Consider the following 57,049-nt stretch of genomic DNA (forward strand, 5'->3'; position numbering starts at 1 on the left):
CCTGTGCCGGGCGGCCACGCTCGGTGTCGCCCCACAGTGGTCGGTCGTCGGTCACCTGCTCTACCTGGCCGCCTGGGCGGTCGCCGGGTGGCTGCTCGCGCTGCGCGCCTTCCACCGCAAGCTCGTCGTCTAGGGGGTCTCGTGATCACGCTGGTCCTGCCCCGGCTGGTCGACGTCTCGGGCGCGTCCCGCCGGTCGGCGTCGGTGGTCGGGCGCAACGTCACGGCCCTGAAGTCGGTCTACTGGTTGCTGCTGCTCTCCGGCTTCGTGGAGCCGCTGCTCTACCTGCTCTCGATCGGCCTGGGGGTGGGGACGCTGGTCGGGGACCTGCCGCTGCCCGACGGGCGGCTGGTGTCGTACGCCGAGTTCGTGGCCCCGGCGATGCTGGCCTCCTCCGCGATGACCGGGGCGCTCTCGGAGACCACGTTCAATTTCTTCGGCAAGATGAAGTACATGAAGCTGTACGACGGGATGATCGCCACCCCGGTACGGCCGTTCGAGATCGCCCTCGGTGAGCTGGGGTGGGCGATGCTGCGCGGGAGCGCATACTCGGCCGCGTTCCTCGGGGTCATGGTCGCGCTCGACCTGACCACCGTGACCCGGGCCGTCACCGCGCTGCCGGCGGCGGTGCTCGTCGGGTTCGCGTTCGGCGGGCTCGGCATGGCGGTCTCCACGGTCATGCGCAGTTGGCAGGATTTCGACCTGGTGGGGTCGGTCCAGTTCACCCTGTTCTTCTTCTCGGGCACGTTCGTGCCGGCGCAGGCCTATCCGACGCTGCTGCACTGGCTGGTCGAGGTCACCCCGCTGTACCGGGCGGTGCACCTGATCCGCGGTATCACGTTGGGCGTCGGCGGCTGGCTCTGGCTGCTCGACGTGCTCTACCTGCTGGTGCTGATGACGGTCGGGCTGGGCGTGGCGTCGCGTCGGATGGGCAGGTTGCTCTACAAGTAGGGGTTATCCGAGCCCGTCGACGGGCATGTCCGCAGGTGACACCGCCGACGATGAGGAGGGGCGATGGCCTCGGACGAGTCTTCCGCCCAGCGCGAGCGTGACCGTGCCAACGCGCCGGTCGGGCCGGACGCGGGCCCGGACAGCCCCACCGACCTGCCCGGTAGTGGCTGGAAGGCGGCGTTGCGCCGCACCGTCAGCGAATTCCAGGACGACAGCCTGACCGACTGGGCGGCGGCGCTCACCTACTACGGCGTGTTGTCGATCTTCCCCGGGCTGCTGGTCCTGATCTCGATTCTCGGCCTGCTGGGCACCAGTGCCACCGAGGGCGTCAAGGACACGGTCAACCAGGCGGTGCCCAACGACAGCATCCAGAAGATCATCGAGGAGGCGATCAAGCAGGCGCAGGGCAGCGGTGGGCTGGCCAGCGTCGCCGCGATCATCGGTCTGGTGGCCGCGTTCTGGTCCGCGTCCGGGTACGTGGGCGCCTTCATGCGCGCCTCGAACAGCATCTACGACGTGCCGGAGGGCCGGCCGATCTGGAAGACACTGCCGATCCGGCTCGGCGTGACCGCCGTGATCGGGGTGCTGCTGCTGGCCAGCGCGGTGATCGTGGTCTTCACCGGCCGGTTGGCCGAGGTGGTCGGCGACGCGATCGGCGTCGGCTCCACTGCGGTCGCGGTGTGGAACGTCGCCAAGTGGCCGGTGCTGCTGATCCTGGTCAGCCTGATGTTCGCCATCCTCTACTGGGCCTCGCCGAACGCGCGGCACGGCGGCTTCCGCTGGGTCAGCCCCGGTGGGGTACTGGCCGTGGTGATCTGGCTGCTGATCTCCGGTCTGTTCGCCTTCTACGTGAGCAACTTCGGCTCGTACAACAAGACGTACGGGGCGCTGGCCGGCGTGATCATCTTCTTGATCTGGCTGTGGCTGACCAACATCGCGATCCTGCTGGGCGCCGAGTTCGACGCGGAGTTGGAGCGCGGCCGGGCCATCTCGGCCGGTCACCCGGTCGACGACGAGCCGTACCTGGAGCTGCGCGACGACCGCAAGCTGCGCAAGAAGGGCACCGCGCACACGGGCGGCTGAGCCGCCCCACCCGACACGAACCCGCCCCGCCAGCCAAGAGCCGCTGGTGGGGCGGGTTCGTGTCGGTCGATGAAACTGCGCGCGAGCGCCCGCGGGCTCGCCGTTATCCTTTTCCTGATCCACTTTAAGCTTTTGTTCCTTCGGACAAAAGTTGGGAACGGAACGGTTGAAGCTCTGGACAGGCGGCGAGGAACGCTCCTACTGTGTCGGACACAACACATCGGCGTTGCGTCGATGTGAACGAGTCCGATGAAGAGGTGAACCCCGCGTGCGGACCGTCGACCCCCTGCACGTCCGACTGTTGCGGTTGCTCCGCGACGAGGGGGCCGTGTCCCGCGCCGAGCTGGGTGACCGGCTCCAGATGCCGCGCCCGCGCCTGCTGGCCGAGCTGGACCGGCTGGTCGCGCTGGGGTACGTCGCCGAGGCCGGTTTCGCCGCCTCCCGGGGCGGGCGTCGTTCGACGCTCGTCGAGCTGAACCCGAAGCTGCGCTTCGCCGCCGTCGACCTGGGCGCCAGTTCGATGGACGTCGAGGTGGTCAACGGCCGCCTCGAACCGGTGGCCCACTACGCCGAGGCCGCCGACATCCGCAGCGGCCCGAAGGTGACCCTGCAACGGGTCAACGAACTGCTGCACAAGGCCCGGGTCGACGGGGCGTACGAGCGGCTGGACGCGGTGGGCATCGGCGTACCCGGGCCGGTCAGCTTCCGCGACGGCGTTCCGGTGTCGCCGCCGATCATGCCGGGCTGGGACCGGTTTCCCGTGCGCGAGCTGCTCAGCCGTGAGCACGGTTGCCCGGCGGTCGTCGACAACGACGTCAACATCATGGCCATCGGGGAACGCCACGGCGGGGTCGCCCACTCGGTGGACGACTTCCTCTTCGTGAAGATCGGCACCGGGATCGGCTGCGGCATCTACCTCACCGGCGAGGTCTACCGCGGCACGGACGGCTGCGCCGGGGACATCGGCCACATCCAGGTCGACGCCCACGGCCCGATGTGTTCGTGCGGCAACGCGGGCTGCCTGGAGGCGCTGTTCAGCGGCGCCGCGCTGGCCAAGGACGCGACCGCCGCCGCCCGCAGCGGGGTGTCGCCGGCCCTGGCCGAGCGGATGATCCTGCGCGGCGTGGTCACCGCCCTGGACGTCGCCGAGGGCGCCGCCGAGGGCGACGTGACCTGCATCCAACTCATCCGCGACGGCGGACGGCGGGTCGGCGGCGTGCTCGCCGGCCTGGTCAGCTTCACCAATCCGTCGATGATCGTGATCGGCGGCGGGCTGGCCCAGCTCGGGCACATCCTGCTCGCCGAGATCCGCAGCGTGGTCTACCGCCGGTCGCTTCCCCTGGCCACCGGCAACCTGCCCGTCGTGCTGTCCGAGTTGGGTGGTCGGGCCGGTGTCGCCGGCGCGGCCGTGCTCGCCAGCGACGTCGCCTTCGGGGAAGCATCGTGAGCGAGGAGGAGACCGTGGCCCTGTCCGACGAGACCGCCACCACCGGGTCGGCCGACGCCGACACCGACGCGCCGCTGGTCGAAGCTCCCCCCGACACCGTCGCGGGCGAGGTCGTCCTGCGCCTCACCGACGTGGTCAAGACCTTCCCAGGTGTACGCGCCCTCGACGGCGTCCAGCTCGAGGTTCGCGCCGGCGAGGTGCACTGCCTGCTGGGGCAGAACGGCGCCGGCAAGTCCACCCTCATCAAGGTGCTGGCCGGGGTGCACCAGCCGGACTCCGGGCTCGTGGAGTGGCGCGGCGAACCGGCCGCCTTCACCAACCCGCAGGCCGCCATGAAGGCCGGCATCGCGACCATCTACCAGGAACTCGACCTCGTCGAGGACCTGTCGGTCGCGGAGAACGCGTTCCTCGGGCACGAGTACCGCAGCCTCGGCTTCGTCCGGCGCGGCCGGATGGCCCGACACACGCGGCAGATCCTCAGCCGGTTGGGCCACGGCGAGATCCCGCCCGGGCGGATGGTCCGCTCCCTGCCGGCGGCAGGCAAGCAGATCGTCAGCATGGCGCGGGCGCTGTCGCACGAGGCGCGACTGATCATCATGGACGAGCCGAGCGCGGTGCTGGCCCACGACGAGGTCGGCAACCTGTTCCGGATCATCCGCGAGCTGACCGCCCAGGGCATCGCCGTCATCTACATCTCCCACCGCATGGAGGAGATCCGCGAGATCGGCGACCGGGTCACCGTACTCAAGGACGGCCGGACCACGGCGGCGAACCTGCCGGCGCGCGACACCCCGACCCGCGACCTGGTCAGCCGGATGACCGGCCGCACCATCGAGTACGTCTTCCCGGACCGGCCGGCCGACGACACCGCAGGTGCCAATCTGCTCCAGGTGGAGGGGCTGACCCGCACCGGCGAGTTCGCCGACGTCTCGCTGAACGTGCGTGCCGGGGAGATCGTCGGCATCGCCGGCCTGGTCGGCTCCGGCCGCTCCGAACTGCTGGAGACGATCTACGGCGCCCGGCTGGCCGAGGCCGGCACGGTGCGGATGGACGGCAAGGTGCTGCGCCCCGGCGTCGGCGCGGCGGTACGGGCCGGCATGGGCATGGCCCCCGAGGAGCGCAAGAGTCAGGCGCTGCTGCTCGGTGAGCCGATCTACCGCAACGTCACGCTCGCCACCTTCGGCCGGTACGCGCGGCTGGGCTTCACCAACGCTGCGGCGGAACGCGCCGAGGCCGACCGGATCGCCGAGACCCTGGAGCTGCGGCCCCGGGACGTCGACCGGCCGGTACGCACCCTCTCCGGCGGCAACCAGCAGAAGGTGGTGGTCGGCCGGTGGCTGCTCGGTGGCACCAAGCTCCTGCTCCTCGACGAGCCCACCCGAGGTGTGGACGTGGGCGCCCGGGCTGAGCTGTACCAGGTCATCCGCTCACTGGCCGCGCAGGGCGTCGGCGTGCTGCTGGTCTCCAGCGAGGTGCCCGAGGTGCTCGGCCTGGCCGACCGGGTGCTGGTGATGCGGGAAGGGCGGGTCGTCCGCGAAGCCGCGGCCGGCGAACTCGACGAGAACACCGTGCTTGACCTCGTGATGGCGGGGTCCTTGATGGAAGGCGCACCGGCATGAGCGACGCGACTCCCACACCCACCGCGACACCGGAGCGCCCGCAGCTTCCGGCGCAGTCGCCGCCGGTGGACCCGGCGGAGACGGCGGTGGCCAGCGATAAAGCGGTATCCACCGGCAAACTCTCCTGGTGGCGGGGCGACGGCGGCGACGGCGCGAAGCGCAACCTCGGCCTGATCGGCGTGCTGGCCGCGCTCATCGTGGTCGGCGCGATCACCAAGCCCGAGCTGTACGGCGACCCGAACTGGGTCTGGAACAACGTCCTGGCGATCCTTCAACTCGCCTCGGTCGTCGGCGTGGTCACGGTCGGCATGACCTTCGTGATCATCGGCGGTGGCATCGACCTCTCGGTCGGAGCGATCGTCGCGCTGGCCGGGGTCTGGTGCACCACGGTGGCCACCCAGAGCTACGGCGCCGGCGGCATGATCTTCGCGGCCCTCGCGGTCGGCATCTGCGTCGGCCTGGTCAACGGCGTCCTCATCTCGTACGGCAGGTTGGTGCCCTTCATCGCGACCCTCGCGATGCTGGTGGCCGCGCGCGGCCTGGCGGCGTCGATCTCCAACAAGCAGACGCAGGTGTCGAGCAGCACCTTCATCAACGACATCGCCGCCCGCAAGGTCATCGGGATTCCGATCCTGGTCTACATCCTCGGCGCGGTCGTGCTGGCCGGATGGGTCCTGCTCAACCGGACGACCTTCGGTCGGCGGACCATCGCCGTCGGCGGTAACCCGGAGGCGGCCCGACTGGCCGGCATCAACGTCCGCCGGCACACCATGCTGCTCTACGCGCTCTCCGGTCTCTGCTGCGGCATCGCCGCCATCATGCTCACCTCGCAGGCCACCTCGGCCCAGGCGGCGATGGCCAACCTGTACGAGCTGGACGCGATCGCCGCCGCGATCATCGGCGGGACGCTGCTCAGCGGTGGCCGGGGCACGATCGTCGGCTCGCTGCTCGGCGTCATCATCTTCGCCACGATCACGAACCTCTTCGCCATCAACGGCCTCTCCATCGAGGCCCAGAACATGGTCAAGGGCGGCATCATCGTCGGCGCCGTCCTGATCCAGCAGTTCAAGTTCAAGTCCGTCACTCGGCTCCTCGCGCGGAACAGGGTCACCACCGCAACCTGACGCACCGCACCGTTGTCCTGGCGACGTCGAGATCTTCGACGGTGGCCGGACCTCGCACACCCTCATCCAGATGAAATCCCGCTCCCAGGAGGTCGTTCATGACCCAGAACAGTCGCGACCTGTCGCGCCGCCGGTTGCTCTTCGGTGGCGCAGCGGTCGGCGCCGCCACCCTGCTGACCGCCTGCACCAGTAACGAGACCCCGGCCACCAGCACCCAGACCAAGGCCGCCGGAAACGCCGAGGGCAACAACGCTCCGGGCAAGAAGGTCGTCATCGGCTTCTCCGCCCCGGCCGCCGACCACGGCTGGATGGGCGCGATCCACGCCAACGCCAAGGCGCAGGCCGCGGCGTACTCGGACGTGGAGTTCAAGGAGGTCGACGGCGGGTCGAACTCGGAGGCCCAGCGCTCCACGCTCGGCACCCTGATCGCCCAGAAGCCGGACATCATCGTCGTGCTGCCGCACGACGGCAAGGAGGTCAACGCCGTTGCCCTCCAGGCCATGCAGGCCGGTATCCCGATCGTCAACCTCGACCGGGCGTTCCCCGACGCGCTGGCCTCACGGCTGGTCATCAAGGGCGACAACTACGGCATGGGCGTTTCGGCCGGGCACTACATCGGCAAGCTGCTCAAGGACAAGGGCGTCGCCAACCCGGTCATCGGTGAGATCGCCGGCCTGGAGATCCCGCTGACCGTCGAGCGCAGCGAGGGCTTCAAGGCCGCGCTGGCGACGTACGGGTTCAAGGTGAGCAACCGGCGCTCGGCCGAGTTCACCTCGGACAGCGGCCAGCGCGAGGCGGCCCAGCTGCTCCAGGCGCTGCCGAAGATCGACGCGATCTGGAACCACGACGACGACCAGGGCATCGGTGTGCTCGCGGCCGTCAAGCAGGCCAACCGGTCCGAGTTCTTCATGGTCGGCGGCGCGGGCTCCAAGCTCGCGATCGACGCGATCAAGGCCGACAACTCGGTGCTCAAGGCGACGGTCACCTACAACCCGTCGATGGCGTCCTCGGCGATCTCGCTCGCGCGGCTCATCGCGCAGGGTCGGGGCCTGGGCGACCTGACGGAGCTGCAGGTGCCCAAGGAAGTGACCCTCGCCTCCGAGACGATCACCAAGGAGAACGCGAGCAGCTACGACAAGCTCGGGTTCTGACATACCGGGGGGAGACCCACCTTGTCCACGACAGACAGAGAACTGCGGATCGGCATGGTCGGTTACGCGTTCATGGGCGCCGCGCACTCACAGGCGTGGCGCACCGTGAACCGCGTGTACGACCTGCCGGCGCGGGCCCGAATGGCGCTGATCTGCGGCCGGGACACCACAGCGGTGTCCGACGCCGCTGACCGGCTCGGCTGGGACGCGTACACGACGGACTGGCGCGACCTGGTCAACCGGGACGACATCGACGTGGTCGATGTCTGCACCCCGGGCGACAGTCACGCCGAGATCGCCCTCGCCGCGTTGGCCGCCGGCAAGCACGTCCTGTGCGAGAAGCCGCTGGCCAACACGGTGGCCGAGGCACGGGCGATGACCGCTGCGGCGGACACCGCCCGCGCCGCCGGGGTGCGGTCGATGTGCGGGTTCAACTACCGCCGGGTCCCCGCGGTCACGATGATGCGCCAGATGGTCGCCGACGGACGACTCGGGGTGATACGACACGTCCGAGCGACGTACCTGCAGGACTGGATCGTGGACCCGCAGTTCCCGCTGGTCTGGCGGTTGCAGAAGGACAGGGCGGGCTCCGGCGCGCTCGGTGACATCGGTGCGCACATCATCGACCTGACGCAGTTCGTCGTCGGCCAGCAGATCACCGGTGTCAGCGCGATCACCGAGACGTTCGTCAAGGAGCGCCCGTTGCCGTCCGAGTCGAGCGGGTTGGCGGCCACTGTCGACGGCGAGTCGGCCGACGGCGACGGCCCGGCCACCGGCGCGGTCACCGTCGACGACGCCGCGGTCTTCGTGGCCCGGCTCGACGGCGGCGCTCTCGCCACGTACGAGGCGAGCCGTTTCGCCACCGGTCGCAAGAACGCCCTGCGTGTCGAGATCAACGGCTCGCTGGGCAGCGTGGTCTTCGACCTGGAGCGCCTCAACGAGTTGGAGTTCTACGACGCCACCCGGCCGACGCTGGAGCAGGGCTTCAGTCGAATCCTGGTGACCGAGAGCGACCACCCGTACATGTCGGCGTGGTGGCCGCCGGGCCACATCATCGGCTACGAGCACTCCTTCACCCACCAGATGCGCGATCTCATCGAGGCGATCGCCACCGGCACCGACCCGGCGCCCTCGTTCGCCGACGCGTTGCAGGTCCAGCTCGTGCTGGACGCGGTCACCCGCTCGGCGGAGACCGGCTCCTCGTGGACCGACGTGGAACCGGCGCTGACCGTGGTCGCCGTCTGACCCCCTGACCATCCGCGACGGCGGTGCTCGCACCGCCGTCGCCCGATTGGCTTTCCGGAGCCGACCGGCGAGGGACCGGCCGCGGTTTGCGCCCCGCGGCCGGGACGAGGTCGGCTCCGGAGAGTGTGCAGCCGGGCCCCTTTCGGGCCCGGTGGCGCACGAGCAGGACGGTCGTCCGGTGCGACCGGACCGGGATTCCCCGGCCGCACCGGAGGACCGCCACCACCCCCTGGCGATTCGGAGGTCCCGATGACATCGCCCGCCGCTGCCCCCACCCGCGCCACTGGCGTCCGCCGCTCTCCGGCGGATCGTACGTCGGTCGACGATCCGGTGGGCGCGGCAACCTGAGACGTCCGGTCGGGGCATGCCAACGCCCTGACCGGCGGATGCGGGGGAGGCAGGGTCGAGACGCCGACCGACCCTGCCTACCAGCCCCGTCTGCCCGTACCCGTGCCGGGAGCCGGCCCGTCGTCGTCGCCGCCGACGCCGACGCCGGAACCGGTGTCCCACCGGTACGGGTCGGGCGGGCGGGGCCCATCCACCTGGTCCGAAACCTTTCCGAAACCGGGCCGTATCTTTCCGAAACATATTCTGATATTCCTATATTTAGCGGTACCGACGGTTCCTCGTGAATGGGGAAGGAGCACCATGCGAACAGGTGTCTGGCTGGTAGGAGCGCGGGGTTCCGTCGCGACCACCAGCATCGTCGGGGGGCTCGCGCTGCGAGCCGGCCTGGCCGGGCCGACCGGCTGCGTCACCGAGCTGCCGGACCTGCGCGGCCCCGCCCTGCCGCCCTTCGCGGACCTGGTCTTCGGTGGGCACGACGTGGCCACCACGCCGTTGAGCAAGCGGGCGGAGGCACTCGCCGACACCGGTGTGATACCCGGCCGCCTGGTGGCCGCGCTCCGCGACGAGCTGGCAGCCGTCGAGCAGGACCTGCGCCCGGCCCCGGTCGGCGCCGCCCAGGCCGACCGGGTCGCGACAGTCGTGGACGACCTCACCGCCTTCCGTACGCGCCATCGGCTGGACCGCGTGGTGGTGGTCAACGTGTCCGCCACCGAGGCCGCGCCTCGACCGCATCCGGGGCACGCCGACCCGGCCGCGCTGCGCGCCGCCCTCGACGGACCGGACGAGGTGCTGCCACCCAGCTCCCTGTACGCGTACGCCGCCCTGCTCGCCGACTGCCCCTACGTCGACTTCACGCCGTCCACCGGACTGCGGCTGCCGGCGCTGGCCGCGTTGGCCGAGGAGCGCCGCCTGCCGTACGCCGGGCACGACGGCAAGACCGGTGAGACCCTGGTCAAGTCGGTGCTCGCGCCGATGTTCGCGATGCGCAACCTCGCCGTACGCTCGTGGTCCGGGATGAACCTGCTCGGTGGCGGCGACGGCGCAACCCTCGCCGACCCGGCCGCCAACGCGGCAAAGGTGCAGAGCAAGCAGCGGGTGCTCGGTGAGACGCTGGGCTACGTCCCGCAGGGCAACACCCGCATCGAGTACGTCGAGGAACTGGGCGACTTCAAGACCGCCTGGGATCTGATCACCTTCGCCGGTTTCCTCGGTACCGGCATGCGGATGGAGTTCACCTGGCACGGCTGCGATTCGGCGCTGGCCGCGCCGCTCGTGCTCGACCTGGCCCGGCTCACCGCTGCCGCGCACGCCGCCGGGCACGTCGGACCGCTGGCCGACCTGGGTTTCTTCTTCAAGGACCCGCTCGGCACGCCAACCCACTCGCTGGCCGAGCAGTGGGCCCGGCTGACCGACTTCACGCAGCGACTGCACGCCGGCCGGGACGGTGACCATGACAACGCTGGCTGACCTGGCCGAGCTGCTCCGGGCGCCGGCCGCGCTCTCGGTCCCCGGTGACGTGGTGGCCGGGGCGGCGGCGGCCGGTGCGCTCGGTCCGCGTACCCCCGCCCTCGCGGGCGCGTCGGTCCTGCTCTACTGGGCCGGCATGGCCGCCAACGACTGGGCCGACCGGCGGCTCGACGCCGTCGAACGCCCCGAACGGCCGATCCCCAGCGGCCGGGTCACCCCGACCGCCGCGCTGGGTCTCGCCGCCGGCCTCACCGCCGCCGGCGTGGGCCTGGCCGCCGTCGTGGGCGGTCGCCGCGCCGCCGCGCTCGCGGTGCCGCTGGCCGCCAGCATCTGGGGGTACGACCTGCTGGCCAAGAACACCGCCGCCGGTCCCGCCGTGATGGCCGCCTGCCGAGGGCTGGACGTGCTGCTGGGCGCATCCGACGGCCGGCTGGTGCGGGCGCTGCCCTCGGCGGCCACCGTCGCGGCCCACACCTGGACGGTCACCGCACTGTCCCGTCGTGAGGTCAGCGGCGCGGACGCCACCCTGCCGATGCGTACGCTGGCCGGCACCGCCATGGTCGCCGCGAGCGCCGCCGTCGCCGTACCCGGGCGCGCTGGTATCGCCGCCGCGCTGCCCGCCGTGCTGGCCGGGTGGTACGCCGCCCGCTACGGCGCGGCCCAGGTGGAGGTGGTCCGTGATCCGTCGGCCGGGAAGGTCCGCGCGGCGGTGGGCGCCGGGATCACCGGCCTGCCCGCACTCCAGGGAGCGCTCACCGCCCGTGGCGGCGCCGGCCTGCTCGGGCTGGCCGTCGCGGCGGCCGCGCCACTGGGCCGCCGGCTGGCCCGGAAGGTCTCCCCGACATGACGGTGCCCCGGCCCCGATCCGCGCCGGACGACGCGACGACGCTGCGCCTCGGGTACGGCACGAACGGCTTCGCCAACCACCGGCTCGACGACGCGCTCGCCGTCATCGCCGACCTCGGCTACGACGGGGTGGCGCTCACCCTGGACCATGATCACCTGGACCCGTTCGTGCCCGGGCTCACCCGCCGGATCGCCGCGGTCGGTCGACGGTTGTCCGAGCTGGGTCTCGGGGTGGTGATCGAGACCGGGGCCCGCTACCTGCTCGACCCGTGGCACAAGCACGCTCCGACGCTGCTGCACGACGACCCCACCCGGCGGATCGAGTTCCTGCGCCGGGCGGTGCGGATCGGTGCCGACCTGGGCGCGGAGGCGGTCTCCTTCTGGGCCGGTGTCCGGCCGGACACGGTAACGCCGCAGTGTGCGTGGGACCGGCTCGTGGCCGGCTGCGCCACAGTTGTCGACGCCGCCGACAGCGCGGGCGTGACCCTCGGCTTCGAACCGGAGCCGGGAATGCTGGTGCAGGACATCGCCGACTGGCGTCGACTGCACGCGGCGCTCGGCGGACCGACCCGCCTCGGCATCACCCTCGACATCGGACACTGCCGGTGCCTGGAGCCGTGGCCGGTGCCGCAGTGCGTCGCCGAGGTGGCCGAGCACCTGGTCAACGTGCAGATCGACGACATGCGCCGGGGTGTGCACGAGCACCTGGAGTTCGGCACCGGCGAGATCGACTTCCCGTCGGTGCTGGCCGCCCTGGCGGACGCCGGCTACCGCGGCCTGGTCGCGGTGGAACTACCCCGCGACTCGCACGCCGCGCCCGCCGTGGCCGCCCGGTCGATCGAGTTCCTGCGGGCCGCCGCAGCCACCGCAGCCACCGCAGCCGCCTCGGCCGCCGCTACGGCCGGTGCCCGGCCCACCGGGGGCGAGGTCCCCGCTGACGTCCTTTGCTCTGCTTCAACGGAGGAAACAGCGACCGTCCGATATTCGAACACCGGCCGTCTCCTGGAGTGAAGCAGAGCAAAGGACGTGCCTGGGGTGCCGGCCGAGCAGCGCAGCACCCGGGCGGTGCAGCAGCACGGCACCGACGGCAGCACAGCAGCACAGCAGCACAGCAGTACAAGGGGAGGAGACGGGATGACACCGGATTCACTGCGGGCCGCGCTGCGAGGCGTACCCGATCCCGACTGGCTGGACACGGCGCTGCGCCGGGTCGCGGCCGAGCCCACCGCGATCACCCGGCTCTTCCCCTCCGCCGGGCGGCGCTGCGGTCGCGGCGCGCTGCCCGACGCACCCGGCTGGACGGCCGACGACGCGGCCCGGGTGCTGCTGCTGACCAGCCTGCCCGGTGAACACGCCGCGTATGCCGGGAGCCTCTACCAGCACGGCGACGCCGCCGAACGGCGGGCCGTGTTGCGGGCTCTGCCGTTGCTGCCGATCGGCCCCGAGGCGGTTCCCCTGCTGCACGACGCGATCCGGACCAACGACACCCGGCTGGTCGCCGCCGCGCTCGGCCCGTACGCCCGGCACCTCGACGCGGCCGCGTGGCGGCAGGCGGTGCTCAAGTGCGTGTTCAGCGGGGTGCCCCTCGCCGCGGTGGCCGACCTGGACGCTCGGGCCGACGGCGAGCTGGCCGCGATGCTCGCCGCGCTCGCCGCCGAACGGCACGCCGCCGGCCGGGACCTGCCCGCCGACGCCACCGACCTGCTCCACCGGCTCACCGCCGCACTGCCCCGGGAGGCGTGAATGCGCATCTTCGACCCTCACATCCACATGACCTCGCGCACCACCGACGACTACGAACGGATGGCAGGCGCCGGCGTACGCGCGGTGGTCGAGCCGGCGTTCTGGCTGGGGCAGCCGCGTACCAGCGCCGCGTCGTTCGTCGACTACTTCGACTCGCTGATCGGCTGGGAGCCGTTCCGGGCCGGGCAGTTCGGGGTGCGCCACTTCGCCACGATCGCGCTGAACCCCAAGGAAGCCAACGACCCGCGCTGCCGGCCGGTGCTCGATCTGTTGCCCCGTTACCTGGACAAGGACGCGGTCGTGGCGGTCGGGGAGATCGGCTACGACTCGATGACGCCAGAGGAGGACGAGGCGTTCGCGGCGCAGCTCGCCCTCGCCGTGGCGTACGACCTGCCGGCGCTGGTGCACACCCCGCACCGGGACAAGGCGCGCGGCTGCGAGCGGACCCTCGCCGTGGTCGCCGAATCCGGCATCGACGCCGGCCGAGTGGTCGTCGACCACCTCAACGAGGTGACCGTCAAGCTCGTCAAGGACAGCGGCTGCTGGCTCGGCTTCTCCATCTACCCGGACACCAAGATGACGCCGTCGCGGATGGTCGAGCTGCTGCGCGAGTACGGCACGGAACGGATGCTGGTCAACTCGGCCGCCGACTGGGGGCGCTCCGACCCGCTGCTGACCCGGGCCACCGGCGAGGCGATGCTGGAGGCCGGATTCGGCGACGACGACGTCGACAAGGTGCTGTGGCGCAACCCGGTCGAGTTCTACGGGCAGTCGGGGCGACTCGACCTCAGCGACGTGGAGGACCCGGCCGCCGTGGACCCGCAGACCGGCAACTCGATCCTGCGCGGGGCCAGCTGATGCGGCTGCGACATGCCGGCGGCGAGACCGTCCACCTCGGCTACTGCACCAACGTGCACCCCGCCGAGGACCTGGCCGGCATCCTCGCCCAACTGGACACCTACGCGGTGCCGGTGCGTCAGGCGCTCGGCAGCGACCTGCTCGGGCTGGGCCTGTGGCTGGCCGCCCCGGTCGCCGCCGAACTGGCCGCCGATGAGACGCTGCGCCGCCGGCTGCGCGTCGAACTCGACGCGCGGGGTCTGGAGGTGGTCACCCTCAACGGCTTCCCGTACGCGGCCTTCCAGGCTCCCGTGGTCAAGCAGGACGTGTACCACCCGGACTGGACCACCGAGCAGCGGTTGACGTACACCCTGGATCTGGCCCGGGTGCTCGCGGACCTGCTGCCCGACGACGCGGCCCGGGGGTCGATCTCCACCCTTCCGCTGGCCTGGCGGCACCCGTGGGACCGCGACATGGCCGACGCCGCACGGCGGCGGCTCGACCAGCTCGCCGCCGGTCTGGCGGCCGTGCAGCGCGACACCGGCCGCGAGGTGCGGGTGGCGTTCGAGCCGGAGCCCGGCTGCGTGGTGGAGAGCACCGGGCAGGCTGCCGCGCTGCTGTCCGGCATGGACACCGACCGGCTCGGCGTCTGCCTCGACCTCGCACACCTGGCGTGCGCCTGGGAGGAGCCGGCCGCGGCGCTGGACCGACTGCGGGCCGCCGGACTGCCGGTGGTGAAGGTGCAGGTCTCCGCCGCCGTCGAGGCTGCCGACCCGGCCGGTGGAGCCGACGCGCTGCGCCGCTGGGTGGAGCCGCGCTTCCTGCACCAGACCCGCGGCGCCGGGTGCGCGGGCCGGGCCGACCCGGCCGACGCGGCGTACGCCGCCGACGACCTCGACGAGGCGCTGGACCGGCAGCTTCCCGGCCCGTGGCGGGTGCACTACCACGTGCCACTGCACGCCCCGCCCGAGGAGCCGCTCGGTTCGACCCTGCCGGTTCTCCGCGCAGCCCTGAGAGCGCTCTTCGACGGGCCGGTCGCCGGTTGCGACCACCTCGACGTCGAGACGTACACCTGGGGTGTTCTGCCGGCCGCCCGGCGGCCCGGCACCGACGCGGAGCTGGCCGCCGGCATCGCCGCCGAGCTGGCCTTCGCCCGCGACGAACTGGTCGGCCTCGGGCTGACCACCAACCGAAACGTGAGCATGGGGGTGACGCGATGAGCCGGCGACTGGTGGTCCTCGACGTGGTGGGGTTGACCCCACGACTGCTGAAGCACATGCCTCGACTGCGCGGCGTCGCCGACGGTGGCTTCCGGGCCGAGCTGGGTACGGTGCTGCCCGCGGTGACCTGCTCGGTGCAGTCCACCTTCCTCACCGGCGAGCAGCCCAGCGGGCACGGCATCGTCGGCAACGGGTGGTACTTCCGCGATCTGGGCGAGGTGCTGCTGTGGCGGCAGCACAACGCGCTTGTCGGCGGGGACAAGCTGTGGCACGCGGCCCGACGGGCCGAGCCGGGCTACACCGTGGCCAACGTCTGCTGGTGGTACGCCATGGGCGCGGACGTCAACTGGACCGTCACGCCCCGCCCGGTCTACTACGCCGACGGGCGCAAGGAGCCGGACTGCTACACCGACCCGCCGGAGCTGCACGACGCGCTCACCGGGCGGCTGGGCACGTTCCCGCTGTTCACCTACTGGGGGCCGACCGCCGGGCTGCCGTCGTCGAAGTGGATCTGCCAGGCCGCCGAGCAGATCCTGGCCGACGTGTCGCCCGACCTGACCCTGGTCTACGTGCCGCACCTGGACTACGACCTGCAACGCTTCGGTCCCTCGTCGGCCGAGGCCGCTGCCGCCGCCGCCGAGCTGGACGCCGTCCTCGGCCCACTGCTGGACGCCGCCCGGGCCCGCGACGCGACGGTGGTGGTGCTCTCGGAGTACGGCATCACCGACGTGTCCCGGCCGGTCGACGTCAACCGGCTGCTGCGCGCCGAGGGGCTGCTGCGGGTGCACACCCAGGCCGGCATGGAGTACCTCGACCCGTGGACGTCCAAGGCGTTCGCCGTCGCCGACCACCAGGTCGCGCACGTCTACGTCAAGGACCCGGCCGACGTGCCGGCGGTGGCGAAGCTCTGCGCGGGGCTGCCCGGCGTGGCCGAGGTGCTCGACGCCGACGGCAAGGCCGCGCACGGGCTGGACCATCCGCGCGCCGGTGAGCTGGTGCTGGTGGCCGAGCCGGACTCCTGGTTCACCTACTACTACTGGCTCGACGACGCCAACGCACCCGACTTCGCCCGGCTGGTCGAGATCCACCGCAAGCCGGGGTACGACCCGGCGGAGCTGTTCTTCGACCCGGCCAATCCCGGTGCCGCCAAGGCTCGTGCCGGCGTGGCGCTGGCCCGCAAGAAGCTCGGCATGCGCTACCTGATGAGCGCCGTCGGACTGGACGCCGGCGCCCGGGCCATCCGTGGCTCGCACGGGCGGCTGCCCAGCGATCCGGCGGACGCCCCGGTGCTGCTCTGCTCCGACCCGTTGGCCGCCCGGGACCGAATCGCGGCCACCGAGGTCAAGGGGCTGTTACTGGAGCTGGCCGGGTTAAGCGCCGCCGGTGCGCAGGGTCCGGGAGATCGGACGTGACCGTCACCGTCGCGCCCACCGACACCAACGGTCTGCGGGCGCGCTTCGACGCGGAGCTGGCCGCGTTCCTCGACCGGCAGGGTCCGGACTGGCCCGACGGCGCGCCGCGCGGCGTGTTCACCGCGCTGCAACGATTCGTGCTGGCCGGCGGGAAGCGGCTGCGTCCGCTGTTCTGCTACTGGGGCTGGCGTGGCGCCGGGGCGTCCGACGGCACCCCGATCGTGGTGGCCGCGGCGGCGTTGGAACTGTTCCACGCGTTCGCGCTGATCCACGACGACATCCTGGACGGCAGTGACCGCCGCCGGGGTGAGCCGTCGGTGCACCGCCTCTTCGCCGACCTGCACGCCCGCTCGTCGTGGCGCGGCGACCCCGAGGCGTACGGGCGCAACACCGCGCTGCTCTGTGGCGATCTCTGCGCGGCCTGGTCGGATCAGATGTTCCACGAGTGCGGGTTGCAGACCGAGCAGGTGCACCGGGGCTACGCCGTGTTCGCGCTGATGCGTACCGAGGTGATCGCGGGGGAGTACCTGGACCTGGTCTCCGGCGTGGGCGACGGTTCGGTGGCCAGCGCCCTCACCGTGATACGGATGAAGGCGGCCCGGTACACGGTCACCCGACCGTTGCAGATCGGCGCGGCGCTGGCCGGCGCGGGACCGGAGTTGATCGCGGCTCTCGGCGAGTTCGGCGATCCGTTGGGGGACGCGTTCCAGCTCCGCGACGACGTGTTGGGTGTGTTCGGTGATCCGGTGGTCACCGGCAAGTCGATCCTGGACGACCTGCGCGAGGGCAAGCCCACGGTGATGATGGCGCTGGCCCGCAGCGCCGCGGACCGGTCGCAGACCGCGCGGCTGAAGGAACTGTTCGGCAACCCCACGTTGGACGCCGAGGGTGCCGGTGACCTGCGCGAGATCATCCAGGCCACCGGCGCCCGCGAGCGGATCGAGCAGATGATCCGGGTACGCACCGAGGCGGCGTTGACCGCGTTGCGGAGCGCGGCGGTGGGCGAGGAGGCCCGGAGCGCGCTCGTCGCGTTGGCCGCGCAGGCCATCGACCGGCGCGCCTGACCCGCCGACTTTCGATCAGATCGACGAAAGTTCGTGCCGGGCGACCGGAAGGTATGGACACATCGACACGCGCAATTTAGTGTCGGGGCCAACACGACAATGTTTCGTCGAGGTGAACCGGCGGCGCGGTAACCCATCGACCCCACCACCCGCTACGGCATCCGGCGCGACGGCGCGCGCCCCGCCCTGGCTACCCGTCAGGAAGGGACAGCACACATGTCCATGAAGGACAGACCCACTCCACGGTCCCGACGATGGTTCTCCGCCGGATCGGCCCTGCTCCTCGTGGCCGCGACCGGCACGGTCACCCTCACCGCCAGCGCGACACCGGCCCAGGCGCACACGATCAACGCCACCGACTTCCAGCAGGTCGAACTCGCCCGCGGGGTCTCCGACATGGGCGAGCCGATGTCGCTGGCCGTCCTGCCGGACCGCTCGGTCCTGCACACCGCCCGCAACGGCACCCTGCGCCGCACCGACGCGAACGGCACCACCTCGGTCATCGGCACCCTGTCGGTCTACAACCACGACGAAGAGGGGCTGCAGGGCGTCGGCGTCGACCCGAACTTCGCCAGCAACCGGCAGATCTTCCTCTACTACGCGCCCCCGCTGTCCACCCCCGCGGGTGACGCGCCCGCGACCGGCACCGACTTCTCGGCCTGGCAGGGAGTGAACCGCCTCTCCCGGTTCACCCTCAACAGCGACTTCACCGTCAACCAGGCCAGCAAGGTCGACGTCCTCGACGTACCAGCCGATCGCGGCCTGTGCTGCCACGTCGGCGGTGACATCGACTTCGACGCCGCCGGCAACCTCTACCTGTCCACCGGCGACGACACCAACCCGTTCGAGTCGGCCGGCTACTCGCCCCTGGACGAGCGGACCAACCGCAACCCGGCGTACGACGCGCAGCGCAGCGCCGGCAACACCAACGAACTGCGGGGCAAGATCCTGCGGATCAAGGTGAACACCAACGGGACGTACGCCATCCCGTCGGGCAACCTGTTCGCGCCCGGCACGGCCAAGACCCGGCCCGAGATCTACGCGATGGGGTTCCGGAACCCGTTCCGGATCAGCGTGGACAAGGGCACCGGGGTCGTCTACGTCGGTGACTACGGGCCGGACGCCGGCTCCACCAGCTCCACCCGTGGGCCGTCCGGTCAGGTGGAGTTCAACCGGGTCGCGGCGCCGGGCAACTACGGCTGGCCGTACTGCACCGGCACCAACACCAGCACCGAGACGTACAACGAGTGGGACTTCGCCACCAACGCCAGCGGGGCGAAGTACAACTGTACCGGCGGGCCGACCAACAACTCGTTCCGCAACACCGGCCTGACCACCCTGCCGCCGGCCCAGTCGGCCTGGATCCGGTACGCCGGCGACGCCGGCACCCCGACCGAGTTCGGCGGCGGCTCCGAGTCGCCGATGGGCGGCCCGGTCTACCGGTACAACGCCTCGTCGACCTCCACCACCAAGTTCCCGCAGTCGTTCGACGGGCAGTTCTTCGCCACCGAGTTCGGCCGGGGCTGGATCAAGCCCATCCACGTCAACTCCGACGGCTCCCGGGGCACCATCGACACCTTCGGATGGGTCGGCAAGCAGGTGATGGACTCGGCCTTCGGCCCGGACGGCGCCTACTACGTGCTCGACTACGGCACCGGCTACTTCAACGGCGACGCCAACTCGGCGCTCTACCGCTTCGACTACGTCGCCGGCGGCAACCGGGCGCCCAACGCCGCCGCGAGCGCCAACAAGACGTCCGGCGCGGCCCCTCTGGCCGTGACGTTCTCCTCGGCCGGCTCGTCCGACCCCGAGGGTGGGGCGTTGACCTACTCGTGGAACTTCGGCGACGGCACCACCTCCACGGCGGCGAACCCGACGAAGACCTACAGCAGCAACGGCACCTACACGGCGACGCTGACCGTACGGGACCCGCAGGGTGCCACCGGCAGCGCCAGCGTGCAGATCAGCGTCGGCAACACCGCGCCCACGGTGACCATCAACAACCCCGGCAACGGGCAGCTGTTCAGCTTCGGTGACACGGTGCCGTACAGCATCACCGTGACCGACCCCGAGGACGGCACCGTCGACTGCACCAAGGTCAAGATGACCTACGTGCTCGGCCACGACCAGCACGGGCACCAGATCACCTCGAAGACCGGCTGCTCCGGCTCGATCACGATCCCCGTCGACGGGGAGCACGACGACGCCGCGAACATCTTCGCCATCTTCGACGCCGAGTACACCGACGCCGGTGGTCTGACCACGCACACGCAGCACACCCTGCCGCCGCGCCACCGCCAGGCCGAGTTCTTCGGCAGCTCGTCCGGCGTCAACGTGTTCAGCAAGACCCCGGCCGAGGGCGGTAAGACCGTCGGCGACATCAACAACGGCGACTGGATCGCGTTCCAGCCGTACCGGTTGGGCAACGTCACCTCGTTCACCGCCCGGGTCTCGTCGGCGGGCTCCGGTGGCACCCTCCAGGTGCGGGCCGGCTCGGCCACCGGCACGGTGCTCGGCTCGGCCACGGTCCCGGTGACCGGCGGCTGGGAAACCTTCACCACCGTCACGGGGGCGATCGCCAACCCGCCGACCGGCACCACCACGCTCTACCTGACCTTCGCGGGTACGGGCACCGGCGCGCTGTACGACCTGGACGCGTTCACCTTCACCACCGGCTCGGCCCCCACCGGCGGGACCGGTCCGATCAAGGGTCTGGGCGGGAAGTGCCTGGACGTGCGGAACGCGGCCACCGCGGACGGCACGCAGATCCAGATCTACACCTGCAACGGCAGCGCGGCACAGACCTGGGCGGTCACGCCGAACTCCACCATCAAGTCGTTGGGCAAGTGTCTGGACGTCTCCGGTGCCGGCACCGCCGACGGCACCAAGATCCAGCTCTACACCTGCAACGGCACCGGGGCGCAGAACTGGGCCGCGCAGGCCGACGGAACGCTGCGCAACGTCGCGTCCGGCAAGTGCCTGAACGTGTCCGGAAGCAACTCCGCGGACAGCACCGTGGTGGACCTCTGGACCTGCACCGCCGCCGCGAACCAAAAGTGGACCCTGCCCTGAGCTGAGCGGAGGGGCTCCCACCGCACGGGAGCCCCTCCCCACCGTCCCGAAGGAGAGCGACATGCGCAGACTCCTGCGAAACGTCATCGGCGCGAGCGCCGCCGTCCTCGCCGCCATCGCCTGCACCACCCCGGCCACCCCGGCCAGCGCCGCCGACGCCCCGTACGACGTGCTGGTCTTCTCCAAGACCGCCGGCTTCCGGCACGACGCGATCCCGGTCGGCATCCAGACCATCCGTGACCTGGGCGCCGCGAACAGCTTCACCGTCACCGCCACCGAGGACGCCGCCGCGTTCACCACCGGCAACCTCGCCCAGTACGAGGCGGTCGTCTTCCTCAACACCACCGGCGACGTGCTCAACGCCACCCAGCAGACCGCCTTCGAGTCGTACGTCGGCTCGGGCGGCGGTTACGTGGGCGTGCACGCCGCTGCCGACACCGAGTACGACTGGCCGTTCTACGGCAACCTGGTCGGCGCGTGGTTCGCCTCGCACCCGGCCATCCAGCAGGCCAACGTCAAGGTCGAGGACCGGGGGCACGCGGCGACCGGCCACCTGCCGCAGACCTGGACCCGCACCGACGAGTGGTACAACTACCGCACCAACGCCCGGTCCACCGCACACGTGCTCGCCACGCTCGACGAGTCGTCGTACTCCGGTGGCGGGATGGGCGCCGACCACCCGCACTCCTGGTGCAAGAGCTACAGCGGTGGCCGGTCCTTCTACACCGGCAGCGGGCACACCCAGGCGTCGTACGCCGAGCCGGCCTTCCGTAACCACCTGCTCGGCGGCATCCGGTACGCGGCCGGCCGCAGCAAGGCCGACTGCCGGCCGGAGACCGGCTACACGCCGCTATACAACGGCTCCACCACCGGCTGGTCGCAGGCCGGTCCGGGCAACTTCACCAACTCCGACGCCACCCTCACCTCGGTGGGCGGCATGGGCCTGTACTGGTACAGCGCGAAGCAGTTCACGAACTACTCGCTGAAGCTGGACTGGAAGCTGGCCGGCGACGACAACTCGGGCATCTTCATCGGCTTCCCGCCGTCGAGCGACCCGTGGTCGGCCGTGGACAACGGCTACGAGATCCAGATCGACGCCACCGACGCGGCGGACCGTACCACCGGATCGGTCTACACCTTCAAGTCCGCGGACCTCGCGGCCCGCGACGCGGCGCTCAACGCGCCAGGGGAGTGGAACACCTACGAGCTGCTGGTCGAGGGTGAGCGCCTACAGATCCTCCTCAACGGCGTGAAGATCAACGACTTCACCAACACCAATCCGGTACGGTCGCTGGCCGGCCACATCGGCATCCAGAACCACGGTACGGGTGACGACGCCTACTTCCGCAACATCCGGATCAAGGAGCTGGGCGGCAGCAACCCGCCGACCGGCAACACCACGATCCAGGCCGAGGCGTTCAGCTCGGCCAACGGCGTCTCCGCGTTCACCAAGGCGGGCGCCAACGGCGGGCAGACCCTCGGCTACATCGAGCCGGGCGACTGGGCCGCGTACAACGGCGTGGACCTGACCGGCGTCACCTCGTTCACCTCCCGGGTCGTCTCGGGTGGCACGGGCGGCACCATCGGAGTCCGTACCGGCTCGGCCACCGGGCCGTTGCTGGGCACTGTCACGGTGCCGAACACCGGCGGTTGGAGCACGTACGCCAACGTCACGGCCGCGCTGTCCAACGTCCCGTCCGGCACCCAGAACCTGTACCTGACGTTCAACGGCAGCGGCACCGGGCTCTTCGACGTGGACGACTTCACCCTGAACAGGGGAACCGGTGGCACGAACGGGGTCGGCCCAGTGCAGGGCCTCGCCGGCAAGTGCCTGGACGTCCGCAGCGGCGCCACGGCCGACGGCACCCAGATCCAGATCTACACCTGCAACGGCAGTACGGCGCAGACCTGGACCGTGACGCCGAACTCGACGGTCAAGGCGCTCGGCAAGTGCCTCGACGTGTCCGGCAGCGCCACCGCCGACGGCACCAAGATCCAACTCTGGACCTGCAACGGCACCGGCGCGCAGAACTGGGCGGCCCAGTCCGGCGGCAGCCTGCGCAACGCGGCCACGAGCAAGTGCCTCGACGTCTCCGGCAACAACTCGGCGGACAGCACGATCGTCCACCTGTGGACCTGCAACGGCGCGGCCAACCAGAAGTGGACCCTGCCCTGATCCAGCGCAGCACTCGCCGGGGTCGTCGGACGTGACCGACGGCCCCGGCGCGAACCACCCGATGACGCTGTCGGCGCGGCGGTACCTCACCGCCGCCGCGCCGACGGCGTCCCGCCGGTTGTGCCGATGCGGCAGACCGACACCCGGCCGGCTGGGAGTACCTTGACCGGCATGGGGCGTTACGCGCGATGGCGCCAGGTCGTCGAGGCGCAGGGGCGCCGGCTGCACGACGCGCTGCGCCAGGTCGACGAGCCCGACCCGTTGACCGGCCCGCCACCCAGCCTGAACCGCCTGGACGCTCTGGTGGAGGGCTTCGTCGCAGGTCAGCCCGTGCGTTGGAGCCTGGGTGGGGCACCCCGGCCGCTGCCCGAGGCGGTGGACGTGGCGGCGTACCGGATCATCGAAGAGGCCCTGACCGACGCATGCCGGCACGCGCCGGGCGCGGCCGTCGCGGTCCGCCTGCGCTACGACGACCAGGGCATCACCATTGAGGTACGCGACGACGGCGCGCCACCTGTGGAAGGCGCTGCGCGTGCCGGTGGCGGTCTGCCGGCGGTCCGCCGCCGCGTCGAGCGGGTCGGCGGCACCCTGAACGCCGGCCCGAACCCCGACGGCGGTTTCACCGTCCGGGCGTTCCTGCCCGCACCCGAAGAAGCGGTCAGCTGACACTCCGGGGCTTTCGCGATGGGCTCGACGGAAATAGGGTGGGGGCGGCGACCGTGACGGTGGCCGGTGACCCGGTGGGAGGCGCAACCCGCCGGGCCCAGGTGCGCTCGGCACCCACCGGCGATCCGCCTCGGTCCCGCGTACCGGTCTGACCGGTCACCCTCGCCCCGGTCCGCACAACGGAATCCCCATCACATCAGGGGAGAAGGACAATGGCGCGACCCATCACGCTCTTCACCGGCCAGTGGGCCGACCTTCCGTTCGAGGAGGTCTGCCGGCTCGCCTCCGAGTGGGGCTACGACGGTCTGGAGATCGCCTGCTGGGGCGACCACTTCGAGGTCGACAAGGCGCTCGCCGACGACTCGTACGTCGAGCGTAAGAAGGAGACCCTCGCGAAGCACAACCTTCAGGTCTTCACGATCTCCAACCACCTGGTCGGTCAGGCGGTCTGCGACCACCCGATCGACGAGCGGCACCAGGACATCCTGCCCGGCCGCATCTGGGGCGACGGGGAACCCGAGGGCGTCCGCCAGCGGGCCGCCGAAGAGATCAAGGACACCGCGCGGGCGGCCGCGAAGCTCGGGGTGAACACCGTCGTCGGCTTCACCGGCTCGTCGATCTGGCACACCCTGGCGATGTTCCCGCCCGTGCCGCCGTCGATGATCGAGCGCGGCTACCAGGACTTCGCCGACCGGTGGAACCCGATCCTCGACGTGTTCGACGAGGTGGGGGTGCGGTTCGCGCACGAGGTGCACCCCAGCGAGATCGCGTACGACTACTGGACGACGAAGCGGACGCTGGAGGCGATCGGCAACCGGCCCGCGTTCGGGCTGAACTGGGACCCGTCGCACTTCGTCTGGCAGGAGCTGGACCCGGTGAACTTCATCTTCGACTTCGCCGACCGGATCTACCACGTCGACTGCAAGGACGCGAAGGTGCGTACCGGCGATGGCCGGCGCGGCCGGCTCGCCTCGCACCTGCCCTGGGCCGACCTGCGCCGCGGCTGGGACTTCGTCTCCACCGGCCACGGCGACGTCCCGTGGGAGGACTGCTTCCGGGCGTTGAACGCGATCGGCTACACCGGCCCGATCTCCGTCGAGTGGGAGGACGCCGGAATGGACCGCCTGCTGGGTGCCCCGGAGGCGCTGCAGTTCGTCCGCCGGCTCGCCTTCGACGCGCCGAGCGCCGCCTTCGACGCGGCGTTCAGCAGCAAGGACTGACCGAGCCCCGCGCCCGGCCCGACGACCACCGGGCCGGGCCACGGCTCGGTCTGTCCGGACCATGATCCGCACACGACACGGGCCGGTCGCCTCGCGGCGGCCGGCCCGTCGACGTGCGGGTGGGTCAGAGCGTGCTTGCGTTGGTGCCCGAGCCGGACGGCTTGGTGCGGGGGGTGGTGGCCGACGGCGACCCGGAGGCCGTGCCGACCGAGCCGGAGCCCGCCTTGGCGCCCACCGTGGCGGGCGTGCCGGCGAACGCGTCGTCGGCGGCGGTCAGCTCCTGATTGCCGGTGCTGCCGTTACCCAGCTTCTCGCCGAGCTTGGTCTGGCCGAGCTTGTCCTTGCCCTCGCTGTAGAGCCGGTTGGCCTGGGCCTGCGCGACCCCGGCCGCCTCCTGCACGGTCGGGTGGTCGAGCACCTTGCGGCCCCGGACCACGAGCTCTTCGTACTTCTCCCGGCCGGCACGGGCGCCCAGGACGAATCCCGCAGCCAGCCCGCCAAGAAACATGATCTTTCCGCGCATGGCGGCTCCTTCCGTACCTGACGCGCCGTCGCCCCATCGGGTTGCCCCGTCGGGCACGACCAATTCGCGCCTGCGTCCTCTGTCCGCAGCTAACTACCCATCCTGCTCCCCGCTCAAGCCTGCTTGTGCCCGGATGGCGATTTGCCCCGGTTGCGATTCGCGGCGCAGTCCTGACCTGCGAAACTGGATCAAGGCAGATGCGGGTGCAACCCACTGGACCGCCAGCGGGGGATGTCCTGTACTCTTGTCCCCGTCGCACGGTGCCGGCGAGATCCGGTTCTCCGAGCGGTGCACGATCCCCTGTAGCTCAATTGGCAGAGCAGCCGGCTGTTAACCGGCAGGTTATTGGTTCGAGTCCAATCGGGGGAGCTTCTTCACCCAACGCCCGTCGGCCACCCGCCGACGGGCGTTCCCATATCCCCCTCCATCCGGCCCCCGCCCGCTTTGCTTCGGTCGGTCCCGCCGGCCCGCCCGCCGGCCTGCCCGCCGGCCTGCCCGCCGGCCCGCCCGCCGGCCGGCCCGCCCGTCCTCGCCCGGCTGGCCGGCTCGACCCCGGCTTGCCCGCGCTGCCCCGCCCGCACTGCTTCGGCCCCGCCCGCCGGCCTGCCCGGTCCGCCGGCGACAGCTGCCCCGCCGCAATCTGCCGGTCGTCCGCGCGCGCCCGCCGCGACCTGCGGTCGTCCGTTCCTCGACCCTCACGATCCTGTGCAGTCACCCAATGCGCTGCCCCTCCCCGCGCCGCGCCTCTCCCCGCGCCGCGCCGCGCCTCTCCCCGCGCCGCGCCGCGCTTCGCCTCGCCTCGCCTCGCCTCGCAAGATCGTGCTCGATCCTGGATGTCACGCCGATGCGTTAGGGCTGTGATTGGCGGGTCAACCCCTGCTGGATAGTGGGAACGGGACTCCTGGTAGATCAACTTGTGTCGAGCAAGAAGATCACGTCCCGGGAGTTCCGTTGCAGGAAAAGTCTGTCATCACTCGGTCGGTCGTGGTGGCCGGGGATGTGCACGCGCCCGGACATCTGGGTGAGTTGACCCAGATCATCGATTTCGACCTGGTGGACGCGGTGTTAGGCCGTGTGGCAAAGCCCCTGGCCGGCCTGCGGAGGCCGAGAGGACCGGCCGTTTCGGCCGCTGGTGAACCGTCGCTCGCGGGCCCGTGGTCCGGCCGGATCGGAGCCGCCCCCTCCATTGAGCGTGATGCCTGTGGGTCATCAAGATGACTCACAGGCATCACCCTCATCGTGGTGTCCGCCGTCGGGACTGTAAAAACAACGGTGTAACTCCGATCAAGGGAGTAGCACTTGATGATGGCGATCACGACCGATGTGGTGGACAGTGCCGCTGTGCCCGGTGACGAGAAGGCCAAACGGCCGCGTACGAAGACGACGCCGGCGGGTGTCGACCCGGCGCTGGTGTCACAGTTGGTGACCCAGGCCCGCGAGCAGGGGCTGCAGCAGCTGACGAAGATCGTGCTGGAGTCGGCCCTCGATGATGAGATCACCGACCACCTCGGCTACGACAAACACGACCAGGCCGGCGCGAACTCCGGCAACTCCCGCGACGGCAACCGGTCCAAGACGGTGCTCACCGATGTCGGGCCGGTGCAGATCGACGTGCCACGCGATCGGGCAGGCTCGTTCGAACCGGCCATCGTCCGCAAGCGTCAGCGCAGGTTGTCCGGGGTGCAGGACCTGGTGCTGTCGCTGTCGGCGAAGGGCCTGACCACCGGCGAGATCTGCGCGCATCTGGCCGAGGTCTACGGCGCCGAGGTCTCTCGCCAGACGATCTCCACCATCACCGACAAGGTGATGGACGGTATGACCGAGTGGCAGAACCGGCCCCTCGATCCGGTCTACCCGGTGGTCTTTCTCGACGCCATCAACGTCAAGATCAGGGACGGGAAGGTCGCCAACCGGCCGATCTACGTCGCTCTCGCGGTCACCGCCGACGGCCACCGAGACATCCTCGGCCTGTGAGCCGGCGACGGCGGGAGGGTGCCAAGTTCTGGCTGCAGATCTGCACCGAACTGAAGAACCGGGGCGTCGACGACGTACTCATGGCCGTCTGCGACGGACTGACCGGCCTACCGGATGCCATCGGGCAGGTCTGGCCCCGCACCGTGGTCCAGACCTGCGTGGTGCACCTGCTCAGGAACTCGTTCCGCTACGCGGCCCGCCAGCACTGGGACGCGATCGCCAAGGCACTCAAACCGGTCTACACCGCACCGACCGAGGCCGCCGCTACCGAAAGGTTCCTCGAGTTCGCCGAGGCATGGGCGGCCGGTATCCGGCGATCGTGAAGCTGTGGGAGAACGCCTGGGCCGAGTTCGTGCCGTTCCTGGCCTTCGACGCCGAGATCCGCCGGATCATCTGCTCCACCAACGCCATCGAGAGCGTCAACGCCCGCATCCGCCGCGCCGTCCGCGCCCGCGGACACTTCCCCAACGAGCAAGCCGCCCTCAAGTGCGTCTACCTCGCGGTGATGAGCCTCGACCCGACCGGGTAAGGCCGCAAACGCTGGGCCACCCGCTGGAAAAGCGCACTCAACGCCTTCGACATCACCTTCGACGGACGCCTCTCCGCCGGCCGCAAGTAGAAGATCAACCAACCCCAGTTACACCGTTAACTTGACAGACCCTTACCCGGTGATGTTGTGAGGATCTTGGGCGCGGGGCGCGGGGCGCGGGGCGCGGGGCGCGGGGCGCGGGGCGCGGGGCGCGGGGCGGTGGAATGGGAGGGTTTGGGCCGCTTGGGGCTCGGCTGGCCGGCAGGATGGTCGATGTCGACTTGGACTCCCGCTGCGTCGATAGATGCGTCGATTGTTGGGGTGAGCGCGAATGACCGGACGAGGGGGCTTCGGCCGGGCCACGCTGGTCGCGGTGGTGGTCGTGCTGGCCTGGTTGGTGATCGGAGCGGTGGCCGGCCCGTACGCCGGGCGGCTCAGTGAGGTCTCCACCAACGACAACGCCGCGTTCCTCCCGACCGACGCCGAGGCGACCCGGGCCCAGGACCTCGCCGGTGGTTTCGTCGATCGGGAGACGACGCTGGCGCTTGTCGTCTACGAGCGATCGTCGGGGATCACCGACGCCGACCGGCAGCGGGTGGCCGCCGACGCGGCCCGCTTCGCCCGGGTGCCCGGCGTGGTCACTCCGCTGCCACCGCCGATCCCCAGCGAGGACGGCCAGGCGTTACAGATTGTCGTGCCGGTGGACGACGCCGAGGGTGAGGAGATCGGCGCGGTCGTCCAACAGGTGCGTGACATCGCCGGCGGTGACCGGGACGGGCTCAGCGTGGACGTCGCCGGCCCGGCCGGTCTGCTCGCGGACCTGATCGAGGTCTTCTCCGCCATCGACGGGCCACTGCTGCTCGTCACGCTGGTGGTGGTGCTGATCATCTTGCTGATCGTCTACCGCAGCCCCGTTTTGTGGATCTTTCCGCTGCTTGCCGCCGGCATGTCGTACGCGCTGGCGTCGGTCTTCGTCTACCTGCTCGCCGACGCCGACATCCTCAAGCTCAACGGGCAGGCGCAGGGCATCCTCACCGTGCTGGTGTTCGGTGCCGGCACCGACTACGCGCTGCTGCTGATCGCCCGCTACCGGGAGGAGTTGCACCGCCACGAGCGACCGTGGGGCGCGATGCGTGCCGCGTGGAGGGGTGCCGCGCCGGCCATCATCGCGTCCGGCGGGACGGTCATCGTCAGCCTGCTCTGCCTGCTGCTGTCCAGCCTCAACTCCAACCGGGCGCTCGGCCCGGTCGCCGCCATCGGCATCGCCGCCACGCTGCTGGTGATGCTCACCTTCCTGCCCGCGCTGCTGGTCCTCGGCGGCCGGTGGGCGTTCTGGCCCCGACGTCCCCGGGTCGACCAGTCCGATCCCCAGGCCGACCACGGCATCTGGAGCCGGATCGCCGGCTTCGTGGCCCGGCACGCCCGTCCCATCTGGTTGAGTACGGCCGTCGTCCTGGCGATCCTCACCCTCGGCCTCACCCAGCTCGGCGCGACCATCCTCGGTCAGTCCGACCTGTTCACCCAGCGCACCGACTCGGTGGACGGCCAGGAGGTGATCGCCCGGCACTACCCGGCCGGCACCGGCAGTCCGGCCACCATCTTCGTCACCGAACGGGCCGCGCAGCAGGTGGCCCAGGTGGCGCAGGGCGTACGCGGGGTGGCGGCGGTACGCCCGTTCAGCGGCGGCCAGCAGAGCGGTCCACCCGACCCGAATACTGCCCCGAAGGTCGTCGACGGGAGGGTGCAGTTGGAGGCGACGCTCACCGACGCGCCGGACAGCGACGGTGCCGAGCGCACCATCCGTGATCTGCGGGTGGCCGTACACCAGGTGCCCGGCGCGGACGCCGTCGTCGGCGGGTTCACCGCGATCAACGTGGACACCTCGGACGCCGCGAAGCGCGACCAGAACGTCATCATCCCGGTGGTGTTGGTGGTCATCGCGGTGATCCTGGCCCTGCTGCTGCGCGCGCTCCTCGCGCCCCTGCTGCTCATCGGCACGGTGCTGCTCAGCTTCGCGGCCACCCTCGGCCTCTGCGCGCTGCTGTTCCGCCACGTCTTCGACTTTCCCGGCGTGGACTCGTCGTTCCCGCTGTTCGCGTTCGTCTTCCTGGTCGCGCTCGGCATCGACTACAACATCTTCCTGACCAGCCGGGTCCGCGAGGAGTCCGTCCGGCGGGGCACCCGGGCCGGTGTGCTGGCCGGCCTCGCCGTCACCGGTGGGGTGATCACGTCGGCCGGGATCGTGCTCGCCGCGACGTTCTCCGCCCTCGCCGTCCTGCCACTGGTGGTGCTCGTCGAGTTGGGTACGGCGGTCGCGATCGGGGTACTGATCGACACGATCATCGTCCGGTCGCTGTTGGTGCCCGCGCTCGCGTACGACATCGGGCCGAAGATCTGGTGGCCGGGCCGGTTGTCCCGGACGAACGGTGAGCGGGAGGCGCGCGATGCTGGCTGAGACCGACGTGGTGGTCGTCGGCGGAGGCCTGGCGGGCCTTGCCGCGGCCCGCCGGCTGCACCGTGCCGGCGTGCCCTGGCGGCTGGTGGAGGCCGGCGGCCGGCTCGGGGGCCGGGTGGCGACTGACGTCGTCGACGGGTACCTGATCGACCGTGGCTTCCAGGTGCTCAACACCGCCTACCCGCGGCTCGGGACGTTGCTCGACACCGACCGCCTGAACCTCGGGTACTTCACCTCCGGCGTGCTGGTCCGCCGCGGTGACGACCTGCTGCGGCTGGTCAACCCGCTGCGCGAGCCGACCGGCGGGCCGCGCACCGCGCTCGCCGACGTCGGCTCGCTGCTCGACCGGCTCCGCTTCGCCGCGCTCGCCACCGGGTGCGCGACGCTGCCGGCGTCCCGGCTGCTGGCCGCGCCCGAGACCACCACCGAGACGGCGCTGCGTCGCGCCGGCCTCTCCGACGCGATCATCGAGGAGCTGCTGCGGCCGTTCCTGTCGGGTGTGTTCGTCGACCGCGAGCTGGCGACCTCCAGTCACGTGTTCGCGATGGTGCTGCGCTCGTTCGCCCGGGGCCGTATCGGTCTGCCCGCCGAGGGGATGGCCGCGCTGCCCCGGGTCATCGCCGACCCGCTCCCGGTCGACCTGCTCGACCTGGACACCCCGGTCGCGCAGGTCGCGCCCGGCCTGGTCCGCACGCAGGCCGGCGACATCCGCTGCCGGGCCGTCGTGGTCGCCGTCGACCCGCCCGCCGTGGCCGCGCTGCTGCCGGCTCTGGCGACGGTACGCATGCACAGCTACACCACGTACTACCACAGCGCTTCCGAGCCGCCGCTCGCCGAGCCGATTTTGCTCGTCGACGGCGACCGTCGGGAGATCGTGGCGAACACGGTGGTGCTCAGCAACGCCGCCAGCACGTACGCGCCGACCGGGCGGCACCTGGTGGCGACCTCGGTGGTCGGCCCGACGGCCCCGCCCGAGCCGACCGTCCGGGCCGAGTTGACCCGGCTGTACGGCCGATCCACCGCCGACTGGACGCACCTCACCACCGTGTCCGTCCCGGACGCCCTGCCCGCCGCCCCGCCTCCGCAGGGTCGGCTGCGCAAGCCGGTTGCGCTCGCCGAAGGGCTGTTCGTGGCCGGTGACCACCGGGACAGTCCATCGATCCAGGGCGCTCTCGCCAGCGGCTGGCGGGCCGCCGGTGCCGTGCTGGAGGAGCTGCGCGCCGGCTGACCCCGCGCCTCGAAAGAGGACACCGCAGCCGTAGTTGATAACCTCTGATCGTCGCCACGTGTGGCTGTGGGGCGTCGTCGTGGCGGGCTCGCTGCTCACTGTTATTCTCGCGTTGCCCATCGTGCTGCTGTGGCGACGGCGGCGGTGATGGGACGGGGCCGCATCGGCGCTGGCCCGTGATCCACCGGGCGGTATAAGATCCGCGCGGTGTCGGGGCGGTAGCTCAGCCGGTTAGAGCAGGGGACTCATAATCCCTCGGTCGCGGGTTCGAGTCCCGCCCGCCCCACCGTTATACCTGGTCAGTCATGCTGCCGACGGCCCGGTTGGGCCGGCCTCGAGGTCGGGACCGTCGCCCTCGCCCCCCAGAAGTGGCCACGACGCTAGCAACGCCGAGCAAGGATCACATCGCGCGTCCGTTCCAGATTTCCACCGGTGCAGTGCAGGGCGGTCGGGTTCGAGGGAAGCGCGGCTAGAGCGCGCCAGGTGTCGATGTGGGTGACCGTGGTGAGGAGAGCTGTCAGGAACGTTGCCGATGCGCTTACCTGCCACCATTGGCGAACACGGAGAAGCTTTGCGCCAAGGAGCGCCACCAGGAGTGCTGCGGGAAACGCGAAGACCGGGCCGGCGATGCCCTGCGCCGCCCCGCACGCCACGCCGTCGACGCCTGAGTTCAGGCACTCGGAAATTGGGGGCATGACCTCCCAGGCGACGGTGACAGCTCGCGGAACCGCACAGAGGATGCGGGCGGCGTACGGGGTGAGCGGTATATCGCACAAGTATGAATATGACTCGCTGGCAGATCCGAATACGAGTGTTACCCCGAGGAAGGGGGATCCACGTACTCGCCGAACGGCTCGACCGATCCGTCCCAGCCGAGCCAACCCTGCTGGGCCATCCGTCCGTCGGCGTAGACGTAGGACCAGCGGGCGCCGTCCTCGCCTTCGAAATGGACGACGCCGGAAGCGCCGGGTCAGTCCGATGGCGGCGACCAAGCGGGCCACGTCGGCTGCTGTTGGGCCGGCTCGTAGCGCAGCGGCCAGCGACTCCCGGGCGACGCGGCGGGTCCACGTCTCCGCAGGCGCGATGCGATCGGCGTTGACCAGGGCCTGGCCGGCTGCGCCCGCGTCGCCGAGGTTCAGGTGGGCACGTGCGATGTCGATCAGGTGGGCGGCTCGATGTTCGGCGGGGAGCAGGTGCCAACCGTTGGCACCGATGGCCCGTCGGTGTCTGAGCACGGCCAGGTGGTGATCCCCGGACCACGTCGCGATCAGGGCGCGCGCGAGGTCGACCGGAGTGGCGCCGAATGCGATGCCGTCGTGGTCGTGGCAGTTGGCGTCGTCCGCGAGACGGGCCGCGCGCTCGGTGAGTTCGCCTGCGGCGGTGACGTCCGAGCTGGTGGCGGCGGCGAGCGCCGCTTCGATGAGCAGGGCGCCTGCTGCGCCCGTACCGCGGGAGTAGGGCGGCGCAAGGTCGATCTGGGGTACGGCGTCCATGGCTGCCGTCATCGCCAGCCGGCCCCGCTCCGAGGCTTGGCTCGGCGGCAGTCACGCCGGCAGCGTCCGCGCCAGCCCACGGCGCGGTGTGGATCAAGCGTGGACCGAGCTGTGCGATCACACCTTGAGGACGTCCACGTCGTACAGCGCTATCGACGGGTCGCGGGAGGCGAGGGCCAGCCCTTCGGTGATCGCCTGTGCCACCAGCATGCGGTCGAAGGGGTCGCGGTGGTGCGATGGCAGGCGGCCGGCGGCGATAGCGTGGACGTGGGTCACCGGGAGTTCCCGGAAGCCCATGTCTCTTACCCGCTCGGCAAGGTCAGGAGGTCCGGCGAGCTTCCCGGTGCTCTGTTTGATGGTGATCTCCCACAGGGTGACCGGGGAGAGGAAGATGTCCGGCTCGTGGCGTAGTCGATCGAGTAACTCGGGGCCGAGGGCCGGGTCGCCGGTGATGGCCCAGAGCGCGACGTGCGTGTCCAGCAGCAGGTTCATGCGCCGATGCCGAAGTCCTCGGCGATCTCGGCGTTGGTCTGTGGTGAGTCCCAGTCACCGGAGAGGTCCAGTTGGCCGGCGAGGGAGCCGATTGCGGTGCGGTTAGCCCGCCGGACCAGGGGTACGACCTTCGCTACCGGGGTGCCCGCCCGGTCGATGATGACCTCCTCGCCGTGTTCCACCCGTTCGATGATGCGCGACAGATGGGTCTTGGCATCATGCATGTTGTAGTGCACCGGCTCAGCCGACATGGCGCGCGACCTCCTCGCTTAGCTAAGCGATTAGTTTAGCCGGCTCGGCCGCATGCGTCCGCGGTCTCAGGTGCTCTGGGCCCGGGAACCTGACCCTTCCGGGTCCGCGCCCTGCGCGAAGGCAGGCTTAGCGATCACCATGGCGGCGTTGGTCCGCACGGAGTCCGCAGCAGCGTCGCTAGCCTCTGCACGTGATTTCCTACCGCGCTAGCACCCCCGCAGACCTCGGTCGCGTGACCGCCTGGGTTGTGACCGAACCCGTGGGGTGGATTTCCGCCGATCGGTACGTGGCCGATCTGGCCGACGGCATGTACCGGCCGGGATGGACCTGGATCGCCGAGCACGACGGTCAGGTCGTGGGGCGGGCGCTGTGGTGGGGTCCGAAGGGCAGCCCGCATCCGGTCGCGCTCGACTGCCTCGACGTGGACCCTGCGGTGGGCGACCGTGCCGCCGTCGCGGCCGAGCTGATGAGGGCCGTGCTGGCCGGGTTCCCGGAGCCGGTGCAGTACCGGATCAGCGTGACGGGTGGCTGGCGCGACGATCCCGCCACCTCGGCGGCCGTCGAGTGGCGGAGGGCAGCCGCGCACACGGCAGGCCTCACCCGGGAGGTGGAGCGCCTGCAGTTCGAGTGGGCACCCGCCGACGGGGTGCCTCCCGTGACCGGCCGGCTGCGGTTCACCGAGGCGTCCGACGAGGAGTTCCTCGCGGTGTTCAGGAGAATCGCCGAGGGCAGCCTGGACGCCCAGACGCGTGCGAACCTGGCCGCCAAGGGCGTGGACGCGACCGCGCGCGAGGAGATGGACTTCTACCTCCGGGCACCGGGCAAGCGGGAGTGGTGGCGGGTCGCCTACACGCACGAGGAGGAGGTGGCGGGCATGGCGATTCCCTCCGCGACCTCGTACAACGTGAACGTCGGCTATCTCGGGGTGGTGCCGGAGTTCCACGGGCGCGGCTACGTGGACGAAGTGCTCGCCGAGATCACCCGCTTTCACGCGGCCAACGGGGAGTCGCGCATCACCGCCACCACCGACATGGGCAACACGCCCATGGCGGCCGCCTTCCGTCGCGCCGGGTACCGCAACACGGGGATCCGGATGAATCTCTCCAACGACGTCCAGCCCTGAACCAGGAAAGCTGTCCCCGACAGCGGGACGGGCGCGACCGGGAGCGGTTGTCAGAAGTACCGGATGGACCAGTCGAACATCCGCACCGGTAGGAGTACGAGGACGACTGTCGCGGCGATGGCGACGAGGACACGCGCGGCGCGAAGACCCCGCCACCAGGGGATGAGCCAGAGCAGCAACCACAGGGCCCCTGAGATCGCCACGTGCACGCCGATCACCCCGAGGCTGGTCTCCTCGCACATGTTGTCGGCGACGGCCTCCTTGCACAGCGCCGGGGGGCCATTGTGGTCTCCGACGTTCCCCAGCAATCCGACGGCGCAGGCCAACACCGGTGCCGCCACGAGGGTGAACAGTGGCGTCACCAACCATCCGGCAACGTCACGGCGCCGGTCCGTCAGCCATCCCACTCGCGGAACGGTACCGGCGGACATCGACACCTTCCAAGCTGGACAGACCTCCGCGATGGCACGCACCGGCCGGGCCACGCCAGGACGCTCGCGCCGATAAACTCCGCCGAGTTTCCTCGTCGAACCGCACCGACACGGGTACGCCACCTGTGCACGGGACTGGAGCTGTCGAATGGGCCTGCAACTGCCACCCGAGTTGGCCGAAGCTCTCAACTGGGTGGGCTTCACCTGGCCTGAGGCCGACGAGGAACTGCTGTTCGAGGCAGCCCAGGCGTGGACGGCCTTCGCCGGAACGCTGCGCTCGGCGGGCACCACGGCGAACACCGACGCCGCGATGGTCGGCGTCGCCAACCGAGGCCGGGACGTCACCGCCTTCGACACCATGTGGCGAGGCGAGGAGGGGCCGACCCGGCGCATCGAGGACGGTGCCGAAGCCGCCGAGTTGATCGCCGCCGCGCTGCTGGTGATGGCCGTGATCACGCTGACCCAGAAGATCCTCACGATCGTCCAGTTGATCATCGTGGTGATCCAGGTGGCGATGGCCCTGGCGGCGGCCGCGCCCACGCTGGGTGCGTCGCTGGCGCAGATCCCGCTCACGATCGGCGCGGCCCGGATCGCGATCCGCCGGATCATCAAGGAAGTCGTCGACCGGGTCGTCAACGAGATCATTCCGCGGCTTCTCCGTCGTGCGAAGACGCTGCTTCGTCGGTTCACCCGCAAGGGGGGCCGTGGGCCGGGTCGACCGCCCACGGTGCCGGGGCCGCTGCGGGAGGCTCGTTACCAGGGCAAGCCGATGCTGGACAAGTACCGGTACGAGACGATGGGCGACCACCCCGGCAACCCGTTCCGGCCCAGTTCCGTACACCGCCTCGACGATGCGGCGCGGGAACAGCACCGGGTCTACGTCGACTCGGACGGCATCATGCGTAGCGCCCGGGACGGGCAGCCGTTCGACACCCGCAACGCGAGCACGCACTGGAGTCAGGACGGGGGACGGGCCATCTTCGTGATGGACGAACGCGGCAACATCTACGCGTCGACCTACCAGGAGGTCGGCAAGTTCCACCACTCCACGCTGGGCAACGGCAATCCCGTCGCCGCGGCCGGCGAGATCGCGGTGGTCGACGGTAGGGTGCAGTACGTGACCTCGGCGAGTGGGCACTACCAGCCGACGCCGCAACACATGCGACAGGTCACCGACGAACTGGGTCGCAACGGCGTCGACAACGTCCCGCTCTTCGGCTTCGACGGCCGAACCCGGCTGAACTGACTGCCGGAATCGGAAAGGGTTTCTGCGAGTGGCCACTGATGACTGGAAGGGCCTCATCAACCAGATCCTGTACGGGTTGATGTTCACCCCCCAACTGGACGACGCCACGGCCGACCAGATGGCCGTGGCGATGGGCGAGCGCCGCTACTTCGGTGCCGGTCCCGACGCCTACGCCGACGCGATCGTCCAGGCCGGGCGGTACGACGGTCCGCTGACCGACGAGATCGATACACCGCACGGAGAGGCGGCGTTCCGCGACTTCCTCGGTCGGCTCGGCAGCCGGTTGGAAGCGCTGCGAGCCTCGTAGGAGATCGCCCGAGATCGCCGGGTCGACGCAGCGGCACCACCGGCGGCGACGATCGTCGTACCGTGTTCCGATGGTCTCGGACGCGGTGCGTTACTACGACGACTTCCTCAGCGAGCGGGACTGGCTCGCCGAGGGGCTGAGCTGGGCCGTGGTGCAGCCGGCGAGTGTCGAGGCCACTGTCGACGGGGTCATCGAGCGGTTGCGGGCCACGCCTGTCGAGCCCGGTGACGACCAGTCGGGCGAGCGTGCCGACCTGGCGCAGATCGGCTCCGACGTGCTGGTGTTCCAGGACAACGGCTGCGCGTTGAGCCGGCCCGAGGTGCTGCGTTGGCTCAGCGACGGTACCCGGGTGCACACGGTCGAGTGGACCATCAACGGCAACGGCGGCCTGACGTACGCGGTGTACGGCAGGGTGCTCGCCTGGATGGACCTGAACGACCCGGAGCAGCGGCACGGCGATGCCCCGTCCACCTTCGCCGACGACCTGGACGACGTACGCGTCGCGCAGGGCACCGGGGTGCGGCTGCCGGCCGAGTGGATGAGCGACGAGGGGGCCGATCCGCAGGCCGGGCCGTGGGTGACGGTGCGGCTGGGCGCGATCCCGTCCGACCCGAGGCCGCCGTCGAACTGCCGCCTCGCGAAGGGAGCTTCGAGATGGCGCGGTACCTGATCTCGTTCAACGACGGCGCGATGGACCACATCCCCGCCGAGGAGATGTCCGACGTGGGTAAGGCGTCACACGCGGTGGTCGAGGGGGCCGTCGACGCCGGCGTCTGGGTGTTCGGCGGCGGGCTCGAAAGGCAGCGGGCCAGCATCGTGGCCACGAACGGGTCGGTGACCGACGGCCTCTACCCGGAGACCAAGGAGGTCATCGGCGGGTTCGCGGTCGTCGACGTGCCCACCCGCGAGGAGGCGCTCGTGTGGGCCGCCAGGATCGCCGCCTCCTGCCGCTGCGGTCAGGAGGTCCGCGAGCTCATGCCCGATCCCGAGACGGAGGAGATGATCCGCCGGGCTGACGGCCGGGGGTGACGAGCCTGGCCGACGACCTCGCCGTGCCGACAGCAGTGACCGACGGGGACGCCAGGGGTAGCGCAGGCTGTACCCGGAGGAGGGCAGCAGGGGGGATCGTCCCCGTATCGGATTCCTTGAACCATTGATGGCATCAGGCGTTTCCGAGACCGAGGAGCAGCCATGCCCCCGCAAGCTCGTACCCTCACCCGCCGCCACGCCCTCCGGGCGGTCGCCGCGACGGCGGCTGCCGTCACCGTCCTGGCCGGCCCGGCGGCGTTCGCCGCCGCCGACTCCGGTCGACCAACCACTCCACGGGACGCCGTCCAGCGACAACTGGACGGCCTGGTCGGCGAAGGTGGCTTCCCCGGCGTGCTCGCCTCGGTGCGGGGGCCCGCCGGTCGGGTCCGCGACTACACCGCCGGGGTGAGCGACATCGAGGCGCACCGCCCGGTGCCCCGCGACGGCCAGGTCCGTATCGGCAGCAACACCAAGACCTTCACCGCGGTGGTCGTCCTGCAGCTGGTGGGGGAGGGCCGTATCGACCTGGACGCCACGGTCGAGCACTACCTGCCCGGGGTCGTGCGAGGGCACGGCAACGACGGCGGCAAGATCACCGTGCGGCAGCTGTTGCAGCAGACGAGCGGCCTGGCGGACTACGACGACGTGCTGTTCACCAAGGCGCAGGACCTCGTCGACAAGAGCCACTCGTACTACGAGCCGCGGCGGCTTGTCGACGCGGCGCTGACGAACGCGCCGCACTTCGCGGCCGGCTCGAATTGGGAGTACAGCAACACCAACTACGTCCTCGCCGGACTCATCGTCGAGCAGGTCACCGAACGTCCCATCGGCGAGGAGATCACCAACCGCATCATCAGGCCGCTCGGCCTGCGCGACACCTACTGGCCCGGCGTGGGGGAGCAGCGCCTGCGGGGTACGCACCCGCACGGTTACGTCGGACTGGCCCCCGGCGCCCCGTGGGTGGACGTCACCGACATGGACCCGTCACTGGGCTGGTCCGCCGGCCAACTGGTCTCCACCCCGGACGAGCTGCGGACCTTCTTCGAGACGCTGGTCGGTGGTCGACTGCTCAAGCCCGCGCAGCAGGAAGCCATGATGACGACGGTGCCCGCACCGGGCTTCGAGCCGACCGGCGAGTACGCGTACGGGCTGGGCATCGCCAGCCACGAGCTGCCCTGCGGTGGCGAGGCCTGGGGCCACGGCGGCGACATCCAGGGCTTCGAGACCCGCAACCTCGTGACCCGCGACGGCCGTGGGGCCGTGGTCGCCGTGACCGGCCTGCCGACCAGTGAGCAGATGCTCGCCGAGGTCAACGAGAGCGTCGAGACGGCGCTGTGCGCCACCGGCAACTGACTCACCAGCTTTCGGGGGACTCTCCGCCTCGAGTCGCGCGACGGTGCGGTGGTCCTCGGCCTGCTTCTCGGCGAGGTCGAGGATCTGCTCCACCCGGGTACCCGGGCCGCTGAGGGTCGGCGTCTCCCGCTTGCGCCGTCGTGCGGCGGCGGCCTGGGTACCCTCCCCGCGGTCGGTCAAGCCGTCCTCGACGAGGCGGGACTCCGTGGTGCCGACCAGCGAGAGCGCCACGCCGAGCGCGGCGACCGCGACCCGGACCAGATGGCGGCCGGCCCGAGGGATGGGCCGATCGCGGCGCCGACGCCGAGCCCGACGAGGACGGCGGCGGTCCTGGCTGGCTTGCGCACGGGTCCTCCAACGCTGGTACGGGCTTCGGCCTCCAGCATGACGATCGAGTCAAGGCGGGCGGGTCACCGTCCGTGGGACCGGATTCCGGCCAGGGCGAGGGTCAGGAGTCGTTCCGCCTTCGTGGCGTCTGCCGGCTGGGCGGCGAGTGAGATCGCGTTGGCGAGGGTCATCACGTCCGCCATGGCGACGTCGGCGCGGACGGACTCCTGCTCGACGGCTCGGCGCAACAGCTTCTCGCCTGCCGCGCTGAGCGTCGCGCCGCAGGTCTCGCTCTCCTCGGGTGGCGCGTTCAGCAGTGTCACCGCCAGGCCGCGGGTCGTCGTGGCGTACACGGTGACCTCGCGCAGCCAGGTGGTGAGGGCGGCGAGGGCGTCCGGCTCGGTCAGCAGTTCCTCGGCGCGGCCGGCGAGGTTGCGGACGCACGTCCGGAAGACGGCCTGGAGCAGGGACCACCGGGAGGGGAAGTGCCGGTGCAGGGTCGCCGAGCCCACTCCGGCGGCTCGGGCGATCTCCTCCAGCGACGCGTACGCGCCGTCGCGGGCGATGGCCTCCGCGGCCGCCCGCACGATGAGGTCGTAGTTGCGTTGTGCGTCCGCTCTCATGGCTCGCCCTTGCCAAAGTGGGGTGGTCCCCCATATCGTAGCCGGGGTGAAGTGGGGTGACGCCCCACTTATTGGGGGAGGCGTCATGGCTGTTCTCGTCATCGGCGCGACCGGTAAGCAGGGCGGGGCCACCGCCGGGGCACTGCTCGACCGTGGCGCCGCAGTACGCGCCCTGGTCCGCGACGTCGCCACCGACAGCGCCCAGGCTCTGGCGGCCAGGGGGGCCGAACTGGTCAAGGGTGATCTGGACGACCCGGCGTCGCTGCTCGCCGCGGCAGAGGGGATGGACGGCCTCTTCTCGATCCCGTTTCCCGACGTGGCGAATCTGCAGGGCGACGCCGAGCTGACGCGTGGCCGCAACGTCATCGAGGCCGCGCGCCGGGCCGGGGTGGCACACGTCGTGCACAGCAGCGTGTCCGGTGCGGGTGACTTCCACCGCAACCAGCCCGGCTGGGCCGAAGGCCGCTGGGACCGGCACTACTGGGAGAGCAAGGCGGCTGTCGACGAGATGGTCCGCGCCCGCGGCTTCGCGCACTGGACCGTACTCAAGCCGTCGACGTTCATGGAGAACCTGCTCGGCTGGTCCTACCTCTTCGGCGACTGGTCCAGCGGCACGATCATCACCGGCTTCGCTGCCGACACGCGGCTTCCGTGGGTCGCCGTCGACGACATCGGGGAGGCCGCGGCGATCGCGTTCACGCAGCCGGGCCGACTCGACGGACTGGACGTCGAACTGGCCGGCGACCTGCTCACCATGACCGAGATCGCCGCGATCCTCACCGAGGTCACCGGTCGGACCATCTCCGCGCCCGTCCTCACCCCGCAGGAAGCCGTCGAACGCGGACTGCACCCCGCGATGATCGATTCGGTCGAGCGGATCAACGAGAACGGCAGCCCCGCCCGTCCGGACATCACCCGGGCGCTCGGCCTGCCCACGACCGACTTTCGGACCTGGGCACGCCGAACGTTCTCCTGAGGGTCACACCGTCGCGGCGGCCTCGGTCCGGGTGGCGCTGACGCGGCGGCGGCGTACCGGGTACAGGATCGGGTGGGAGATGCCCCAGGCGGCGCCCTTGCAGACGACCTCCTTGTAGCGGGCCGCCAGGCGTCCGGTGAGCTGGGACGGCTTGGCGCGGTCGTCGGCGGTCACGTACTGGATGATGCCGTCGCGGCGGCCGAGGCTGATGCACTGGTTGAAGTAGCGCAGCGGTGCGTTCGGCATCTTCGTCCGACCGGTCAGGCGCGCGGCGATGGCGTCGGCGGCCTGCCAGGCCATCGGAGTACCCGAGGCGCACGACATCCGCAGTGGCTTGCCATCCGGCCCGGCGGCGAGTCCGGCGTCGCCGATGGCGTACACGTCGGGGTGCGAGACGGACCGCATGGTGTCGTCGACGACGATCTGCCCGGTGGCCGTGATGGTCAGGGTGGTGGCGGCGGCGATGGGGTGGACGGCGAAGCCGGTCGTCCAGACGGTCACCGTGGCCGGGATCGTCCCGCCGTCGGCGGTGACCACGCCCGACGGTTCGACCCGGACGACGTCGGTGTGCTCGTGGACGGTGATGCCGAGCCGGTCCGCCACGCCCCGCAGGTGCTGGCGCGCCCTGTCGTTGAGCCAGTCACCGAGGCCGCCGCGGGCGGCGATCGCGACGTCGAGGTCGGGCCGGGCCTCGGCGATCTCGGTGACCGCCTCGAGGCCGGTGAGACCCCCGCCGACCACGAGCACCCGCTGACCGGCCGTGAGGTGGACGAGGCGGTCACGCAGCCGCAGCGCCGACGGCCGGCCGGCGATGTCGTACGCGTGCTCGGCGACGCCGGGGACGCCGTGCTCGGCGGCAGTGCTGCCGAGGGCGTAGACGAGGGTGTCGTACGCGATCTCGTCGGCACCCTGCTCGTCGGTCAGCGCGACGGTCCGGCGGTCGACGTCGACGGCGGTGACCCGGGCGAGGCGGACCTGGACGCCGGTGCCCGCGTACACCGTGCTCAGCGGGCGGTGCGTGAGGTCCTGGCCGGTGGCGAGCTGGTGCATGCGGACCCGCTCGACGAAGTCGGCCTCGGCGTTGACGACGGTGATCTCGATGTCGTCGGGGTGCAACCGGCGGGCGAGGCGGCCGGCGGCGATCGCTCCGGCGTAGCCGGCTCCGAGGACGACGATGCGGTGCTTCATGGCGGCACTCCTGTCTCGGCGATGGTCGCTTCCTGAACCGGACAGCGACGCGATTGCTGACAGGGGCCGGCTATGACCTGGGTCACCAGACGTGCAGGAGCGGTTTCCCGTGCTCGGCGGCGGACCACTGGCGGGTGACGCGTTCGAGCTTGTCGGGGTTGACCTGGACGCGGATCGCCGCGACCCCCTCGGGAGTCACCTCCAGTGACATGACGCCGACGACCTGCTCGCCGGTCACGACCACCACCGCGGGGCCGCCATTGACGACCCCGGCGTAGAGGGCGGGGCTGGTGCCGCCCACCAGGTTCCGCTTGGCGTCGCTGGGCTGGAAGAGCCCGCGCATGAACTTCGCCACCGCCAGCGCCCCGACGACCGGCCTCGTGCGCGCCGGGATCTTGCCGCCGCCGTCTCCGATGCTCGTCACGTCCCCGGTCAGCAACTCCACCAACCGCTGGATCTGACCGCTGTTGGCCGCCGTCAGGAACTCCGTGACGATCCTCCGCGCGGCGGCGTCGTCGACGGGGGCGTGCGTCCGCTCGACGGTGACGTGCTGTTTGGCGCGCCGGTAGATCTGCTGGCAGTTCGACTCCGTGACGCCGAGGATCTCGGCGATCTCGCCGTGCGAGTAGCCGAACGCCTCGCGCAGCACGTACACCGCGCGCTCGTTGGGTGACAGCCGCTCCATGAGGGTGAGCACCGCCATCGACACCGATTCGCGCTGCTCCAGGGTGTCGACCGGGCCGAGCATCCGGTCCCCGGCGAGGACCGGCTCGGGCAACCACGTGCCCACGTAGGTCTCCCGCCTGGCGCGCGCCGAGGTGAGCTGGTTGAGGCACAGGTTGGTGAGCACCCTCGTCAGCCACGCCTCGGGCGTCTCGACGTGCTCGCGGTCGGCGGCCTGCCAGCGCAGGAACGTGTCCTGGACCGCGTCCTCGGCGTCGCTGGCCGAGCCCAGCAGCCGATAGGCGATCGCCTCCAGGCGGGCCCTGGAACGCTCGAACACCTCGACCTCGTCGGCGCGTAGCGACATGCTTCGACAGTAGCCGCGACGGTCGCGGGACCCGGCGCGCGGCCAGGGCCCGTCCGCGCCGTCGATACAGTGGCGCCATGGACGTGCGTCAGTGGGTGTGGGCAGGGCAGGACCGCTGTCCGGGCTTCTGCTCACCGTCGTCCGGGACCGGACGCCCGCGACGGTTGCCGCGCAACTCGGCGCCGACGTGCTGCGGGAGCTGACGTTGGCCGAGGCCGAGCAGGCCCACCCGATCAGCGGGCCGGGGGCGTTGCTCCGGCTCGGCGCGTACGACGGCGGGGTCTTCTGCTTCGAGGACCGTGCGCCGATCGCGAACCGGACGCCGGCGATCGCCCGCCTGTCGCAGGGCACCCGTCTGCTTCAGGTCACCAAGAGCGGTGACCGAAATCGCGCTCGTGGTGGAGATCGTGTCACCGGGCTCGGAGGCGATGGACTCGGTGACGAAGGTCCGCGAGTACGCGTCGGCGGGCATCGGGCAGTACTGGGTGGTGGACCGCGACGGGCCGCAGACGGTCACCCTGCACCGGCTGGGTGGTGACGGGTCGTACGAGGAACACGCCAAGGTGCCGTTGGCGTGGCTGCTCCAGTCCTCACCCGCCGACCACCTCGATGAGAGTTTCTGACACACGCCGGATTCACGCGGGCTGCATGAGGCCGGCGCGGTAGGCGAAGGACACCAACTGGGCCCGGTCCTTGACGTTGAGTTTGCACCGAAGTCGGTAGACGTGGGTGCGCACGGTGGTCAGGCCGATGGACAACTCGGTGGCGACCTCCTCGGTCGATTTTCCGTCGGCCATCAGCAGCAGCACCTGCCGTTCCCGTGGGGTCAGGGTGGACACCGCCGGTTGGAAGACCTCCTCCGGGTACGGCTGCCGACGCCGGAACCAGTCGACCAGCCGGTCGGCGATCCGGGGAGCGAGGGTGGTCTGACCGGCGGCGGCGGCGCGTACCGCGGCGGCGACCTCCTCCCAGGTCGCGTCCGGCATGAGGATGCCGTTGACACCCGCCTGGAAGACGCTGCTGACGAGGTCGTCGCTGTCGTCGGTGGCGAACACCACGAAACGGGGTCGTGGGCTCAATTTCTCGGTGTTGATTTTGTGAATGAGATTGACGGCGGAAATGCCGCGCAATTTCAGGCCGGTCACGATGACATCGACCCGATGCGTGCGAGCCAACATTATCGCGTGGTTGCCGCTGTCCGAGGTGTCCACCACGGAGACGTCGGGCTCGCTGCCCAGCAGCGTACGGAGGCCATCTCTGACAATTGGCAATTCGTCGCAGACAAGAACCCGGATTGACATTCCCCCGCCTTACGTACTGCCGCCGGTGAATTCAACACATCGATGATCGCGATGTTACTCGGTCCAACGCGGCTGCGACAGCCGTGTCACGCCGCCGTCCCGGGGTCATCGTGGCGTTGACCGGGTGTCGACGGCGCGCGGACGCGAGACCAGCGGTGGGATTCCTATGGTCGGAGCGGACCCGGCCCCCACGAAGGAACGGAAGCCTCCCGTGACAGTCCAGGAACAGACCATCGCCCCCTGCCCCGAGTGCGCCGCCGACGTGACGTTCGCCCAGCCACCCCGGCTCAGCGAAGTGGTCGAGTGTGGAGAGTGCCAGGTCGAGCTGGAGGTCGTCACGGTCCAGCCGGTGACGCTCGCGCCGGCGCCCGAGGTCGAAGAGGACTGGGGTGAGTGAACCCGCCTCGGTTGCGGTGCTCACGTCCCGGTTGCGGGTCGACGACAAGCGGATCCTGGAGGCGCTGGATCGCCGCAACGTCGCGGTGGCCCACGTCGACACCCGGACGGCCTGGTGGCCGCTGGACGGCGGCACGCCCGAATGGCGGCTGGTGCTCAACCGGGAGATCGGCCAGATCCGCGCCGGCTACGCCGCCCGAGCCCTGGAGCGACTGGGCGTGATCGGTGTCAACTCCGCCTCCGCCATCGAGACCTGCGCCGACAAGTGGCACACGTCCATCGCGTTGCGCGCGGCCGGCCTGCCCACCCCGCGTACCGCCCTCGCCGCCACACCGGAGGCGGCGCTCTCCGCGCTGGCCGCGATCGGCTACCCGGCCGTCGTCAAGCCGCTGGTCGGGTCGTGGGGTCGGTTGGTCACGACGGTGCCGGACCCGGACCTCGCCCGCACGGTCCTGGAGTACGTGGCCGCGCTGCCCGGACCGCAGGCGCACATCGTGTACGTGCAGGAGTACGTCCGCAAACCCGACCGGGACATCCGGGTCGTGGTGGTCGGCGGTGAGGTGCTCGGCGCGGTGTACCGCTACAGCGCGGACTGGCGTACCAATGTGGCCCGTGGCGCCCGAACCGAGCGGTGCGCGCTCACCGACCGGATCGTCGAGCTGGCCACCACGGCCGCCGCCGCGGTCGGCGCGGACCTCGCCGGCGTCGACCTGGTCGAGGACGAGACCGGTCGGCTGTACGTCCTGGAGGTCAACTCCGGGGTGGAGTTCGCCGGCTTCGAGCAGGCGTACGGCGGTGCTGTCGACGTCGCCGGTCGGATCGTCGACCACGTCCTGGCGAGGCTCGCGTGACCGCCGTGGCCGGTCCGGTCCGGGCGGCGGTCGTCGGCGGGGCCGGTTACATCGGCGGGGAGCTGGTCCGCCTGCTGCTCGGGCATCCGAGGGTGGAGCTGACCACCGTCACCTCACGCCGACTCGCCGGTCGACGGGTCAGCTCCACCCACCCCAACCTGCGCGGCCTGACCGAGCTGACCTTCACCGCCCCCGAGGACCTGGGCCGGCACGACGTGCTGCTGCTGGCCACCGAGCACGGACTGGCGATGGGCGCGATGCGCGGCCTGCTCGACCTGGCCGACACGGTGGTCGACCTGTCGGCGGACTTCCGGCTGCGCGATCCCGCCGTGTTCGCCGCGTACTACGGCGGCCCGCACGCCGCGCCCGACCTGCTCGCCGGGTTCGTCACCGGGCTGCCCGAGCTGCACCGCAAGGAGCTCCGCGACGCGGACCGGATCAGCGTGCCGGGGTGCATGGCGACCGCCGCGATCCTCGCCCTACACCCCCTCGCCGACGCCGGCCTGCTGGGCGCGGGGGAGGTGACGGTCGACGGGCGGACCGGCTCCAGCGGCTCCGGTAGTACTCCGTCGGCGGCGAACGTGCACGCCGAGCGCAGCGGCGCCATGCGGGTCTTCGCACCGACCGCGCACCGGCACCAGGCGGAGATCGCCCAGGCGGTGGGCGTACCGGCGCGGATGACCGCGACCGGGGTCGAGGCGGTCCGGGGAGTGCAGGTGCTGTGCCGGGTGCCGCTCGCCGACGGTGTCGACGAGGTCGCCACCCGGGCCGTGTACCGCCGCTACTACCGCGACGAGCCGTTCGTGCGGGTGGTCGCGGGGCGGCGTGGCACGTACCGGTTGCCGGAGCCGAAGATCCTGGCCGGCTCGAACTTCTGCGACGTCGGGTTCGCCGTCGACCCCGGCGGCGGCTGGGCGCTTCTCGTCGCGGCGCTGGACAACCTCGTCAAGGGGGGTGCCGGCAACGCGGTGCAGTGCCTCAACGTCCGCTACGGCTGGCCCGAGCGGCTGGGGCTGGAGTTCCCCGGCCTGCATCCGGCGTGAACACCCCGACGGCCCAGCCGGGCGAGGTGACGGTGGTCAAGTGCGGCGGCACCGCCGGGGTGGACGCGGCGGCGGTCTGCGCCGACGTCGCCGAGCTGGTTCGCGCCGGGCAACACGTGGTGCTGGTGCACGGCGGGTCCGCCGACATCGCCGCGCTCGGCGACCGGTTGGGCGTACCGCAGCGGCGGATGGTCAGCGACGACGGGATGGACACCCGCTACACCGACCCGGCCACCCTGGAGGTCGTCGTGCTCGCCCTCGCGGGCGCGGTCAAACCCCGACTGGTCGCCGCGCTGGCCCGCGCCGGCGTCGACGCGGTCGGCCTGACCGGACTGGACGGCGGCCTGCTGCGGGCCCGGCGCGCCGCCGTACACCGGGCGGTCGTCGACGGCCGGCGGATGGTGCTGCGCGACAACCACGGCGGCCGGTTGGTCGGCGTACGCGTCGAACTGGTCCGGACGCTGCTCGCGGCCGGCACGGTGCCGGTGGTGTCGCCGCCGGCACTCGGCGAGGACGGCCGACCGGTCAACGTGGACGCCGATCGCGCCGCCGCCGCCCTGGCCGCCGCGCTGGACGCCCGCACGCTGGTCCTGCTCACCGGAGCGCCCGGGGTCCTCGCCGACCCGGGAAACGAAGGGTCGGCGCTGGACCGCTGTGCCGTGCCGACGACAGGCGTGCCACCCGGTGTCGGCCGAGGGATGGCGATGAAGCTCGCCGCCGGCCGCGAGGCGTTGCTCGGCGGGGTCGGCCGGGTGCTCGTCGCCGACGGCCGGCGCACCGGTCCTGTCCGGGCGGCGCTGGCCGGCGCCGCCACCGAGATCACCGTGAGGAGCGAAGATGCCTGAGGACGCCCCGGAGCCCGGTACACCGCAGGCGCGGCCGGGCGCCGTCACCGACACCTTCGCGGCCGGACTGCTGCGCCGCATGGTCGAGACGCCCTCGCCGTCGTACCACGAGGCGGCACTCGCCCGGTCCCTGGTGGACGCCATGGCGCAGCTGGGCTTCGCGGCGTACGTCGACCAGGTCGGCAACGTGGTCGGCGAGATCGGCCGGGGTCACGGCCCGGTGGTGTTGCTGATCGGCCACCTGGACACGGTGCCCGGCGGGCCGGTCGTCCGCGCCCAGGACGGCCGGCTCTACGGCCGGGGCGCGGTGGACGCCAAGGGGCCGCTGGCGGCCATGGTGTGCGCCGCCGCCTCGGCGGACTTCGGCGGACGGATCGTGGTGGTGGGCGCGGTGGAGGAGGAGATCGCCTCGCGTGGCTCGCGGGAGATCCGACGGCGGTTGCCCCGGCCGGACGCGGTGGTGGTGGGCGAACCGAGCGGCTGGTCGACGATCACGCTCGGCTACAAGGGCAAACTCGACATGCGTTACCGGGTGTCCGTGCCGGCCACCCACCCCAGCAACCCCGTCGCCAAGGCATCCGAGTTGGCGGTGCGCTGCTGGACGACGCTGCTGGAACTGCTCGGGCCGGACAGCGGCAACGGCTCGTTCGACCGTCCCGGCGCGACCCTCGTCTCGCTGCGCGCCGACCAGGTCCAGGCGGAGGCGGAGCTGAGCGTCCGCACCCCACCGGGGTACGACGTGGACGGGCTGTTGCGGAAGCTGCGGCAGCGTACGCCGGATGGGGAACTGACCGTGGTCAACCGCGTCGCCGCCTGCCGCGCCGATCACCGCAACCCGGTGGTCCGGGCGCTCTCGGCGGGTATCCGCGCCCAGCGGGCCCGGCCCGCGCTGAAGGTGAAGACCGGCACGTCGGACATGAACGTGCTCGCCGAGCAGTGGGACGTCCCGATGGCCACCTACGGCCCGGGGGACAGCAGCCTCGACCACTCGGACGACGAGCACATCGTGCTGGCCGACTACCTGCGCGGCATCGCCGTCCTGCGACACGCGCTGCGCGAGCTGGACGCCCCCACGCCAGCGCCGGCCACCGACCGGGTCAACGGCTTCCGTCTCGCCCCGAGCGGGGCCTGACGTGACGTCCCGGGAGCCGCTCGCGGTGGCCGAACCGATCGAACCGGCCGAGCTGCCCGACCAACCGGTCACCGCCGAGCTGGCGGCGGTCGCGGTACGCGTACGGGAGTTGATCGTGCAGATGTGCGCCAGCTCGGACGGTGGCCACCTGGGCGGGTCGATGTCGCTGGTCGAGATCCTGGTGACCCTGTACCACGAGGTGCTGCGGGTCGACCCGACCCGACCGGAGGCGCCCGAGCGGGACGTGCTGCTGCTCAGCAAGGGCCATGGTGGGATCGCGCTGTACGCGGTGCTCGCCACCCGGGGCTACTTTCCGGTGGAGTGGCTCGACGGGTACGCCGCGCCGGGCGGACCGTTCCTGGCCCACCCGCACCGGGGGGTGCCCGGCGTGGAGATGCCCAGCGGGTCGCTCGGGCACGGGCTGGCGCTCGGCGTCGGGCACGCGCTCGCCGCCCGCCTCGACGGCAGTGACCGGCGCTGCGTGGTCGTCCTCGGTGACGGGGAGTTGCAGGAGGGCTCGGTCTGGGAGGCGGCCATGGCGGCCAGCAGCCTCGGACTCGACCGGCTGACCGCCGTCATCGACCGCAACGGCCTGCAACTGGGCAGCGGCACCGAGGACGTGATCGCGCTCGAACCGCTGGCGGACCGGTGGCGGGCGTTCGGGTGGACGGTCCGCGAGGTGGACGGGCACGATCCTGTCGCACTGCGGCAGGCGCTGACGGCGTCCGGCTCGGGCCGACCGGTGGCCGTCATCGCCCGGACCGTCAAGGGCCGGGGACTGCCCTACGTGGAGGGACAGGTGCGCAGTCACTTCGCCCGGCTCGGGGAGACCCAACGGGGACGGGCGCTGCGGGTCGTACGCCGGGGGGTCCGGTGAGCACGGCGGCCGGGCCGCGTGCGGGGCGGGACGTCTACCGGGATCTGCTCGTCGAGCTGATGGCCACGGACGCCCGGCTGGTCTGCCTGGACAGCGACACCGGATTGTTCAGCGGCGTGGACTTCGGCCCGGCGGCCGACCGCTACGTCAACCTCGGCATCGCCGAGCAGAACCTGATGGGCGTCGCCGCCGGTCTGGCCCGCAGCGGGCGGATTCCGCTTGTCAACACGATGGCCACCTTCGCCAGCACGCGCGCGCTGGAAGCGGTGAAGGTGGACATCGCCCTCAACGACCTGCCGGTGCGGATCGTGGCGACCCACGGCGGGCTGGCCGCCGGTCACCTCGGGCCGACCCACCACGCCCTCGAAGACCTGGCGATCATGCGTACGCTGCCGAACATGACGGTGGTGGTGCCGGCCGACGCGGACGCCTGTGCCCGGTCGTTCCGGCAGTCGCTGGACCTGCCCGGCCCGGTCTACCTGCGGCTCGGCCGCGCCGCGACGCCGGACGTGGCGGCCACCCTCGCCGCTACCGGCCGCCCGGACGCGCCGCCGGTGCGGTTGGGCCGGGTGCAGACGCTGCGCACCGGAGGTGACGTGGTGCTGGCCGCCTGCGGGCCGTACCCGGTGCTCGCCACGCTGGACGCCGCCGACGAGCTGGCCCGGCGCGGGGTGGAAGCGACGGTGCTCAACGTGCACACCGTCCGTCCGCTCGACGTGGAGACACTCGACGCGGCGGTGCTGGCAACGGGCCGGCCGGTGGTGGTCACGGTGGAGGAGCACTGGCCCAGCGGCGGGCTGGGCTCCGCCGTCGCGGAGGCGCTGACCGAACGACGGCCCGTCCGGGTGCTGCGGGTGGCGGTACCGGACGGGTTCGTGGCCGTCGCCGGCGACCAGCGGTACCTGCTGGACCGCGCCGGGGTGACCGCCGCGGCCGTGGTGGACCGGGCGGTGACGGCGCTGCGATGAGCGGTGGGGGCGAACGCCGGAGCCTGGTGGCGCTGCTGACCGCGCACCACCTGTCGTCCTTCGGCAACGCGATCACCATCGTCACCGTGCCGTTGTACGTGCTGGCGCGTACCGACAGCGCGGCGGCGACCGGCCTCGCCGGCTTCGCCGGCACCCTTCCGCTGATCTTCGCGGGCGCGGTCGGCGGCGTGTGGATCGACCGGCTCGGCGGCCGACGCGTCAGCGTGCTCTCCGACGCGCTCGCCGGGCTGCTCACCGCCTCGGTGCCGGTGCTGGACGCCACCGTCGGGCTGCCACTGCCCGCCCTGCTGGCGCTGCTGTTCGCCCGCAGCCTGGTCGCCACACCGGCGAACGCGGCCCGGGTGAGTCTGATCCGCCCGGTGGCCAGCGCGGCCGGCGTACGCCTGGAGACCGCGAACTCGTGGTACCAGGCCGCGCCCCGGCTCGGCCTGGTGGTCGGCGCGCCGCTCGCCGCGCTGCTGGTCGCCGCCCTCGGCGCGGCCGTCGGGCTCTACGTCGACGCGGCCGGCCTGCTGCTCGCCGCCGTGCTGGTCACCGTCGGCGTGCCCGCCCTGGCCGCCGCGCCGACGACCGGCCGCGCCAGCTTCGCGCGGCAACTTCTCGAGGGCGCGACACTGGTACGACGGATGCCGGTGATCGCCGCGATGACCGCCTTCGTGTTCGTCACCAACCTGCTGGACGCCGCGTTCACCCCGGTGCTGCTGCCCGTCTACGCGCACGACGTGCTGCGCGACGGGCGCTACCTGGGTTGGTTGATCGCCGCGTCCGGCTGCGGGGCCGTGCTCGGCACCTTCCTGTACGCCCCGGCCAGCCGCCGCCTGCTGGCCAGCAGGCGACGCACCATGTTGGGCTGCTTCGTGGTCATCGGCGCGCTGCGGCTGTCCATGGCGACCACCCCGCCACCGGCCGTGATGATCGGCATCTGTCTGCTGCTGGGCCTGGCCGCCGGGCCGCTCAACCCACTGCTCACCACCGTCACCCTCGAACACGTGCCGGAGGAGGCCCGGGGTCGGGTCTTCGGGCTGGGCAGCGCCGTCGCGCTCAGCGGGGCGCCGCTGAGCGTGCTGCTCGCCGGTTGGTCCGTCGGCGCGGTCGGGCTGGTGCCCACCCTGGCCGCGTTCGGTGGCGCGTACCTGCTGCTGGTGGCCGTGGCGCTGCGCGGCCGGTCGTTGCACGCCATGGACGCGTACGCCCCGGACGGGTCAGCCGAGGCCGCGGGTCCGTCCGCCGTCGACCAGCAGACAGGTGCCGGTGATGAACGAGGCGGCCTCGCTGGCCAGGAAGGCAGCCACCGCACCGAAGTCCCCGGCCCGACCCACCCGGCCCAGCGGGATGCCCGCGCCGATCTCCGCGAGCCGGGCGTCGGCCGCTGAGCCGTAGTCGGCGCGTACGCCCTCGGTGTCGTGGTAGCCGGGCGCGAGCACGTTGACAGTGATGTCACCCGGCCCGAGCGCCTGCACGAGGGCCCGGGTGAAACCCAGCAGACCCGGCCGGGCCGCGGCGGACAGCCCGTACTCCGGGATCGGCTGGCGGACCGTCTCCGAGGCGACGATGAGGACCCGGCCCCAGCCGGCCGCGCGCAGGTGCGGCAGGGCCGCGAGCGTCAGGCCGACGTGCGGCAGGAACGCGGCGTCCAGCGCCTGCCGGTACGCGTCCAGCCCGAAGCTGTCGACCGGGCCTCCCGGCACCTCACCGCCGTTGGCGACCACGATGTGCAGCGCGCCGAAGTGCGCCACGGTGTCGGCGACCCAGCTGGCCACCCCCTGCTCGTCGGTGATGTCCACCGGCCGGGTCAGCACGTCCGGAGCGCCGGCGGCACGCAGCTCCTGCGCTGCCTCGGCGAGCCGCCCGGGGTCGCGCGCTCCCAGCGACAGGGCGCAGCCCTCGGCCGCGAGCGCACGGGCCGTCGCCCGGCCGAGGCCGCTGCTGGCGCCGGCGACCAGCGCCACCCGTCCCGCGATGCCGAGATCCATACCCAACCACTCCCTCAGGGTCGTAACGGATAGCCGTACCGGCGCAGCACCGGGACGGCGAGCGTGGTGGCGACCGCCGCGGCGCGCGCCGGCAACGCGTCCCGCCACGCCAGGTCGGGTCGGATCGTCGTCGGCCCCCGACGCAGCCGGTCCGGGTTGCCGGTCACCGTGTGGTTGACACCCAGCACGGCCCGCCCGTCCAGCCCGACGGGCGGCTCACCGGGCAGGTCGGCCCAGCGCAGCACCCGGCTCAGCACCTCGCGCGGCGCGGCCGCGAAGTCCTCGTAGCGCAGCCGCAGGTAGCGCTCGCCGGCGGCGCGGCCGATCCGGTCCGAGGCCACGTTTATCGCGGTCCACATGCCGGTGCTGCGGGCCGCGCTCATCTGCGGCAGGTACTGCTTGGGTCGGGCGAACGAGTGGGCGACCGCGCGCGGGTCGCGGACCAGGTGCAGCACCCGTAGGTCCAGCCCGGCGTCGCCGAGCAGCACGGCCGCCTCGGCGGGATACTTCGAGCCGTCGACGACCACCTCGGCGCCGGTCTCCTCGGCGACCACCCGGTACGTGTCGACCATGCGGCGGGCCACCTCGGTCACCCCGGCCGGCCTCGGCCGCCGCCCCGCGACCTCGGCCAGCCGTACGCCGGTGTGCCGGACCCGGACGTGGCGCCGCTGCTCGCCCACGATGCGCCGAGCCTCGTCGGCCGGGTCCGGCCCGGCGACCCGGGCGACGACCCTGCTCCACAGCGGACACCCGGTGAGCGTCTCGCCGCAGCCGCAGGACGTGTTGGTGCCGGTGCCCAGGACGCCGTTGCGCCACAGGTAGTACAGCTCACCGACGTGCACGACCCCGGGCAGCTCGCCGAGCAGATTGCCCAGGACCGTCGAGCCGCTGCGGTTCCAGCCGGTCAGGTAGACCACCTTCACCGCAGGTCCAGCAGCAGGAAGTGCTGCGGCAGGTGCACGGCCAGGCCGAGTCGCAGGCCCGCGGTGATCACGTCGGAGCCGTCCGGGCCGACGCCCCGGCGCAGGGTGAGCTGCGACGTGCCGGACTCCAGCAGCGTGACCGCCGCCCGGAAGTCACCCAGCAGCACCTGGTCCGGCGCGATCATCCTGGTCCGGCTGACCCGGATGCCGACCTCGCCGAGCCGGGCCAGCATCCCGCTGCCCAGCAGGTCCCAGTAGCGGTTGGGATGGGCGACGATCGCGTCGCACGACCCGCCCATCTCCTCGACCTCGCCGGCGGCGGTGATCACCTCGGCGGTCAGCTCGCCGGGTGCGGCCCTCCGCCGGGCCCCCGGCAGGCCGACCAGGCCGGGGATCACCGCGTCGGCGCTGCCGTGCAGCAGCACCTCGTTCTCGATGGTGCCCAGCCGCACCAGCACCCGGTAGTCCACGAAACCGGCCAGTAGCGTCGGGTCGCGCAACAGCTCCGGCGGGACGGCCACGGCGGCGGTCACCTCGGTCAGCTTCGTCTCGACCAAGCGGGGCACGAAGGTCGCCTCCGGACTGGCCTGGTAGCTGGTACCGGCGATCTCCGGGGTGCCCGGAGTCGGGGCCTCGCTGACGTAGCTGACCGGCTCCTCGGTCACCGTCGCGCTCTTGAGCAGGTGCCGCACCGTGTAGCGGGGCCGGTGCTTGGCCAGCGGAAACAGGGTGGGCAGGGACGCGGCGATCGGCACGTCGACGTCGCCGCCCTCGGCGGCGAGCACCGCGCGGGCGAACTGCTCGCCCGGGCCGTGCTCGGTCAGGTCGTAGTCGGCCAGGGCATGCTGCATCGACACTCCGTCCGTCGCGCGGGGCAGTTCAGCAGGGGGTGCGGGCCTCCACCCACTCGTACATGGCCTCGAAGGCGAGCCGCTGGGACTCCTTGCCGAGGATGTTGAGATTGCCGGGGATGGCGTTGCACTCGAGGATCACGTAGCCGTCCTCGGTGGGCAGGATGTCCAAGCCGGACAGCGTGATCCCCATCGCCCGGGTCGCCCGGATCGAGATGTCCGCCAGCTCCGGCGGGATGTCCACCCGCTCGAAGCTCGCCCCGAGCAGCGTCCGGGTCTTCCACTGCCCGACGGCCGGATACTTCACCATGTTCATCGGCATCGTGTCGCCCGAGACGGTCAGCCGGTACTCGCCGTACTGGGTGGGGTAGTAGGGCTGGCACACCAGGACCCCGTAGCGGGCCAGCAGCTTCTCGATCAGCGGCAGGTCGTCGGCGACGTTGGTGATCCGCTCCACGTCGATGCCGGCACGTCCGTACGACGGTTTCACCACGACGGTGCCCCACTCCCGGCTCGCCGCCTCGACGTCGGCGGGCACCCGGCAGGCCCGGGTGGGTGGCACGGGCAGGCCGGCGTCGGCGAGCACCTGCATCATCCGGAACTTGCTGTAGGCGGCCTGCCACACCTCGACCGGGTCGAACATCGTCACACCGGGGATGCTGCTGGCGAGCATCAGCCGCTCCACCCGGTCGCGCCAGTCGCCGTGCAGTTGCGCCCGCGAGATGACCGCGTCGAAGGAGCGCCCCAGCTCACCGTTGAACATGACCTCCGGGCCACCGCCCGGGGCCGCCGCGACGTCGATCTCCTCGACGGTGAACAGCGAGGTGTCGTGACCGCGCTCGCGGCCCAGCTCGGCGATGACCGGCGAGTCGTCGTCCTCCTCGCCGTGATCCCAGGCAAGAACACCGATCCTCATGACACCTCCACGCTTCCGCGCACCCCGACAGGCATCTATGACTCTGGTGAGAGTCGTCCATGTCTGATCATTTGTCAAGGTCACTGGATGGTGGTCGCTAGCTGCGGGTTTGCTGTGTGTAACCGCGATTTTCGTGGACGCGACAGCGGCGGTTCCGGGTGGTAGCTTCGCCCGCAGACACATCTCATGTGGACGTGACGGGGCATGGCCGGGAGGCGACCGAACATGTGGGATTCATTGGCACCTGTCGACAAGCGGCAGGCCGAGGAGTACGTCGCGGCGGGTTGGTGGCGGTCGGAGACGTTCCTCGACGACCTCGCCGTGGCTGCGCGCGACCGCCCGGACCATCCGGCGATCAGCACGTACGAGGGTGGCGAGCACGCGCGCACGCTGACGTACGCGGAGCTGGCCACCATGGTCGCCCGGTTCGCCGGCGCGCTGCGGTCACTCGGGGTGGGTCGGGGCGACGTGGTGATGATCTACCTGCCGAACCGGTGGGTGCTCACGCCGCTCTACCTGGCCTGCAACCAGATCGGGGCGGTCAGCTCGCCGGGCTTTCCGATGTTGAGCACCCGTGAGTTGCGCCAGGTCCTGGAGTCGACCGGGGCCCGGGTCTGCATCACCCTGGACACCTTCGCCGGCACCGACTACGCCACCCGACTCACCGAGCTGGACGTGCCGACGCTGGAGCACCGGGTGGTGATCGGCGACGCCGCCCGGGTCGGCGCGATCAACTTCCAGCAGGTGTTCGTCGACACCCCGTGGGAGGAACGCCTCCCGGACGACGGGACGGACGCCCTCGGCCCCGACGAGCCGGCCCTGGTGCTGCACACCTCGGGCACCACCGGGCCGATGAAGGGCGTCGTGCACAGCCAGAACACCATGTACGCGTGTGTCCGCGCGTCGGCGGAGCCACTCGGCCTCGCCCCGGACGAGGTGGTGCTGCTGCCCAGTGTGCTCACCCACATGGCCGGCGTCACGCACGCGGTCTATCTCCCCGTCCATCTGGGCTGCACCGCTGTGGTGATGGACTCCGGCGACGACATGGCGTTGCTGGTCGCGCTGATCGCCCGGCACGGCGGCACCTTCGTGTACGCCGCGCCCGGCTTCGTCATCGGCATGCTCGCCGCCCAACGGCGAGCGCCCGTGCCGACGCCGACCCTGCGCCAGATCGTCTCCGGTTCGGCGCCCATCGCGCCGCAGCTCATCGCCGACGTGCGGGAGGCGTTCGGGGTGCCGATGCGGGCGCTGTGGGGGATGACCGAGAACGGCGCGGTGACCGTGACGCGGCTGGACGACCCGGACGACTGGGCGGCGCACAGCGACGGCCGTCCGGTGCCGTGGATGCAGGTGCGGATCGACACCGACCCCGGCGAGGAGGCCGGCCGGCTGTACGCCCGGGGCGCCTCCCAGTGCCTGGGTTACCTCAACCAACGCGAGCTGTACGAGTCGCTGCTCGACGACGACGGCTGGTTCGACACCGGCGACCTGGCCCGCGACGACGGCCGGGGCGGCATCCGGATCACCGGGCGACGGGTCGACCTCATCACGCGAGCGAACAGTCTGCGCGTGTCCACACTCGACATCGAGGCGGTGTTGCAGCGGCACCCGCACGTGGTGGAGGCCGTCCTGGTCGGCTACCCGGACCCGGCCGTACCCGGGGCGGACCTGGTCTGCGCCGT

At 71.4% G+C, this 57,049-nt stretch carries 52 protein-coding genes, 2 tRNA genes and 2 pseudogenes (2 of these 56 cut by a window edge); 43 read left to right on the top strand and 13 right to left on the bottom strand.

Annotation, left to right across the window (positions count from 1 at the left end; genetic code table 11):
- From ACGFH9_RS10385 to ACGFH9_RS10480, 20 genes are all read left to right on the top strand, one after another.
- Positions 1–133: the end of an ABC transporter permease gene (locus ACGFH9_RS10385; RefSeq protein WP_393217269.1), read on the top strand. It extends 659 nt beyond the left edge of the window; the window shows 133 of its 792 coding nt (coding positions 660–792); its start codon lies off the left edge, out of view; its stop codon occupies positions 131–133.
- A gap of 8 nt (positions 134–141) precedes the next feature.
- Positions 142–951: an ABC transporter permease gene (locus tag ACGFH9_RS10390; RefSeq protein ID WP_393217270.1), complete on the top strand. Its 810-nt coding sequence runs from the start codon at positions 142–144 to the stop codon at positions 949–951.
- Between the two features lie 63 nt (positions 952–1,014).
- Entirely contained in the window at positions 1,015–2,034 is a 1,020-nt protein-coding gene (locus tag ACGFH9_RS10395; RefSeq protein ID WP_393217271.1) for a YihY/virulence factor BrkB family protein, read from the top strand.
- A gap of 268 nt (positions 2,035–2,302) precedes the next feature.
- Entirely contained in the window at positions 2,303–3,481 is a 1,179-nt protein-coding gene (locus tag ACGFH9_RS10400; RefSeq protein ID WP_393217272.1) for an ROK family protein, read from the top strand.
- 74 nt (positions 3,482–3,555) lie between these two features.
- Positions 3,556–5,100 carry a sugar ABC transporter ATP-binding protein gene (locus ACGFH9_RS10405; protein WP_393217357.1) on the top strand — a complete coding sequence of 515 codons (1,545 nt, stop codon included), beginning with the start codon at positions 3,556–3,558 and terminating at the stop codon, positions 5,098–5,100.
- A complete protein-coding gene (locus tag ACGFH9_RS10410; protein ID WP_355244271.1) occupies positions 5,097–6,224 on the top strand; it encodes an ABC transporter permease in 1,128 nt (375 codons plus the stop codon). Before ACGFH9_RS10405 ends, ACGFH9_RS10410 begins: the two co-directional genes overlap by 4 nt.
- 98 nt (positions 6,225–6,322) lie before the next feature.
- Entirely contained in the window at positions 6,323–7,375 is a 1,053-nt protein-coding gene (locus tag ACGFH9_RS10415; RefSeq protein ID WP_393217273.1) for a substrate-binding domain-containing protein, read from the top strand.
- Positions 7,376–7,429: 54 nt separating this feature from the next.
- On the top strand, positions 7,430–8,620 hold the full coding sequence (locus ACGFH9_RS10420; protein WP_393217358.1) for a Gfo/Idh/MocA family protein: 1,191 nt from the start codon (positions 7,430–7,432) through the stop codon (positions 8,618–8,620).
- A gap of 648 nt (positions 8,621–9,268) precedes the next feature.
- Positions 9,269–10,435 (top strand): inositol-3-phosphate synthase, encoded by a 1,167-nt coding sequence (locus tag ACGFH9_RS10425; RefSeq protein ID WP_393217274.1) that lies wholly within the window; start codon positions 9,269–9,271, stop codon positions 10,433–10,435.
- Positions 10,419–11,282 (top strand): SCO3242 family prenyltransferase, encoded by an 864-nt coding sequence (locus ACGFH9_RS10430; protein ID WP_393217275.1) that lies wholly within the window; start codon positions 10,419–10,421, stop codon positions 11,280–11,282. The genes ACGFH9_RS10425 and ACGFH9_RS10430 overlap by 17 nt, the downstream gene beginning before the upstream one ends.
- Positions 11,279–12,292: a sugar phosphate isomerase/epimerase family protein gene (locus ACGFH9_RS10435; protein ID WP_393217276.1), complete on the top strand. Its 1,014-nt coding sequence runs from the start codon at positions 11,279–11,281 to the stop codon at positions 12,290–12,292. The genes ACGFH9_RS10430 and ACGFH9_RS10435 overlap by 4 nt, the downstream gene beginning before the upstream one ends.
- A gap of 123 nt (positions 12,293–12,415) precedes the next feature.
- A complete protein-coding gene (locus ACGFH9_RS10440; protein ID WP_393217277.1) occupies positions 12,416–13,024 on the top strand; it encodes an EboA domain-containing protein in 609 nt (202 codons plus the stop codon).
- A complete protein-coding gene (locus ACGFH9_RS10445) occupies positions 13,025–13,882 on the top strand; it encodes a TatD family hydrolase (RefSeq protein ID WP_393217278.1) in 858 nt (285 codons plus the stop codon).
- Positions 13,882–15,081, top strand: a complete 1,200-nt coding sequence (gene eboE, locus ACGFH9_RS10450) for a metabolite traffic protein EboE (RefSeq protein WP_393217279.1) — start codon at positions 13,882–13,884, stop codon at positions 15,079–15,081. The genes ACGFH9_RS10445 and eboE overlap by 1 nt, the downstream gene beginning before the upstream one ends.
- On the top strand, positions 15,078–16,493 hold the full coding sequence (locus ACGFH9_RS10455) for an alkaline phosphatase family protein (protein ID WP_393217280.1): 1,416 nt from the start codon (positions 15,078–15,080) through the stop codon (positions 16,491–16,493). The genes eboE and ACGFH9_RS10455 overlap by 4 nt, the downstream gene beginning before the upstream one ends.
- Positions 16,490–17,557, top strand: a complete 1,068-nt coding sequence (locus ACGFH9_RS10460; RefSeq protein WP_393217281.1) for a polyprenyl synthetase family protein — start codon at positions 16,490–16,492, stop codon at positions 17,555–17,557. Before ACGFH9_RS10455 ends, ACGFH9_RS10460 begins: the two co-directional genes overlap by 4 nt.
- Positions 17,558–17,773: 216 nt before the next feature.
- Complete coding sequence (locus ACGFH9_RS10465; protein WP_393217282.1) at positions 17,774–20,629, top strand: PQQ-dependent sugar dehydrogenase; 2,856 nt, start codon at positions 17,774–17,776, stop codon at positions 20,627–20,629.
- A 61-nt stretch (positions 20,630–20,690) separates the two neighbouring features.
- A complete protein-coding gene (locus ACGFH9_RS10470) occupies positions 20,691–22,805 on the top strand; it encodes a ThuA domain-containing protein (protein ID WP_393217283.1) in 2,115 nt (704 codons plus the stop codon).
- 171 nt (positions 22,806–22,976) lie between these two features.
- Entirely contained in the window at positions 22,977–23,471 is a 495-nt protein-coding gene (locus ACGFH9_RS10475; RefSeq protein ID WP_393217284.1) for a sensor histidine kinase, read from the top strand.
- A gap of 212 nt (positions 23,472–23,683) precedes the next feature.
- Positions 23,684–24,691 (top strand): sugar phosphate isomerase/epimerase family protein, encoded by a 1,008-nt coding sequence (locus ACGFH9_RS10480; RefSeq protein WP_355244312.1) that lies wholly within the window; start codon positions 23,684–23,686, stop codon positions 24,689–24,691.
- A 124-nt stretch (positions 24,692–24,815) separates the two neighbouring features.
- On the opposite strand, the gene ACGFH9_RS10485 is transcribed toward ACGFH9_RS10480, so the two are convergent.
- Positions 24,816–25,214: a hypothetical protein gene (locus tag ACGFH9_RS10485; protein ID WP_393217285.1), complete on the bottom strand. Its 399-nt coding sequence runs from the start codon at positions 25,212–25,214 to the stop codon at positions 24,816–24,818.
- Positions 25,215–25,510: 296 nt separating this feature from the next.
- Here ACGFH9_RS10485 and ACGFH9_RS10490 point away from each other — a divergent pair.
- The 6 genes and pseudogenes from ACGFH9_RS10490 to ACGFH9_RS10515 all read left to right on the top strand — a co-directional run bounded on the left by ACGFH9_RS10490 (position 25,511) and on the right by ACGFH9_RS10515 (position 31,686).
- Positions 25,511–25,583 (top strand) — tRNA-Asn (locus ACGFH9_RS10490).
- 933 nt (positions 25,584–26,516) lie between these two features.
- Positions 26,517–27,188 (top strand): transposase, encoded by a 672-nt coding sequence (locus ACGFH9_RS10495; protein ID WP_393217286.1) that lies wholly within the window; start codon positions 26,517–26,519, stop codon positions 27,186–27,188.
- Positions 27,185–27,717 (top strand): annotated as a pseudogene (locus tag ACGFH9_RS10500) (IS256 family transposase). Before ACGFH9_RS10495 ends, ACGFH9_RS10500 begins: the two are co-directional and overlap by 4 nt.
- Positions 27,718–28,048: 331 nt before the next feature.
- Complete coding sequence (locus ACGFH9_RS10505; protein ID WP_393217287.1) at positions 28,049–30,172, top strand: MMPL family transporter; 2,124 nt, start codon at positions 28,049–28,051, stop codon at positions 30,170–30,172.
- Positions 30,162–31,400, top strand: coding sequence for an FAD-dependent oxidoreductase (locus ACGFH9_RS10510; protein ID WP_393217288.1), 1,239 nt, complete (start codon positions 30,162–30,164; stop codon positions 31,398–31,400). Before ACGFH9_RS10505 ends, ACGFH9_RS10510 begins: the two co-directional genes overlap by 11 nt.
- 212 nt (positions 31,401–31,612) lie before the next feature.
- A tRNA-Ile gene (locus ACGFH9_RS10515) sits at positions 31,613–31,686 on the top strand.
- Positions 31,687–31,780: 94 nt separating this feature from the next.
- Here ACGFH9_RS10515 and ACGFH9_RS10520 read toward each other — a convergent pair.
- The 3 genes from ACGFH9_RS10520 to ACGFH9_RS10530 form a co-directional block, all read right to left on the bottom strand.
- Positions 31,781–32,893 (bottom strand): hypothetical protein, encoded by a 1,113-nt coding sequence (locus tag ACGFH9_RS10520; RefSeq protein ID WP_393217289.1) that lies wholly within the window; start codon positions 32,891–32,893, stop codon positions 31,781–31,783.
- Between the two features lie 117 nt (positions 32,894–33,010).
- Positions 33,011–33,385, bottom strand: a complete 375-nt coding sequence (locus ACGFH9_RS10525) for a type II toxin-antitoxin system VapC family toxin (RefSeq protein ID WP_393217290.1) — start codon at positions 33,383–33,385, stop codon at positions 33,011–33,013.
- Entirely contained in the window at positions 33,382–33,636 is a 255-nt protein-coding gene (locus tag ACGFH9_RS10530; protein ID WP_393217291.1) for a type II toxin-antitoxin system Phd/YefM family antitoxin, read from the bottom strand. The genes ACGFH9_RS10525 and ACGFH9_RS10530 overlap by 4 nt, the downstream gene beginning before the upstream one ends.
- A 233-nt stretch (positions 33,637–33,869) precedes the next feature.
- Between ACGFH9_RS10530 and ACGFH9_RS10535 the strand changes: the two genes are divergently transcribed.
- Positions 33,870–34,760, top strand: coding sequence for a GNAT family N-acetyltransferase (locus ACGFH9_RS10535; RefSeq protein WP_393217292.1), 891 nt, complete (start codon positions 33,870–33,872; stop codon positions 34,758–34,760).
- Between the two features lie 50 nt (positions 34,761–34,810).
- On the opposite strand, the gene ACGFH9_RS10540 is transcribed toward ACGFH9_RS10535, so the two are convergent.
- On the bottom strand, positions 34,811–35,167 hold the full coding sequence (locus ACGFH9_RS10540; RefSeq protein ID WP_393217293.1) for a hypothetical protein: 357 nt from the start codon (positions 35,165–35,167) through the stop codon (positions 34,811–34,813).
- A 172-nt stretch (positions 35,168–35,339) separates the two neighbouring features.
- Here ACGFH9_RS10540 and ACGFH9_RS10545 point away from each other — a divergent pair, with 172 nt between their 5' ends.
- The 5 genes from ACGFH9_RS10545 to ACGFH9_RS10565 all read left to right on the top strand — a co-directional run bounded on the left by ACGFH9_RS10545 (position 35,340) and on the right by ACGFH9_RS10565 (position 39,126).
- A complete protein-coding gene (locus ACGFH9_RS10545; protein ID WP_393217294.1) occupies positions 35,340–36,437 on the top strand; it encodes a hypothetical protein in 1,098 nt (365 codons plus the stop codon).
- 28 nt (positions 36,438–36,465) lie between these two features.
- The gene (locus ACGFH9_RS10550; protein WP_393217295.1) at positions 36,466–36,744 is read left to right on the top strand and encodes a hypothetical protein; all 279 of its coding nucleotides are present in this window, start codon (positions 36,466–36,468) and stop codon (positions 36,742–36,744) included.
- A gap of 70 nt (positions 36,745–36,814) precedes the next feature.
- On the top strand, positions 36,815–37,414 hold the full coding sequence (locus ACGFH9_RS10555) for a hypothetical protein (protein ID WP_393217296.1): 600 nt from the start codon (positions 36,815–36,817) through the stop codon (positions 37,412–37,414).
- A complete protein-coding gene (locus tag ACGFH9_RS10560; RefSeq protein WP_393217297.1) occupies positions 37,399–37,773 on the top strand; it encodes a YciI family protein in 375 nt (124 codons plus the stop codon). Before ACGFH9_RS10555 ends, ACGFH9_RS10560 begins: the two co-directional genes overlap by 16 nt.
- Before the next feature lie 162 nt (positions 37,774–37,935).
- Positions 37,936–39,126, top strand: coding sequence for a serine hydrolase domain-containing protein (locus ACGFH9_RS10565; protein ID WP_393217298.1), 1,191 nt, complete (start codon positions 37,936–37,938; stop codon positions 39,124–39,126).
- A 410-nt stretch (positions 39,127–39,536) separates the two neighbouring features.
- Here the strand turns inward: ACGFH9_RS10565 and ACGFH9_RS10570 are convergent, their stop codons facing one another.
- Positions 39,537–40,076 (bottom strand): TetR/AcrR family transcriptional regulator, encoded by a 540-nt coding sequence (locus ACGFH9_RS10570; protein WP_393217299.1) that lies wholly within the window; start codon positions 40,074–40,076, stop codon positions 39,537–39,539.
- An 85-nt stretch (positions 40,077–40,161) separates the two neighbouring features.
- Between ACGFH9_RS10570 and ACGFH9_RS10575 the strand changes: the two genes are divergently transcribed.
- A complete protein-coding gene (locus tag ACGFH9_RS10575) occupies positions 40,162–41,052 on the top strand; it encodes an NmrA/HSCARG family protein (RefSeq protein ID WP_393217300.1) in 891 nt (296 codons plus the stop codon).
- A 3-nt stretch (positions 41,053–41,055) separates the two neighbouring features.
- On the opposite strand, the gene ACGFH9_RS10580 is transcribed toward ACGFH9_RS10575, so the two are convergent.
- Together ACGFH9_RS10580 and ACGFH9_RS10585 are read right to left on the bottom strand one after the other, a co-directional pair.
- Positions 41,056–42,240, bottom strand: coding sequence for an NAD(P)/FAD-dependent oxidoreductase (locus ACGFH9_RS10580; RefSeq protein ID WP_393217301.1), 1,185 nt, complete (start codon positions 42,238–42,240; stop codon positions 41,056–41,058).
- Between the two features lie 82 nt (positions 42,241–42,322).
- Complete coding sequence (locus ACGFH9_RS10585; RefSeq protein WP_393217302.1) at positions 42,323–43,270, bottom strand: RNA polymerase sigma-70 factor; 948 nt, start codon at positions 43,268–43,270, stop codon at positions 42,323–42,325.
- A gap of 377 nt (positions 43,271–43,647) precedes the next feature.
- On the opposite strand from ACGFH9_RS10585, the gene ACGFH9_RS10590 reads away from it, so the two are divergent.
- Positions 43,648–43,893: a Uma2 family endonuclease gene (locus tag ACGFH9_RS10590; protein WP_393217303.1), complete on the top strand. Its 246-nt coding sequence runs from the start codon at positions 43,648–43,650 to the stop codon at positions 43,891–43,893.
- Positions 43,894–43,905: 12 nt separating this feature from the next.
- Here ACGFH9_RS10590 and ACGFH9_RS10595 read toward each other — a convergent pair whose 3' ends face one another.
- Positions 43,906–44,571, bottom strand: a complete 666-nt coding sequence (locus ACGFH9_RS10595) for a LuxR C-terminal-related transcriptional regulator (protein WP_393217304.1) — start codon at positions 44,569–44,571, stop codon at positions 43,906–43,908.
- Positions 44,572–44,782: 211 nt separating this feature from the next.
- Here ACGFH9_RS10595 and lysW point away from each other — a divergent pair, with 211 nt between their 5' ends.
- From lysW to ACGFH9_RS10635, 8 genes and pseudogenes are all read left to right on the top strand, one after another.
- Positions 44,783–44,968 carry a lysine biosynthesis protein LysW gene (lysW, locus tag ACGFH9_RS10600; protein ID WP_393217305.1) on the top strand — a complete coding sequence of 62 codons (186 nt, stop codon included), beginning with the start codon at positions 44,783–44,785 and terminating at the stop codon, positions 44,966–44,968.
- Positions 44,961–45,818, top strand: a complete 858-nt coding sequence (locus ACGFH9_RS10605) for a RimK family alpha-L-glutamate ligase (protein ID WP_393217306.1) — start codon at positions 44,961–44,963, stop codon at positions 45,816–45,818. Before lysW ends, ACGFH9_RS10605 begins: the two co-directional genes overlap by 8 nt.
- Positions 45,815–46,861 carry an N-acetyl-gamma-glutamyl-phosphate reductase gene (argC, locus tag ACGFH9_RS10610; protein ID WP_393217307.1) on the top strand — a complete coding sequence of 349 codons (1,047 nt, stop codon included), beginning with the start codon at positions 45,815–45,817 and terminating at the stop codon, positions 46,859–46,861. The genes ACGFH9_RS10605 and argC overlap by 4 nt, the downstream gene beginning before the upstream one ends.
- Positions 46,858–47,706, top strand: a complete 849-nt coding sequence (locus ACGFH9_RS10615) for a [LysW]-aminoadipate kinase (RefSeq protein WP_393217308.1) — start codon at positions 46,858–46,860, stop codon at positions 47,704–47,706. The genes argC and ACGFH9_RS10615 overlap by 4 nt, the downstream gene beginning before the upstream one ends.
- Positions 47,699–48,838, top strand: coding sequence for a [LysW]-lysine hydrolase (locus tag ACGFH9_RS10620; protein ID WP_393217309.1), 1,140 nt, complete (start codon positions 47,699–47,701; stop codon positions 48,836–48,838). Before ACGFH9_RS10615 ends, ACGFH9_RS10620 begins: the two co-directional genes overlap by 8 nt.
- A gap of 1 nt (position 48,839) precedes the next feature.
- Positions 48,840–49,715, top strand: coding sequence for a transketolase (locus tag ACGFH9_RS10625; RefSeq protein WP_393217310.1), 876 nt, complete (start codon positions 48,840–48,842; stop codon positions 49,713–49,715).
- Complete coding sequence (locus ACGFH9_RS10630) at positions 49,712–50,683, top strand: transketolase family protein (RefSeq protein WP_393217311.1); 972 nt, start codon at positions 49,712–49,714, stop codon at positions 50,681–50,683. The genes ACGFH9_RS10625 and ACGFH9_RS10630 overlap by 4 nt, the downstream gene beginning before the upstream one ends.
- Positions 50,680–51,855 (top strand): annotated as a pseudogene (locus ACGFH9_RS10635) (MFS transporter); the annotation flags it as partial. The gene ACGFH9_RS10630 and the pseudogene ACGFH9_RS10635, both read left to right, overlap by 4 nt.
- 51 nt (positions 51,856–51,906) lie before the next feature.
- On the opposite strand, the gene ACGFH9_RS10640 reads toward ACGFH9_RS10635, so the two are convergent.
- Genes ACGFH9_RS10640 through ACGFH9_RS10655 form a run of 4 tightly spaced genes read right to left on the bottom strand, consistent with a single transcriptional unit; the run spans position 51,907 to position 55,367 of the window.
- Entirely contained in the window at positions 51,907–52,677 is a 771-nt protein-coding gene (locus ACGFH9_RS10640; protein WP_393217312.1) for an SDR family NAD(P)-dependent oxidoreductase, read from the bottom strand.
- 14 nt (positions 52,678–52,691) lie between these two features.
- On the bottom strand, positions 52,692–53,600 hold the full coding sequence (locus ACGFH9_RS10645) for a sulfotransferase (RefSeq protein WP_393217313.1): 909 nt from the start codon (positions 53,598–53,600) through the stop codon (positions 52,692–52,694).
- A complete protein-coding gene (locus ACGFH9_RS10650; protein WP_393217314.1) occupies positions 53,597–54,451 on the bottom strand; it encodes a family 3 encapsulin nanocompartment shell protein in 855 nt (284 codons plus the stop codon). The genes ACGFH9_RS10645 and ACGFH9_RS10650 overlap by 4 nt, the downstream gene beginning before the upstream one ends.
- Before the next feature lie 28 nt (positions 54,452–54,479).
- Positions 54,480–55,367 (bottom strand): hypothetical protein, encoded by an 888-nt coding sequence (locus tag ACGFH9_RS10655; RefSeq protein ID WP_355246291.1) that lies wholly within the window; start codon positions 55,365–55,367, stop codon positions 54,480–54,482.
- Positions 55,368–55,592: 225 nt separating this feature from the next.
- Between ACGFH9_RS10655 and ACGFH9_RS10660 the strand changes: the two genes are divergently transcribed.
- On the top strand, positions 55,593–57,049 hold the 5' portion of the coding sequence (locus ACGFH9_RS10660) for an AMP-binding protein (protein WP_393217315.1). The gene runs 193 nt beyond the window's last position; 1,457 of the gene's 1,650 nt are visible here — the first part of the coding sequence; the start codon lies at positions 55,593–55,595; its stop codon lies beyond the right edge, outside the window.

This window comes from Micromonospora sp. NPDC049102 (assembly GCF_043197485.1).
Classification (GTDB): domain Bacteria; phylum Actinomycetota; class Actinomycetes; order Mycobacteriales; family Micromonosporaceae; genus Micromonospora.

Coding starts and splice junctions, on each gene's coding strand:
- eboE (WP_393217279.1), top strand. CDS start 13,882: ATGCGGCTGCGACATGCCGGCGGCGAGACCGTCCACCTCGGCTACTGC.
- ACGFH9_RS10655 (WP_355246291.1), bottom strand. CDS start 55,367: ATGAGGATCGGTGTTCTTGCCTGGGATCACGGCGAGGAGGACGACGAC.
- ACGFH9_RS10545 (WP_393217294.1), top strand. CDS start 35,340: ATGGGCCTGCAACTGCCACCCGAGTTGGCCGAAGCTCTCAACTGGGTG.
- ACGFH9_RS10525 (WP_393217290.1), bottom strand. CDS start 33,385: ATGAACCTGCTGCTGGACACGCACGTCGCGCTCTGGGCCATCACCGGC.
- ACGFH9_RS10410 (WP_355244271.1), top strand. CDS start 5,097: ATGAGCGACGCGACTCCCACACCCACCGCGACACCGGAGCGCCCGCAG.
- ACGFH9_RS10620 (WP_393217309.1), top strand. CDS start 47,699: ATGCCTGAGGACGCCCCGGAGCCCGGTACACCGCAGGCGCGGCCGGGC.
- ACGFH9_RS10440 (WP_393217277.1), top strand. CDS start 12,416: ATGACACCGGATTCACTGCGGGCCGCGCTGCGAGGCGTACCCGATCCC.
- ACGFH9_RS10475 (WP_393217284.1), top strand. CDS start 22,977: ATGGGGCGTTACGCGCGATGGCGCCAGGTCGTCGAGGCGCAGGGGCGC.
- ACGFH9_RS10560 (WP_393217297.1), top strand. CDS start 37,399: ATGGCGCGGTACCTGATCTCGTTCAACGACGGCGCGATGGACCACATC.
- ACGFH9_RS10570 (WP_393217299.1), bottom strand. CDS start 40,076: ATGAGAGCGGACGCACAACGCAACTACGACCTCATCGTGCGGGCGGCC.
- ACGFH9_RS10485 (WP_393217285.1), bottom strand. CDS start 25,214: ATGCGCGGAAAGATCATGTTTCTTGGCGGGCTGGCTGCGGGATTCGTC.
- ACGFH9_RS10435 (WP_393217276.1), top strand. CDS start 11,279: ATGACGGTGCCCCGGCCCCGATCCGCGCCGGACGACGCGACGACGCTG.
- ACGFH9_RS10455 (WP_393217280.1), top strand. CDS start 15,078: ATGAGCCGGCGACTGGTGGTCCTCGACGTGGTGGGGTTGACCCCACGA.
- ACGFH9_RS10650 (WP_393217314.1), bottom strand. CDS start 54,451: ATGCAGCATGCCCTGGCCGACTACGACCTGACCGAGCACGGCCCGGGC.
- ACGFH9_RS10505 (WP_393217287.1), top strand. CDS start 28,049: ATGACCGGACGAGGGGGCTTCGGCCGGGCCACGCTGGTCGCGGTGGTG.
- ACGFH9_RS10565 (WP_393217298.1), top strand. CDS start 37,936: ATGCCCCCGCAAGCTCGTACCCTCACCCGCCGCCACGCCCTCCGGGCG.
- ACGFH9_RS10415 (WP_393217273.1), top strand. CDS start 6,323: ATGACCCAGAACAGTCGCGACCTGTCGCGCCGCCGGTTGCTCTTCGGT.
- ACGFH9_RS10445 (WP_393217278.1), top strand. CDS start 13,025: ATGCGCATCTTCGACCCTCACATCCACATGACCTCGCGCACCACCGAC.
- ACGFH9_RS10595 (WP_393217304.1), bottom strand. CDS start 44,571: ATGTCAATCCGGGTTCTTGTCTGCGACGAATTGCCAATTGTCAGAGAT.
- ACGFH9_RS10425 (WP_393217274.1), top strand. CDS start 9,269: ATGCGAACAGGTGTCTGGCTGGTAGGAGCGCGGGGTTCCGTCGCGACC.
- ACGFH9_RS10510 (WP_393217288.1), top strand. CDS start 30,162: ATGCTGGCTGAGACCGACGTGGTGGTCGTCGGCGGAGGCCTGGCGGGC.
- ACGFH9_RS10465 (WP_393217282.1), top strand. CDS start 17,774: ATGTCCATGAAGGACAGACCCACTCCACGGTCCCGACGATGGTTCTCC.
- ACGFH9_RS10430 (WP_393217275.1), top strand. CDS start 10,419: ATGACAACGCTGGCTGACCTGGCCGAGCTGCTCCGGGCGCCGGCCGCG.
- ACGFH9_RS10480 (WP_355244312.1), top strand. CDS start 23,684: ATGGCGCGACCCATCACGCTCTTCACCGGCCAGTGGGCCGACCTTCCG.
- ACGFH9_RS10395 (WP_393217271.1), top strand. CDS start 1,015: ATGGCCTCGGACGAGTCTTCCGCCCAGCGCGAGCGTGACCGTGCCAAC.
- ACGFH9_RS10495 (WP_393217286.1), top strand. CDS start 26,517: ATGATGGCGATCACGACCGATGTGGTGGACAGTGCCGCTGTGCCCGGT.
- ACGFH9_RS10640 (WP_393217312.1), bottom strand. CDS start 52,677: ATGGATCTCGGCATCGCGGGACGGGTGGCGCTGGTCGCCGGCGCCAGC.
- ACGFH9_RS10580 (WP_393217301.1), bottom strand. CDS start 42,240: ATGAAGCACCGCATCGTCGTCCTCGGAGCCGGCTACGCCGGAGCGATC.
- ACGFH9_RS10585 (WP_393217302.1), bottom strand. CDS start 43,270: ATGTCGCTACGCGCCGACGAGGTCGAGGTGTTCGAGCGTTCCAGGGCC.
- ACGFH9_RS10470 (WP_393217283.1), top strand. CDS start 20,691: ATGCGCAGACTCCTGCGAAACGTCATCGGCGCGAGCGCCGCCGTCCTC.
- ACGFH9_RS10420 (WP_393217358.1), top strand. CDS start 7,430: ATGGTCGGTTACGCGTTCATGGGCGCCGCGCACTCACAGGCGTGGCGC.
- ACGFH9_RS10520 (WP_393217289.1), bottom strand. CDS start 32,893: ATGGACGCCGTACCCCAGATCGACCTTGCGCCGCCCTACTCCCGCGGT.
- ACGFH9_RS10530 (WP_393217291.1), bottom strand. CDS start 33,636: ATGTCGGCTGAGCCGGTGCACTACAACATGCATGATGCCAAGACCCAT.
- ACGFH9_RS10555 (WP_393217296.1), top strand. CDS start 36,815: ATGGTCTCGGACGCGGTGCGTTACTACGACGACTTCCTCAGCGAGCGG.
- ACGFH9_RS10575 (WP_393217300.1), top strand. CDS start 40,162: ATGGCTGTTCTCGTCATCGGCGCGACCGGTAAGCAGGGCGGGGCCACC.